Here is a 44,690-nt window from a genome sequence, read left to right on the forward strand (position 1 = left end):
CCGGATGGACGGCGCTCTGTGGGCGTATGCGCTGCTCGCGCTCACGACCCTGCCACCCCTGGTACCCAACTCCGCGCTCATCGCCGCCGCCGGAGTGCTCGCCGCCTCCGGCAGGCTCTCGCTCCCGCTGGTCCTGCTGACGGTCGCCGGCAGCGCGCTGGTGGGGGACGCCGCCGTGCACTGGCTGGGGTGCCGCGCCGGCGGAAGGGTACGCGCCTGGCTCTCCGCGAGTCCCCGCCGCAAGGCCGCGCTGGACTGGACGGCCGCACGGGTGTGGCGCCACGGGGTGCCCTTCGTCTTCGTCGTCCGCTTCCTGCCCAGTGGCAGGCTCGCCGGAGGGCTGGCCGCCGGAACCGTCGGCTATCCGCTGCGCCGCTTCCTGGTGGGCGCCGGCCTCGCCGAGCTGTTCTGGGCCGCGTACTCCGTCGGCGTCGGCTACTGGGGAGGGCATGTGCTCGCCGGCACCCTGACCGGCACGCTCGTGGGCGTCGGCGCCTCCGCCGTTCTCGCGGGCAGCGCCTCGGCCGTGCACTGGGGGATGCGCAGGGGTGCGAGGGCCGCGGTCGTCGTTCCGCGCCAGGGCGGCACGGGGCCCCGGCTGCCGCACGGGGAGGAGAGGGGCGGCCGGGGCCCGGTGATCGGGGACGGAAGGGGGGTCTCCGGTGTGGAGGTCTCAGCGGCCTCCCCGGTGCCCGGGCCTGCGGGTGACCCAGTCGCGGATGGTGTCGGCGAACCAGTAGGGCTTGCCCGCCTCCACTAGATCGGGCGACGGCAGGAGGCCGTGCTTCCTGTAGGAGCGCACCGTGTCCGGCTGGACGCTGATGTGCGCGGCGATTTCCTTGTACGACCAGAGCCTTCGGTCGGCCATTTCTCGCACCTCCCTGGGGGGTGGCTGTTGATCGTCAGCCAGTGCCAGGTGAACGAGACCGCGCGGCCGTACGGGAGCGGCTGTGCGCGGACTGTGACGCCCGGCCGGTCCGATGGTGACGACGGTGACGCTTCGGGAACACGGGCTTCCGGAGACGTCAGTATGTAAGGACAAACTATTGACAGTGGTCTCCGGCAGGACTGACGATGAGCTGTGGACCGCGGACCGCGGACCGCACGCCGGGAACCGGACGACCTGAGGAGAGGTACCGCCCGTGATCGAGTCGAACGAGCCGGCCGAGCCGCACGACGTGGTGACCATGGGCCGTATCGGCGTGGACATCTACCCGTTGCAGACGGGGGTCCCGCTGCCCGAGGTGGAGACCTTCGGGAAGTTCCTCGGTGGCTCGGCGACCAATGTCGCGGTCGCCGCCTCGCGGCTCGGCCGCTCCAGCGCGGTCATCAGCCGTACGGGCGCCGACCCGTTCGGCACGTACTGCCACCAGGCGCTGCGCGAATTCGGCGTGGACGACCGCTGGGTGACACCCGTCGCCGCCTACCCGACGCCCGTGACCTTCTGTGAGATCTTCCCGCCCGACGACTTCCCGCTGTACTTCTACCGGCGGCCCAAGGCGCCGGATCTGGAGATCCACGCGGAAGAGCTGGACCTCGCGGCGCTCACCGCGGCGCGGATCTTCTGGATGACCGGCACAGGACTGTCGGAGGAGCCCAGCAGAGGCGCCACGCTCACCGCGCTCGCGGCACGCGAGGCGGTACGCGGCTCTGCCGTCGCCACCGTCTTCGACCTCGACTGGCGCCCCATGTTCTGGGGCGCAGGCGCGGGCGGCCCTCTCGCGGGGGCCACCGAGGAGGAGGTCAAGGAGGCGGCGCGGCCCGCCTACCGCGAGGCCCTCGCGCACGCCACCGTCGCCGTCGGCAACCTCGACGAGTGCGAGGTCGCCACCGGCACCCGCGAGCCCCGGGCCTGCGCCGAGGAGCTGCTCGCCTTCGGCGCCGAACTCGCCGTCGTCAAGCAGGGGCCCAAGGGCGTACTCGCCGTCCACCGCGACGGCACCGTGGCCGAGGTGCCCCCGCACCCGGTCGAGGTCGTCAACGGCCTCGGTGCGGGTGACGCGTTCGGCGGATCGCTGTGCCACGGGCTGCTCGCGGGCTGGGACCTGGAGTACGTGATGCGGTACGCCAACGCGGCGGGAGCGCTGGTGGCCTCGCGGCTCGCCTGCTCCTCCGCGATGCCGGCCCCGCGGGAGGTCGAGGATCTCCTCGGCGGATGAGTCCGGGCGCCGCGTCCGGGCGCCCGGCCCCTGGGGCCACGCGCCCGGGTGTCCCGCCCCGGGGTGCGGCACCCGCTCGTGAGCCCGTACCCGCCTCCTCGACCCCACGTCCTCGCCCCCACCAGCGCCCTGTGGTCCGTGACTTCGCCGGACCCTCCGTGCCGGCCCCGCCTCGCGGCGGGAGCGCCGGCCGACCCGAAAGAGAGCCCTCCTTGACCAGCGTCACCCTCTCCCAGCTCACCACCGTGCGGGCCCGGCATCCCGAGGCCGTCGCCGAGGCCGCGGCCAGGCGCGCGCGGCGTCCGCTCGTCGGCGACAGCGGGCGGTTGATGATCGTCGCGGCCGACCATCCGGCACGCGGCGCACTGGGTGTCGGCGACGACAAGCTCGCCATGGCCAACCGCGTCGGACTGCTGGAGCGCCTGACGCTCGCGCTCTCCCGGCCCGGCGTCGACGGCGTGCTCGCCACCGCCGACATCCTGGAGGACCTGCTGCTGCTCGGCGCCCTGGAGAACAAGGTCGTGCTCGGCTCCATGAACAGGGGCGGGCTCGCAGGCGCCTCCTTCGAGCTGGACGACCGCTTCACGGGGCACCGCGCCGAGGACCTGGAACGGCTCCGTTTCGACGCGGGCAAGCTGCTGCTGCGGATCGACTACGACGATCCAGGTTCGCTCAGCACGATGCACGCCTCGGCGCGTGCCGTCGACGCCATGGCGGAACGGCGACTTCCGGTCTTTGTCGAGCCGTTCCTCTCGCGCAGGGTGGAGGGACGGGTGAAGAACGACCTGAGCGGACCCGCCGTCGCGCGCTCCGTCGCCATCGCCTCGGGCCTCGGCGGCACCTCCGCGTACACGTGGCTCAAGCTGCCTGTCACCGAGGAGCCCGACGACATGGCATGGGTGTGCGAGACCTCCACCCTCCCCGTCGTGCTGCTCGGCGGCGAGGTGAACGGGGACCAGGAGGGTGCCTACGAGAAGTGGCGCAAGGCGCTCAGCCTGCCGACCGTGCGCGGTCTGGTCGTGGGACGTTCGCTGCTCTACCCCGCCGACGGCGATGTGGGCGCGGCCGTCGACACCGCCGTCGGACTGCTCTGACACCTCTGACACCCCGGGAGAGAGAGCTGATATGGCAGACCTCGCAGACAACGCTGATATGGCAGACCACGCAGACAACAAGGACACCGGCTTCCACCTGCCCTCGGGCAGCGCGGCCTCGGGCCCGTACGCCCTGGACATCGACCCAGCCCTGGCCGGCTGGGGCTACTCCTCGCTGCGGGTCCTGGAACTGGAGCCGGGCGGTACACATGAGTTCGCGACCGGCGAGAGCGAATGGATCGTGCTCCCGCTCGGTGGCGGCTGCACGGTGTCCGTCGTACCCGACGTACCCGACGTATCCGTCGAGTCCCAGGACGCGCGGGGAGAGGGTGGCGAGGTGGCCTTCGAACTGCGGGGCAGGGAGAGCGTGTTCGCCGGGGTCACCGACTTCGCGTACGCGCCGCGTGAGGCGCGGGTGCGGATCGGCAGCCGCGAAGGCGGCAGGTTCGCGCTCACCGGAGCCCGCTGCACGCGGCGCCTGCCCGCGCGTTACGGTCCGGCCGGTGACGTACCGGTCGAGCTGCGGGGGAGCGGGCAGTGCTCGCGGCAGGTCAACAACTTCGCCGCCGCAGGGCAGTTCGAGGCCGACAGGCTCATCGCCGTCGAGGTGCTGACCCCGGGCGGCAACTGGTCCTCCTACCCGCCGCACAAGCACGACGAGTGCAGGGAGGGCGAGGAGAGCGAGCTGGAGGAGATCTACTACTTCGAGATCGCCCCGCACGGCCCGACCGAGGGCCTCGGCTACCAGCGGGTGAGCCCGAGCGGCCGGGGGAGGGGAACGGACGTGCTGGCGGAGGTGCGTTCCGGCGATGCCGTGCTGATCCCCGACGGCTGGCACGGGCCCTCCATCGCGGCGCCCGGGCACCACATGTACTACCTCAACGTGATGGCCGGTCCGGGGGTGGATCGGGAGTGGCTCATCTGCGACCATCCTGATCACGCGTGGATCCGTGGCACATGGGCGGATACACCGGTGGATCCAAGGTTGCCTTTGTACAAGGCAAGGGATTCCGCAGATTCCGGCGAAGGAAAGGGCGTGTCGTGACCGCTTCGAACACCACCGTCCGGCTCACCGTCGCCCAGGCGCTCATCCGCTTCCTCGCCGCGCAGCACTCCGAACGCGACGGCGTACGGCACCGGTTGATCGACGGATGCTGGGGCATCTTCGGCCACGGCAACGTCGCCGGTATCGGTCAGGCGCTCGTCGAGAGCGGCCAGGGCCCCGGCGCGCCCCTCCCCTTCCACCAGGGCCGCAACGAACAGGCCATGGTGCACGCGGCCGTCGGCTTCGCGCGCCAGAACAACCGCCTCTCTGCGCAGGCCGTCACCACCTCCATCGGCCCGGGTGCCACCAACCTCGTCACCGGGGCCGCGCTCGCGACGGTCAACAGGCTGCCCGTACTGCTGCTGCCCGGCGACACGTTCGCAGGTCGTACGGCCGACCCCGTGCTCCAGCAGCTCGAAGTCCCGTACGCGGGCGATGTCTCCGTCAACGACTGCCTGCGCCCTGTGTCCCGCTACTTCGACCGCGTCACGCGGCCCGAGGCGCTGATCCCGGCCGCGCTCCAGGCGATGCGCGTACTGGCCGACCCGGCGGAGACCGGCGCCGTCACCCTCGCGCTGCCGCAGGACGTGCAGGCCGAGGCGTACGACTGGCCCGAGGAGTTCTTCGCGGAACGCGTGTGGCGGGTGGCGCGTCCGGTGCCGGAGCCCGGGGTGCTGGCCGAGGTGGCCGAGGCGCTGCGCGGTGCGCGGCGCCCGCTGCTCGTCGCCGGCGGCGGCGTCCACCACAGCGAGGCCGAGGACGCGCTGTGCGCCTTCGCCGACGCGACCGGCGTCCCCGTCGCCTCCACCCAGGCGGGCAAGGGCTCGCTCCGCCACGATCACCCCTGCGACGTGGGCGGCATCGGCCACACCGGTACGGCCGTCGCCGACGAACTCGCCCGCGCGGCCGACCTCGTGATCGGCGTCGGCACCCGCTGGACCGACTTCACCACCGCATCCGGCACCCTCTTCGAGGCGCCCGCCGTGCGCTTCGTCAACCTCAACCTCACCTCCTACGACGGCCACAAGCTCGGCGCCCTGGCGGCGATGGCCGATGCCAGGGAGGCGCTGACGGCGCTGACCGGCGCGCTGCGCGGCTACCGGGTCTCACCCGACTACGAGGCCGAGTACGGGCGCGGGAAGGAGAGTTGGGAGCGCGTGGTCGCCGAGGCGCTCGCCGCGCACCCGCTCGACGAGAAGGCCAGGCCCTCGCAGACGCAGGTGCTCGGCGCGCTGGACTCCGTCGTCGACGAGACGGACATCGTCATCAACGCTGCCGGGTCGCTCCCCGGCGACCTGCACAAACTGTGGCGTGCCCGCTCGCCCCGGCAGTACCACCTCGAATACGGCTACTCCTGCATGGGCTACGAGATCCCGGCCGCCATCGGCGTTCGGATGGCGGCCCCTGACCGGCCGGTCTGGGCGCTCGTCGGTGACGGCACGTATCTGATGCTGCCCACCGAGCTGGTCACGGCCGTCCAGGAGGGCATCAACATCAACGTCGTGCTCGTCCAGAACCACGGTTACGCGTCCATCGGCGGGCTGTCCGAACAGACCGGCGCCGAACGCTTCGGCACCGACTACCGGTTCAGGGCACCGGACGGCACCTACACCGGCGACCCGCTGCCCGTCGACCTCGCGGCGAACGCCGCCTCGCTCGGCATGGAGGTACTGCGCGCCGCCACCTACGGCGAACTGCGCACCGCACTGGCAGCCGCGCGCGCCTCCGACCGGCCCACATGCGTGTACGTCGAGACCGACACCGACCCCGACGTGCCGGCCCCCGGCGCCGAGGCGTGGTGGGACGTGGTCGTCGCGGAAACCTCCCGACGCGGTGCGGCGCAACGGGCCCGCGAGGAATACGACCGCCGCCGCGCCGACCAGCGCCGCCACCTGTGAGCGGCAGCCCGGCCGCGAGCGGCGCCGCTGCGGTGTGCGGCACCTCTGCGGTGTGCGCCGCCGCCTTCGCTGTGAGCGGCACTTCTGCGGTGACCGTCGCCGCCTCTGCCGTGAGCGGCTGCTCCGCTGTCAACCCCGCCCCGGTTCTCCCGGCCCAGAGGAACCACCGACTCCACAGGACCCATCAACTCCACAGGGCCCACCACCTCCATGAGCCCCATCGGAGCCGCCGACCCCGCTGAAGCCGCGTGTTCCACGGCTCCGAAGGAGCCGCCCGCTCCACCGCTACGTCCCAAGAAAGGTCGCGCATCCATGAAGACCCTCGGCCACTGGATCGGCGGCAAGTCCGCCGAGTCCGTCTCCGGCTCCTTCGGGCCCGTCTACAACCCGGCGACCGGCGCCCAGCCCACGCGGGTCTCCCTCGCCTCCGTCGAGGAGGTGGACGCCGCTGTTGCCGCGGCCAAGGAGGCGTACCCGGAATGGTCGCGGTCCTCGCTCGCCAGGCGCACCGCGTTCCTGTTCAAGTACCGCGAGCTGCTGGACGCGCGCCGTGACGACGTCGCCGCGCTCATCACCGCCGAGCACGGCAAGGTGCACTCCGACGCGCTCGGCGAGGTCGCGCGCGGCATGGAGATCGTCGAACTCGCCTGCGGCATTCCCGAGAAGCTCAAGGGCGAGCTGTCCACGCAGGTCTCCACCCGCGTCGATGTGTCCTCCATCCGGCAGGCCGTGGGCGTCGTCGCGGGCATCACCCCGTTCAACTTCCCCGCCATGGTGCCGATGTGGATGTTCCCGCTCGCGATCGCCTGCGGCAACACCTTCGTCCTCAAGCCCAGCGAGAAGGACCCGTCGGCCGCCTACCTCCTCGCGGAGATCGCCTCCGAGGCCGGGCTGCCCGACGGCGTCCTCAACGTCGTCAACGGTGACAAGGTGGCCGTCGACCGGCTGCTGACCCACCCGGACGTAGCGGCCGTCTCCTTCGTCGGCTCCACGCCCATCGCGCGGCACATCCAGGCCGAGGCCACCGCCAACGGCAAGCGCGTACAGGCACTCGGCGGTGCCAAGAACCACATGATGGTCCTCCCCGACGCCGACCTCGACCACGCCGCGGACAACGCCATCAACGCCGCCTACGGTTCGGCCGGTGAGCGCTGCATGGCCGTTTCCGTCGTCGTCGCCGTCGGCGACACGGGAGACGCCCTCGTCGGCAAGATCGCCGAACGTGCGGCACGCCTGCGCATCGGCCCCGGCGACGACCCCGCCAGCGAGATGGGCCCGCTCATCACCCGCGAACACCGCGACAAGGTCGCCTCCTACGTCAGCGGCGCCGCGGCCCAGGGCGCCGAGGTCGTCGTGGACGGCACAGGGTTCACGGTGGAGGGTTCCTCCGAGTACAAGGACGGCTTCTTCACCGGGGTCTCGCTCCTCGACAAGGTCGAGCCCGGCATGGACGCGTACGACGACGAGATCTTCGGCCCCGTCCTGTGCGTCGTACGCGCCGAGACGTACGACGAGGCGATCACGCTCATCAACGGCAGCAAGTGGGGCAACGGCGCCGCCGTCTTCACCCGCGACGGCGGCGCGGCCCGCCGCTTCCAGCTGGAGGTCGAGGCCGGCATGGTCGGCGTGAACGTGCCGATCCCCGTCCCCGTCGGCTACCACTCCTTCGGCGGCTGGAAGCAGAGCCTCTTCGGGGACCTGCACATCTACGGCAACGACGGCGTGCAGTTCTACACGCGCGGCAAGGTCATCACCACCCGTTGGCCCGACCCCGCTGACACCGCAGGCATCAACCTCGGCTTCCCCAGCAACAACTGACCCGACGCGGACCGACTCGTTCCGTCCCGGTCCGACCCTTCCGCTCCGGCAAAGAGGAGAGGGCTCCGCCCCAACGGGCAGGGCCCTCTCCTGGCTTGTGCGCGCTGCGGGTGCCCGGAGACCGGACGTGCCTGGCGACCGGACGTGCCTGGCGACCGGACGTGCCTGGCGACCGGACGGGCCTGGCGACCGGCCGTGCCCGGCCGTGCCCGGCTCGGGCGAACCCGGGAACCGAGGATGATCGCGCATCAGCGGGGTGCTTAGCATGTACACGGACGGACTGGCCGTCAGCGGGACATGCGGACGGGATGACGAGTGAGGGGGCCGAACGGTGGCTCAGGCGGAGGACGGGGCAGCGGACGCCGGATCGATGCGGCTGAACGGGGACGGCACGACGCCGGTCTTCGGACAGCAGGGCGGCACCTTCGCGCCTCCGCGGTACGGACCACTCGCGCCGGCTTCCCCCGGTGGCCAACAGAGCGACCTCGCCCACTCTGAGGCCATGAAGCGGAAGGCCGCCGGCTACATCGAGCGGACGCTCGGCCCCGACACGCACAAGGCTTCGGTGATCGCCGACGAGGACAGCGAAGCGATCACGGGTAGCAAGGACGTTCCGTCCAGCGTGCGCCCCGGCGGAGGCGGCACGCTGAAGGGCTGGCGAGTGCGCGCGGCCCTGCAGACCCGTGCGTCGCGCTTCGGGCGGCGGGCCAAGAACCTGGAGAACCGGCTGAAGGCGGAGCGGGAGACCCTGCTGGACGTCAACAAGCTGTTCGGGCACAACGAGACGCTCACCAGCAACGGCTTCAACAAGCTGCGCCCGTCGTCCGGCGCCGGGTTCGACGCACCGCCGGGACTGTCCGCACCCAAGAGCAAGTTGGACGATCTGTAAGGCGCCGGGCATGACCATCGACTATGACGACATCGTCCACGCGGACCTCAGCCCTCTTCAGGACGCGTCCAAGGCGTGGAAGAAGATGGGCGACCGCTACGGCACGCTGCACACCCACTACAGCGACCATGTCAAGGCGGCCGTGAACGCCGACACCTGGCGTGGCTACTCGGTCCTGAAATTCAAGGACCAGGCCCGGACCACGCTGGAGGAGTACGCGGGCGCCCGGGACGAGGCACGCGCCGTGAGCGGACAGTTGGATGAGGCGTACACCCTCCTCAAAGCGTGCAAGGACTTCGTGATCGAGGAGCGGGACGCCGCGGAGAAGTTCGGTATGGATGTGGACGCCCGCGGCAAGTGCACCATCAACCTCGGCAAGATGGACGACGACAAAGCGGAGACCTACCGCCGTAACCAACTCGCTCGCGAGGAGACCGAACAGGCGTGGAACAAGCGGATAGCCGACGCGGTGAAGGCCACTCGCGAAGCTGACGAAAACATCCACCGGGCCATGGTCGCGGAGCCCGACGACGGGGACAAGGGGGTGCCGAACGGCTTCAACGGTGCCCTCAAGAGCGATGTGGGCGCCGCGAACGCGGACCGTGCCGACGAGCTGTACGAGAAGGTCAAGGACGGCGACAAGCTCAATGCCAAGGAGCGCGACGAACTGACCAGCATCGTCGCGGCGAACAAGAAGGACCCCGAGTTCAGCCGCACCCTCCTCAACAGCCTGGGCGGCCCCGAGGGAGTCATCAAGACCCACAACAAGCTCGACGATCTCGCCTACTTCGACGCCAAGGGCGAGAAGAAGGACTACCTCTCCCTGGACCGCGGCCTTGCCACCGCGCTCGCGTCCGCTACCGGCAAGGACAGCGACGGCCGCACGGCCCGTCCCGGTGCGGCCCGTGCTTTCGCCAGTCAATGGCGCGAGGAGATGAAGGACGTCGGCCTCAAGAAGTTCGACCTGGAACTCGCCGCCGACGAGGCGGGCGGCCAGAAGGTGCGCGGATACCAGTCGATGGTCAGCCTCATGCAGCGCAGCGGGACCAAGTTCGACGGGGACTTCCTCCATGGCTTCGCCGACGACATCCGCGCCGCCGAGGACCCCAAAAAGGGCGGTGACAAGGACGTCTGGGACCTGGAAGGCGACTTCTACGGGGAGAAGGGAAAGGACAGCGGTGTCTACGACCACAGCGGCAAGGGGCGCTTCGCCAACGACCCGCTGGACGGTGTCCTCGACGTCATGAGCAAGAACCCTTCCGCCGCCACCGAATACCTCGACCCCGGCACAGGCGACGGCAAGGACCGGCTGGACTACCTCAAGAACGAGCGCGACTGGGAGCTTGTGGACAAGAAGATCACGCAGGTGTCCCCGAACGGCATGAGCCAGATCGTGCAGGTCGGGGACGAAGCGGCACCTGACGTGCGCAGCGGTTACGGCGCAGCGCTGGAGGCCGCAGCCACCGGCAACGCGCCGGGCACCGACGCCCCCGAGGATTTCGGGACGCACAGCAAGGCGGAGATCCGGGTGTTCGAGCACATGGTCGAGTCCTACGGCGCGGACGCCAAGCACGACCCCGAATCCATTCCCGGAAACCTCCGCCAGAACATGGCCAATGCCGTTGCCGCGTATCCGCACGATGTGCACGACATTCTCGGCGTAGACATGGATCACTCCAACTCCAGTAATGCCACCGATCCCAATGGTGTCTCTGTTTCGGATAAGCAAATGCACCAGTTCCTGCGCGGAATTTCCGAAGACGGTGGGGCTTTCCGTACTGTTCATGATTCTCAGGCCCGCATCATCGCCGAGGATGTGGCGGGATTGGATCAGCAGGATTTTGCTGGCAAGTCCAGAGAAGCGATGAATGTGACTGTGGAATCCGGTCGCACAATGGGAAGTCTTGATGAGATCCGTGCTTCCGTGCTAGCGAGCGATCGGGATGGGGAGATCGATCGGAACAACTGGAACAAGACATACCAATACCATGCGTTTGGAGCTCCGGTAACTGGAATCCCGTACGTCGGTGACTCGGTTCAGCGGCTGATCGACGTTGGTACAGGGCAGCACGCGGCAGCGCTCAATCAGGATGTGACGAACAAGACGCGTGAGCAGCTCATCGAATACTATTCTGACCATGGCTACCCTCGGCTCCGCGACATGTTGGAGGAGCGTGCGCGGGAGACTGGGGTTCCGCAAGCTGATCTCCAGGATGCAGGTAGTAACTATGGTCAGCTTCGGAGCGGTGCGGAAAACGCTTACAACGCCGGCATCGGTAGCACTCAGCGTAACGCTGAAGGGTTTAAGTAATGAGTCGGCGCATCACCGTCCTGTCTGTTTCCGTGGTTGCCGTGTTGTTGGTTCTCGGCGGGGCCGCGTTTGTGTTGTGGCCGGACGGGAGTGTGGCTGAGGCGAAGGAGCGGGAGCGGGCTTTTTGCTGGAAGGTCAGCGCGCGGGTGTCCTCGGGAGATGAGGGGGGCTCGGTGGCTGCGTGTGCGGCTCGGTTGGAGAGGGCGGGAAAGAGGGATCGGGCCGCATTGCGGGCGGAGGTTGCCGCTTATGCGCGGCACACGGCCAAGGAGTACGACCGGATGCCTGTGCCGGTGCAGCAGGCGTTGGCGCGGGCGTTGGCTGAGCGGCCTGAGCTTGTGTACGAGAGTCTCGCCTCGGACGGGTCGCGTACCTCTCTGGACCGTGCAGAACTGGCGTTCACAGTCCGCGCGATTGCCGGGAACGACGCGGCGCTGCGCACGGTGCGGTCGTCGCAGGAGGCGTACGTGCGGTCGCGGATCGAGTCGCTGACGCGGGCGGACTTCGACAAGGGCGAGGACAGTCGGCATGCGCTGCGCGTCACCAGGTCGGTGGGGCGTGTCATGGGGACTCTCACGTCCTGGTCCCAGAGCGGGCTGCCGGAGGACACCAGGGCCGAGCGCAGCGACTACTACGAGCGGCACGGCTATCCCCGTGTTCGCAACCAGTTGGAGGACCGTGCTCGTGCGCTTGAGGTGCCGCAAGACGACATCGAGGAAGCCGGTAGCCCGATGGGAGCACTGAAAATCGCACTCGAAGGGGCCTACAACGACGCCGCCAACGCCGCCGAGGCCGCCGCGCGCCACGCGGACGAGGACTGAGCCCGGGCTGATCCGGTGTCAGGGGCCCGGCGGCAGGGGTTACCTGCTCTGACCTCGTCCGTCCCCGTATTCTCGGGGGCATGCAGCGAGATGTGCGAGGCCGATCTTTGTGAAGACGACGCCGCTGACGTGGCTACGGGCGCTCAAGGAGACGGCTGTCTCCGGGTTGACCGTGGAGCGGGCCTCGCTGACGCCGTTGATCGCGGTGCGGGGGGCTTGCGGGGTGGCGATCGTGATCGGGGTCGCGTTGGCGGTCGGGTCGCCGCAGCTGGCGGTGTCCAGCGCCTTCGGGGCCTTTGCCTCGGGTATCGCGACGTTCCAGCGCAGTTGGCGGCCCCGGCCGGTGCTGGCGCTGGCGGCGGCTGCGGGGCTCGCGGTCTCCACGTTTCTCGGGTATCTGCTGGTCGGGTGGCCGCTCGCCTTTGTGCTGCTGCTGGCGCTGTGGGCGTTTCTCGCGGGCATGGCCTGGGGGATAGGGCCCACCTCGGGGGTGGTCGCCGCCTTCAACATCGCCGTCATGCTGATCACCGTCACGCTGCCGACCAGCGTCCTGGGCGCGCTCGGCCACGCCGGGCTCATCGCGGCCGGTGGGGTGGTGCAGGCGGGGCTGATCGTGGTGTTTCCCGTACGGCCGTGGGGCGAGCGGCGTGACACGCTGGCCGACGCGCTCGCGGGGGTCGCCGACTACGCGCGCAGGCTGCGGCACGACCCGATGGCGCCGTTCGACCCCGAGCCGCTGATCGAGGCGCGCAGCGCGGCTGCCGTCACTCCGCGTCAGGCGCGGCGCAGGCCACGGCAGTTGCAGGGGTACCGCGCGATGGCCGAACGGTTCCGCCCTGTGCTGGCCTCGCTCGCCGATCCCGTGGTCGGCGGTGCCCCGATGGTGGGGCCCGAGCGGGACCGGGTGCGGGAGCTGCTGTCGGCCGCTGCGACGGTTCTGGACGCCACGGCCAGGGCCGTACGCCGCGGTGAGCGGGTACGCCTGCCCGACCAGGCGCTCGATGTGCTGCGGGTACCCAAGAGCGGGCCGGTGCTGAGCGGCCCTGCGCGGCGGGCCGCGCTGCGGCTGATCGCGCTGACGGACGACGCGGTGGAGGCGGCGCAGGAGCCCGTCGAGGTGACCCGGCACGGGCTGTTGGCCAAGGTCACCTGGCACACGGCGGATGCCGGGGGGCGCAGACAGGGCTTTCCCGAGCGCTCACGCGAGGTGGACGCGACCCTCGACGGGCCCTACGGTCCCGATCCCGAGGAGGAGGAAGCCGAGCGCAGGGCGCAGGAGGAGGCCGCCAGGGAGCCCCGCAGGAACGGCAAGGAGTCCCGTAAGGCAGGCAAGGAGTTCCGTAGGAGGGGGTCGGAGCGTGGCGCCGGCGAGGTCGGCGAGCAGGGCGGCGGCTCAGGACACGCCCTCGCGCGGCAGCGCCATCTGCACATGCCGACCCTGGCCGGCCTCGTTCCCGTCGCCATCCGCGCGTTCCGCCGCGAACTGCACTGGACCTCGCCCATCATGCGGCACGCGCTGCGGGTCAGCGCCGTCGCCTCGGCGGGCTATCTGCTGGGCAAGGCCCTGCCGCCCGTGCACGGCTACTGGATTCCGCTCACCGCTGTCATGGTGCTGCGGCCCGACTTCTCCCGTACCTACCAGCGGGGTGTGGGCCGGCTCGTGGGCACGCTGATCGGCGTCGCCCTCGGCGGGACGGTGATGGCGCTGGTGAGCCCCGGCATCTATCTGAGTGCGGCGCTCGCGGTGGCCAGCGTGGCGTCGCTGTATCTGCTGATGCGGACCGGCTATGCCATCGCTTCCGTCTGTACGGGTGCCTATGTCGTCTTCCTGCTCGGCATCCTGGGCGCCGAGTGGTCGCAGACCGCCTACGAGCGGGTGGGGCTGACGGCGCTGGGCGGGGTGCTGGCGATGCTCAGTTACGCGCTCTTCCCCGCGTGGGAGACGCCGCTGCTGCGTGAGCGGCTGGCCGACTGGCTGGCGGCCAACGGGCGTTATGCCATCTCTGTGCTGGACGCGTTCGCACAGCCGGCCGAGCGCACGCCGAGGCAGGTGCGTGAGGCGCTGCTGGACAGCCGCGCGGCCCGTCAGGAATGGGAACAGACCGTCAGCAGAGCCGAGTCGGAACCGGTACGGCACCGGGGCAGGCTCTCGCACCGTTCGGCGACGGACGCGCAGTCGGCGCTGGTCACCATGGGCAGGGCCACGATGCTGCTGGAGGCGCTGATCCCCCGTTCGGACGCGCCTCCCGACGCAGGGGCTGGGGACTTCTCCTCGGCCCTCGCGCCCGCTGTCGCCGCGGCGGTCGCCGCTGTACGGGAGAGCGAGCCGCTGGAGTGGAGCGCCGTGCACGAGGCGCTGGCGCGCTGGTGGGAGCAGGTGGAGGCGCCGCCGCCCGTCGCGCTGCGGACGGCGGAGCTGCTCACGGACGCGCTGGACGACCTGGCCGAGGCGGTGGACCGCCCACACTCGGTCCGCGCGCGGGGCGGTGCCCACACCGGGTGAGCGCGGGGCGGTGCCCGCGCGGGCACCGCGCTACCGCACGTCGAACTCGTTGCCCTCGGGGTCGGCCATCGTCACATGGTGGCTGCCCGGTTCGACCACCACGCGCAGCACCCGTGCACCCAGCCGCTCCAGCCGTTTGACCTCGGTGTCGCGGGCGTCGGGGCCCGCGTGGACGTCGATGTGGAGGCGGTTCTTGCCCTCTTTCTGCTCGGGCACGGTCATGAAGAGGAGCCTTCTGCCCAGACCCGTTCCGGTGTCGGGGTCGACGGCGTCGTGCGGATGACGTATCGCGGCGGCGTGCCGCCATGCCTTGCGGCCCCCGTGCAGCTCGTCGGTGACGATGAGCCCCTCGGTGATGGCGCCCATGCTGTGCAGGCGTTCGATGTGGGCGCTGTGGTCCTCAGCGGTGTAGCCGAGGGCCCGCTCCCAGAAGTGGGCCAGCTGATGGGGGTCTTCGCAGTCGATGACGAGCTTCCAGTCGAGAGGCATGTCGCGTCCGTTCTGTGGTGCGGGCGGGGATCCGCTCGGTCGCGGGCTCCCCGGATGCCTGTTTCTTAACCGGGGCGCGGCAGGTCCGCAACTGCCAAGTGCGCACCTTTACGGGGAGAGTTGGTGCTGCCTCGCCACAAGGGGGCGCATGTCAGAGCCTGTTCAGGCCGAGTTCGCCGCGCCGGCGGTGGCCGTGGAGCGCGCAGAGGGTGGCGGTGGTGACCAGTACGGCGCTCGCGGTGCCCCACGCCGCGTAGAAGCCGGTCAGGCCCAGCGGCTCGGAACGCCGGGGGTCGGTCTCGCCAGCGGGGTCGTGGAAGACCCGCATCCGGTCGCCCTCGGCAGCGCCGTCGCACGGGCTGAGGCTGAGCCCGCCGCCGTCCGTTCCCGGGGTCCCCCCGGGTGTGCGCAGCTCGCAGCGGGGGCCGCCCTTGGCCTGGTGGCGCACCTCGGTCACCTCCACCGTCACCCACCGGCCCCGGTCCAGGAGCGCGGAGGTGGAGAACCCGCTCCAGGCGATGCCCACCAGGGCGATCCCGGTGAAGACGACGAGAACGAGGTAGCGGCGGCGCGGGCCGTAGTGCGCCAGCTCCAGCAGAAGGGCCAGGAGATACAGCGCGGTGAGCGCCGTCAGCGTCCAGAAGAGGCCCTCGCCCGTGCCGAAGGCCCGGCCGGAGAAGGCCGTCACACCCGTGAGGCCACAGCCGAGCAGTGCCCCGGCCACCGCGAGGACGACGGCGCGTGCGCGCGAGACGGTACGCAGCCGGGCGCTCAGCCGGGTGCTGAGCCGGTGCGGCGCCGCGGGCTCGGAGCCGAGGCCGCCGAAGAGCGCGGCCCGGGGATCGGCGGGCGCCACCCGCCGCGGGTGCGCCGCGCCGCCGCCCTTGCCCAGGTGGGCGGCACCGGGGCGGTCCCCACCGGGGTGGATGGCGCCGGGGCCGACGGCACCGGCGCGGAGGGCCCAACCGGTGCCCGTGCCCGGCCTGTTGCGGCGGGCCTTCCGCATCCCCGTACAGCCGGCGGCGGTCAGTACGGCGGCCCACAGCAGGAAGGTGCCGTAGAGGGTGGGGTCGGGTTCCTCGTAGGGGTCGGTCTTGGACGCCTCGACGAGTCCGGCGGCGAGGAAGAGGAACGCGAGGGCGAGTGCCAGCGTGGAGAGGGAGATCCAGGCGGCGCGCAGCCCGCGCAGAGCGCGCTGGTCGGCGTTGCCGGGACCGCCGTACGCCGCCAGCCGCCGCTGTCTGTCCCGGCTTCTGAGCCCCAGCAGCACCAGCAGGGCGCACGCGGCGGCGACGGTGGCGGCGCCGATCACCAGGGAGAGCTTCGCGCTCGTACCGTCGGGACGGCCGGCGTGCACATGGTCGTAGATCCCCGAGGCGACGAATCCGGCGCCCGCGCACACACCCACGAGCAGCGCGGTGCGCGCGGCCAGTTCCCTGCCCGCCAGCTCGGCGCGGAGCAACTCCCGTACTCCGTACGCGAGTTCACGCTCGCCCGGCTGGCCGCTCCGGACCGTGCCCACCATGTGCTCGTCCCCCGTTACGCACGTCGGCGCCGTTTCACCACGTCTCAGGGTTCCAGAGGGAGGCGCGGCGCAGGGACTGGGGGCAGTGGCGGTAGACCTCGTCGATCTCGACGAGCAGCGCGAGCTGGGGGCGCTGCCCCTTGACCTTCATCTCCTCGAAGAACGGCGCGTCACGCAGGACGCGTGCCCTGCCGTTGACGCGGAGGACGTCGGTGCTGCCGGGGACGAGATGGAGGAGGCCGACGTGCGGGTTGTCGAGGACGTTGCGGAAGCTGTCGCCCCGCCTGTTGCCCGGGCGGTCGGGCAGCGCGAGGGTCCCGGAGTCGAGTACGTGCGTGAAGCCGGGGGAGCCTCCGCGCGGCGAGGCGTCGCAGTTGCCGTGCGCGTCGGAGGTGGAGACGAGGCAGAAGGGGGAGTGGGCCAGCATCTCCACGTCCTCGGCCACCAGCCGCTGCCTGACCTTGTCGATCACCAACTGGTGCGGCCGGCCGAGGATCTCCCGCAGCGCCTCGTGGGAGTCGACCTCGACGAAACCGGAACGGTCGGCGGCGTCGGGTATGGCGGCGGGCGCGGCGTTCGACAAGTGGTGGCTCCCAACTCGGCGCCCGCTCGCGCACAGCCTCCGGGCGGCGACGAGGCGGGCTGATGTCCCTGTTAGGGTCACCTTACTTGAAGGTCCAACAAGCTCCTCGCGCCCCCGCGAGCGGCCCTGTGCGGAGCACGCGCGGACACCGGAACATGCGAGGAGGGGCAGATGCGAGACGCCGTGGCCTTCCCCCAGCCTTCGGCCGGGAGGTGCCCCCAACCCGGCCCGCAGGACCCCGACCGCAGGGCCCCGTCCCGGTCGGACACCGGGCACACCGGAACCGGACGGACCGGAATGATGCGGCCCGGCGGCTCCCCCGTGCGCCGTGGAGCGCTGCTGCTCGGCCTGCCATTGGCGCTGTGCGCGCTCGTGCTGAGCGTATGGGCCAGCCTCGTGGTCGGTACCGGGGACGTGTCGGCCGCCGATGTGCTGCACGGGCTCTTCTCGCCCGACCTGTCCGACAAGGGCCAGCTCATCGTCCAGGAGGTCCGGATACCGCGCACCGTCACGGGGCTGCTGGCCGGGGTCGCGCTCGGGCTCGCGGGGGCCGTGATGCAGGGCGTTGCGCGCAACCCGCTCGCCGACCCCGGCATCCTCGGCGTCAACGCCGGTGCCTCCGTGGCCGTCGTCCTCGCCATCAGCGTGCTGGGGCTGTCGGCCCCCGCGCAGTTCGTATGGTTCGGCTTCCTCGGCGCCCTCGTCGCCGCCGTCGTCGTCTACGGGGTCGGTGCGCTCGGCCGCGAGGGCGCAACCCCCGTGAAGCTCGCCCTCGCCGGGGCCGCCATGAGCGCACTGCTCGGCTCGTTCACGTCGGCCATCCTGCTCACCGACAACAAGACCTTCGACCAGTTCCGCTTCTGGCAGGTGGGCGCCCTCACCGCGCGCGGTACGGACGTGCTGTGGCAGGTCGGTCCCTTCATCGTGGTCGGCGCCCTCTTCGCGCTGCTCCTCGGGCCGCACCTGAACGCGCTCTCGCTGGGCGACGACCTCGCACGCGGCCTCGGCCAGCGCGTCGGCCTCGCCCGTATCGCTGCGGCCGTCGCCGTGGTGCTGCTGTGCGGGGGAGCGACGGCTGTCGCCGGGCCCATCGGCTTCGTCGGCCTGGTCGTACCGCACGCCGCGCGCCTGCTCACGGGCCCCGACTACCGCTGGATCCTGCCCTACAGCGCCGTACTCGCGCCCGTACTGCTGCTCCTCGCCGACATCGTGGGCCGCGTCATCGCGCCTCCTGGCGAGGTCCAGGTCGGCGTCGTCACGGCCGCCATCGGGGCCGTGCCCTTCATCATCCTCGTCCGCCGCCGACGGCTGGCCGAGCTGTGACGGCCGGACGCGGGGCGACGGCCGCGCCCGTCAGCGCCGAGGACGCCGTACGCGAGGTCGTGCGCGTCCGCCGTTCCCTGCGCGTGCGCGGTACGGCCGTCACCCTGGGGCTGGCGGCGGCGGTACTCGCCGCGCTGTGCGGTGCGCTGTCCTACGGGGACGTCGTCGTTCCGCTGCCCGACCTCTTCGCCACCCTCGCCGGAGGCGGCAACGGTGGGACGCGGTTCGTCCTGTTCGACCTGCGCATCCCGCGCGCGCTGACCGGGCTGCTGGTGGGCGCCGCGTTCGGGATGTCGGGCGCCGTCTTCCAGACGATGCTGCGCAACCCGCTGGCCAGCCCCGATGTGATCGGCATCAGTTCGGGCGCCAGTGCGGCAGCCGTCGTAGGCACCATGATCTTCGGGCTCTCCGGTTACGCGCTCTCGGCGAGCGCGCTGGGCGGGGCGCTGCTGGGGGCCGCGCTCATCTACGCGCTCGCGTGGCGCAGGGGCGTCACCGGATACCGGCTGGTGCTCGTCGGCATCGGCGTCGGCGCCGTACTCACCAGCTTCATCTCGTATCTGATGACGCGCGCCAAGGTCGCCGAGGCGCAGCAGGCGCTGGTCTGGCTCGTCGGCAGCCTCAACGAACGGACGTGGTCCGAGGTCTTGCCGCTGGTCGTCGCGGTGGCCGTGCTCATGCCCACCACGCTGCTGGTCGCGCGGACGCTGCGCCCGCTGGAGCTGGGCGACGAGACGGCCACCGGGCTCGGCGCGCATGTGCAGTGGGCGCGGCTCGGGCTGATGGGGTGCGCGGTGGCGCTCGCCGGGGTGGCGACGGCCGCCGCTGGGCCCGTCGCCTTTGTCGCCTTCGTCGCCGCGCCCATCGCCCGCCGGCTGATGCCGGCGCGGGGCCCCGCGCTGCTGCCCGCGGCGCTGACGGGCTCGTTGATCGTGCTCGTCGCCGACTTCGTTGCCCAGCACCTGCTGGGGCAGACGCAGTACCCGGTGGGCGTGGTGACGAGCGTGATCGGCGCCCCGTATCTGCTGTGGCTGCTCGCGCGTACGAACCGGGTGGGCCGGGGTGGCTGAGGCGCGGTGGACAGCGGTGCGTGCGCGAGACCGGCGGGCAGCGAAGTGCGGGAAGGACAGGCGGCAATGAGCGAACGGCACACCCTGGAGGCCAGGGACGTACGGCTGGGATACGGCGGGCGTGACATCGTCTCCGGGCTGAGCCTGGAGGTGCCGCAGGGCGCGGTGACCGTCGTCGTGGGGCCCAACGCGTGCGGCAAGTCGACGCTTCTGCGCGCGATGGCCCGGCTGCTGGCCCCGTCCTCGGGCGCCGTGCACCTGGACGGGCGCAGCGTCGCCGAGACGCCGACCAAGGAGGTCGCCGCCGTGCTGGGCATCCTCCCGCAGAGCCCGGTCGCCCCGGAGGGCATCACGGTGAGCGACCTGGTGGGCCGGGGGCGCTATCCGCACCAGGGCTGGTTCCGCCGGTGGACCGCCGAGGACGACGAGGCCGTCGCCGGCGCCCTGCTGGCCACGGACGTGCTGGAGCTGGCGGCGCGGCCCGTCGACGAGCTGTCCGGTGGCCAGCGGCAGCGCGTCTGGATCGCGATGGCACTCGCGCAGGGCACGGACATCCTGCTGCTGGACGAGCCGACGACGTTCCTCGACGTGAGTCACCAACTCGATGTGCTGGACCTGTTGACCGATCTGAACCACGCCGACGGCACCACGATCGTAATGGTGCTGCACGACCTGAACCTCGCCTGCCGTTACGCCGACCATCTCGTGGTGATGCGGGACGGGCGGATCGTCGCTGAGGGCAAGCCGTCGGAGGTGGTGACGGAGGAGCTGATGTCCGAGGTGTTCGGGATGCGCTGCTCGATAGTCGAGGACCCCGCTTCGGGGACGCCGATGGTCGTTCCGATAGGGCGCCACCACGTGCGGACGGAACCGCCTGTTCCGCGTAACTGAGGTGAGGCTAACCTAAGGACCATGAGAGCCTCTGCGTTCCCCGCCGACCCCGCGTCTTCCGCCGACCCTGCCTCCTCTGCTGACCCCGCCTCCTCCGCCGGTCCTGTGGACCCGGGCCGCCACCGCACCCGCGCCCGCACCTGGCCACGCCTGGCCGTCTCGGGCGCCGTTCTCGCGGCCCTGGTCGCCGGGCTCACGGCATGCGGCGGCTCGGAATCCGGGGGGGCGGACTCCGGCGGCGAGGCGGGCGCCGGGTTCCCCGCCAAGGTCGCCACGAAGTTCGGGAACGTCACCATCCCCGAGAAGCCCAAGCGCGTCGTCGCACTCGGCTGGGGCGACGCGGAGACCGCGCTCGCTCTCGGCGTCCAGCCCGTCGGACAGAGCGACTGGCTCGCCTTCGGCGGTGACGGCGTCGGCCCCTGGGCCAAGGGCATGTACAAGAAGAGCCCGCAGAAGATCGGCACCCTGGAACCCGAGTACGAGAAGATCGCCTCGCTCCAGCCCGACCTGATCCTGGACACCAAGTCCAGCGGCGCCAAGACCCGTTACGAGACGCTCAAGAAGATCGCTCCCACCGTGGGCGTGCCCAAGGGCGGGGACCAGTACAAGGTCTCCTGGGAGAAGCAGACCCGGATGGTCGCCCAGGCACTCGGCCGCGAGCAGCAGGGCAAGAAGCTGATCGCCAAGACCGAGGCGGAGTTCGCCGCTGCGGCCAAGAAGCACCCCGAGTTCAAGAACAAGACCATCACCCTCGGCTCCCGCACCGCGGGCGACTACGGCGCCTATGTGCACGGCACCGGCCGTACGGACTTCGTCGAGCGCCTCGGGTTCAAGAACAACCCCAAGGTCGAGGCCAAGGCGGGCAAGGCGTTCTCCGTCCCCGTCTCGCGCGAGAACCTCGGCATCTTCGACGCCGACCTCACCGTCGTCGCGCCCATCGGCGTCAGCGCGAAGAAGGTCGAGAGCGACCCCCTCTTCCAGGCCGTCCCCTCGGTCAAGGACGGCCGCTCCGTCGTCTTCGGCCCCGACGGCGTCAGTTCGGCCTTCGCCACGGACTCCGTGCTGTCGGTCTCCTACGCGCTCAAGAAGGTCGTCCCGGTGTTCGCCGACGCGCTCAAGAAGTAGCGGACGCGCTCAGGAAGCCGCTCAGATAGCCGCTAAGGAAGCCGCTCAAGGAGCACGTCCGCCGGGGACCGGAACACGGGGGCCGGGAGCCGATGAGCCCCTGAGCCGGGCCGGGGAACGGGCAGGCGCCCGGCGCCCGTTCAGCGCGTTCAGCGGAAGGGGATCGTGAGCCAGGGACTGTCGGGCTCCGTCGTGAGCACGCGGTGCGCGGTCAGCATGTCCTGGTACCAGCTGCCGAACTCCTCGTCGTCGAAGTGCAGACAGCGCCCGAGGACGTAGCCGACCGAGAACTCCTCCCAGGAGCGGTAGTCCTCGGCGGCTGCGCGCCCCGCGCGTACCACCGCGTTCTCCGCCTCCTCCAGGGTGCAGTAGCGGGCGCCCAGCCCCCAGCGGGCCATCTTCGAAGCGCGCCCGTAGTCCCAGGAGGCGACGGAGGTCACGAACCCGCCCTCGGGCAGCAGCCCGTCGGCACGGAAGCGTGACTCGTAACGGGTGATGCGCCCGACCAGCCGCTTGAGCCCCTCCACGTGCGCGTCCGTCTCCTCCTCCGTCGGCCCCTCGGTCCTGGTGACGCCCTCCGGGGTGAGGGTGATGGTGGCGGTGCGCTCGCGCATCACGTGTTCCACGGCGCGACGCCACTGGCCCACGTCCACATGCCCGCCGAAGTCGCGGGCGAGCGCGCGGCGCACGCGGAGTGCGAACTCCCATACGGGGCTGCTCATCTCGGCGCGCAGCAGGTCCTCCTGGTACTCCAGCCAGGTCTCGCGCGAGGTGAGCCCCCATGCCTGCCGCAGCCGCTGCCGCTCGTCCGGATAGCCCTGGCCGTGCCAGCCCATCGCGTTCCAGAACGAGCCGTTGTGCACGCACAGCAGCGCGCCGCACGCGAGCCCGTGTGCCACACGCCCCGTGCGCGGACCGCCGATCCACAGGGTGCGCAGGGTATGCGGGCTGCTGCCGCCCGGGCCGCGGTCGTGGTGCTGCTCCCAGTGCCCGCGGTAGCCGGGCCCCGCGTAGAAGTACGCCTCGCACGGTGTGCCCGGGTTGACCGCCAGCCACGGCGGGTCGGCCGGCGCCCACGCGCGGGCGAACCAGCCCAGGCTGTGCCGGAAGAACACCGGGTCGGGCGCAGGTGCGGGCAGCAGACCCGCGGTGAAGACGGCGACGCAGTACGCCTGGATCTCCGGCCGCCAGGTGGGAGTGAACGTCACCGTGCCCGGGTTGGCGTCCAGATAGCCGCGCGGCGCCGCGTGGTACAGCTCGGTCGCCGCCAGTACATCGAGGTAGGCGCTCCAGTCCAGGCGCGACTTGGCCTCCAGCAGCGCCTGTTCGACCGCGCTCGGTGGCGTCCACGCCGCAGCCCCCGGTCCGCCCGGCCGACCCGGTCCGCCCGCCCCGGCTGTCCCCGCGCCGTCGGCCCCGTTCCGCATTCCTCGTACCCCTTCGCGCCAGCTCGGCGTCTCCGTCAGCGCGCCGATCCCCTGCCGTCCGCGCGCTCTTGCTCTCTGCCCGACCGCACCGGGCGGCCCCCGGCTCAGCTCAGCGCGGAGATCAGGGGGGCGACCACATACGCGAGCGCCAGAACGGTGATGACGGCCGCCGTGATCAGCCGCCCCGTCGTCAGCCGCCGCCGCGCAGGAGCGGAGGGCGGGGGAGCCCAACCGGCGCCCGGATGCGCTCCGTAAGGGTTCGGTGGAGGTACGGGCAGCCGTCTGCCGCCCCTGCGTCCCCCGCGCTGCCACGTCCCCACGATGTGTCGTTCCCCTCCGCTGCACCGGCCCCGGGCCAGGAAATCGTATGTTCCCGCGCACCCCGCACGGCAGGGGGGTGCACGGCGGGGAACAGGCCCCGGAGTGCGCGAAGTTGCGCGTTTCAGAGGGTTTTCGCGCAGGAGTGAACTCTTGACAGGGGGTGCGGCGGTGGGTTTACTCCGATGCACGTCGCAGTCGTATACGCGGCGTCAGAGGTACGCCCAGCCGGTGTGCGGCGCTGCGCCGCGAGCCCGGACTGAGTCGCCAGGGTCCTCGCCGGGCCCGAGGCGGGGACGTGCCCTCCAGCTCATGGAGTCGGCGATGGCATCCGACAGTCGGTACCAGTACGGACATCCCTACGAGAACCCCGGCGCCGCGCATGCGGTGGACCGGCCGGGCCTCCCCGCGGCGTAGCACGTGCGGAACCGCCCGCCGTGAGACCGGCGGGCCGGGCGAACACCCCCGCCAGGCCCCCGCGTCGGCGGGCAGGGCCCACGCCGGGCACCCTCCCCGGCACGCACCCCGGTCCGCACCCCCGGCCCGACCCCGGACCCCACCCCGCCCGTGGTCCGCGTCCCGGCGTCCAGCCCGCGCCCCGCATCCCGCCGGCTTCCGCCCGCCGGCTTCCTTCACTGCCCGTTCCCCCGCGCTCCCGCCCCGGTCAGCTCCCGCCCTCCCCCGCGGGCGCTGACCGTGCGGCGGGCCCTCTTCCCTACATCCCCACGGAGGTACAGATGGCCGTACCCCAACGTGCCCATGTTCCGCGGCGCTCGCGCCGCCGGGTGCTGCGCGCCGGTGGCGCGCTGGCGCTGGCGACGGCCGCCGGGGCCGCCGTACCCGGCTGCGGCGTGGCGAAGGACGACGGCGTCGGAGCCGACGGGCGGGTCACCATCGAGATGTGGCACGGCCAGGCCGACATCGCGCGGGCCGCGTTGCAGCGGCTCGTGGCCGACTTCCAGCGCACCCACCCGCGCATCCGCGTCGACCTGGCGGGCGGGGTGCTCGCCGACGCGATGCTCCAGAAGCTGACGGCGGCGCTCGCTTCCGGTACGTACCCGGACATCGCCTACGTCTTCGGCTCGGACCTGGCCAACGTCGCGCGCAGCCCGCAGGTCGTCGATCTGGGCGGCGTGGTCGGTTCGGCGCGTACGCCGTGGAAGAACTACTGGGCACCCGCCCGCGAGGCCGTCACCGTCAACGGCCGTATCCGCGCGGCGCCCGCGCTGCTGGACTCGCTGGCCGTGGTCTGCAACAAGAAGGTCTTCGCCGACGCCGGCGTGCCCCTGCCGCGTGCCGGATGGCGGTGGCACGACTTCATCGACACGGCGAAGAAGCTGACGGACAAGCGCGCCGGGCGGTTCGGAACGTGCTGGCCGGGGACCGGGGACGAGGACGCCGTGTGGCGCCTGTGGCCGATGATCTGGGACCTGGGCGGCGAGGTCGTCGGTGCGGACGGGCGCGGCATCGGCTTCACGCGGCAGGGCGTACGGGCCCTGGAGGTCGTGGAGGCGCTGGCCAAGGACAAGAGCGTCTACATCGACCCGAAGCCGGGCAGCGAGCAGATGTACCAGGTGTTCCTGTCGGGGCGCATGGGCATGGCGGTCACCGGGCCGTGGCAGCTCCCCGACATCAGGCAGGCCAAGGTCGATTACCACGTGGCGCCCATGCCGACCTTCAGCGGGCGGCCCATGACGATCTCGGGGCCCGACACCTGGACCGTCTTCGACAACGGCGCCGCGCGCGTCGAGGCGGCCCGTACGTTCGTCGACTGGCTCGCGCGCCCGTCGCAGGACGTGCGCTGGGACGTGGAGGCGGGCAGCCTGCCGCTGAGCAGACAGGCGCAGGCGCTGCCCCGCTGGCAGCGGCGGGCACAGGAGGCCGAGGGCCTCGACGTCTTCACCAAGGCGCTGGAGAGCGCCAAGGTGCGCCCGGTGCATCCCGCCTATCCGCAGGTCTCGCAGGCACTGGGCCGGGCCCTCACCTCCGTACTGCTCGGCAGGAGCAGCCCGCAGGCCGCGTTGCGCGCCTGTGCCTACGAGGCCAATGCCGCCCTGCTGATCCCCCGTTGATCCCCGCTGAGGAGCACTGATGCCACAACTCCCCGCTCCGTTCACGGTGGCGGAGCCGCCCGGCGGCCGTCGCGGCAAGGACCCCGATCAGCGTGGGGCCACAGAGGCCGCGGCGGACGCGGCGGACACGATGGCCCGTCGGGACGCCGGGCGGCGTGCGCTGCGCGCCGGCCGCCGCCGCGAGTCGGTCACGGCGTGGGCCTTCATCTCACCCGCCGTGCTGATCATCCTCGGGCTGAGCGTGCTGCCCGTGATCTGGTCGCTGCTGCTGTCGTTCCAGGCCAACGACCTGGTCACGCCCAGCCGTTGGGTCGGTCTCGACAACTACCGCGCGCTGGAGGCCGACCCGCACTTCGGCCAGGCCGTACGCAACACGCTGCTCTACACGGTGCTGTACGTACCGCTCAGCCTCGTCGGCGGCCTGGTGCTGGCCCTCGCGCTGAACCGGCGCATCCGGCTCGTCGGCCTCTACCGCACGCTGATCTTCGTCCCGTTCGTGGTGTCGGCGACGGCGCAGGGCGTGCTGTTCTCCTTCATCCTCGACCCCGAGTTCGGCGCGGCCAACTCGCTGCTGAGCAGGCTGGGCCTGTCCACCCAGGGCTTCCTCACCGATCCGGGGCAGGCACTGCTGGTGCTGGTCGGCATCACGCTGTGGAGCGGCACCGGGTTCTGCGTCGTCGTCTACCTCGCCGCGCTCCAGGACGTACCGCAGTCGCTGATCGAGGCGGCCCGGCTGGACGGTGCCGGGCGCAGACATCTGCTGCGGCACGTCACCCTGCCGACGCTGGCACCGATCAGCGTGTTCCTGGTGCTGTGGCAGACGATCCAGTCGCTCCAGGTCTTCGACCTCGTCTACGTCACGACCAAGGGCGGGCCGCTGGGCTCCACCACCGTGATCGTCTACTTCATCTGGGAGCAGGCGTTCAAGAGCTTCACCGCCGGCTACGGAGCAGCCGCCGCCTATGTGCTGGCCGTCGCGCTGTGCCTGGTCGGCGTCGTGATGCGGGTGGTGAGGGGCCGCGCCGAACGGCGCGAAGGGGCACGCGCCGAGCAGCCGGGCACGCCGTCCGGCGCCGCGCCGCGTACGGAAGGAGCCGCACGATGACCCTCACCTCCAGCACCCCACGGGCCGGGGCGCCGCGCGAAACCACCTCGGTGGCCGCGTCCTTGGCCCCCCGCCGGCGCCGCACGCTGCCGTTCAGCGGCTGGCATCTGCTGCTCGCGCCACTGGCACTGCTGTTCGCGCTGCCGCTGGTGTGGCTGCTGCTGAGTTCGGTGATGAGCAACGCGGAGATCAACCGCTTCCCTCCGGCGCTGTGGCCCTCGGGCATCGACCTGGGCGGGTACAAGTACGTGCTGGGCAACGCGATGTTCCCGCGCTGGTTCCTCAACTCGCTGATCGTCTCGGCCGTCGCCGTCACCTCCAACCTGCTCTTCGGCGCGCTGGGCGGATACGCGTTCGCGCGGATGCGGTTCGGCGGCTCGCGGGCGCTGCTCGTGCTGATGCTGGCGACGATGGCGATCCCGTTCCAGCTCACGATGATCCCCACGTTCCTGATGATGAAGCGGCTGGGGCTCATCGACACCCTCGGTGCGCTGATCGTGCCCTCTCTGGTCACGCCGTTCGCGGTGTTCCTGCTGCGGCAGTTCTTCCTCTCGCTGCCCAGGGAGCTGGAGGAGGCGGCCTGGCTCGACGGCTGCTCGCGGCTGCGGGTGCTCTTCACGATCGTGCTGCCGCTGTCCAGGCCCGCGCTGAGCACCGTCGCCGTGCTCACGTTCCTGACCACGTGGAACGACCTCACCTGGCCGCTGATCGCCCTCAACCACGACACCCAGTACACGCTTCAGCTCGGCCTCACCACCTTCCAGGGCCAGCACCACACCCGCTGGTCGGCCGTCATGGCCGGAAACGTGATCACGGTGCTGCCGGTGCTGCTGGCCTTCCTCGGCGCGCAGAAGTCGTTCATCCGCTCCCTCACCTCCACCGGCCTGAAGGGCTGATCCGAAGCCCACGTGCCCGTACGCCTCCTCGCACCTCCTGACTCCGGTACGCCCCGACTCTGTACGCCCCGACACCCGCCCCCTCTCAGGGAAGGACCCATGTCCCACAGCCTCGACCTGCTCGTCATCGGCGATGCCAACCCCGATGTCGTCGTCGGCCCGCTGGACGCGCCGCTCGCCTTCGGGCAGCGCGAACAGCTCGTCGGCTCCGGCGCGCTGACTCTCGGCGGCTCCGCCGCGATCATGGCCTGCGGCGCCGCCCGGCTCGGCCTGCGGGTCGCGCTCGCCGGGCGCGTCGGTGACGACGACGCCGGGCGCTACGTGCGCGAGGCCCTGGCCGAACGGGGCGTCGACACCTCAGCCGTGCACGTCGACCCCGGCCTGCCGACGCCGCTCACCGTCGTCGTGACCGGCGGACCCGGGACCGGCGGCGACCGCGCGATCCTCACCAGCCCCGGCACCCTGGCCGCCACCACGGCCGACGACGTGCCGCCCCGGCTGCTGGCAGCGGCCCGGCACGTGCACGCCGCCTCGTACTTCCTCATGCCACGGCTCGCCGGCGCGCTGCCCGCGCTGCTGCGCACCGCGCGGGGGCACGGCGCCACCACGTCGCTGGACACCAACGACGACCCGGAAGGCCGCTGGGACCCCGAGGGCCTGGCGGCCGTACTCGCCGTCACCGACCACCTGTTGCCCAACGCCGCCGAGGCCGTCGCGCTCGCGGGCCCCGGCAGCGGATCGCCGGCCGAGGCGGCGGCGCTGCTGGCGGCGCGCGGCCCCGTCACCGTCGTCAAGAACGGGGCCGAAGGAGCCCTCGCACACGACGGGCACACCCTGCTGACGACCAGGCCCCGTGCCGCCGGGGGCGTCACGCCGCGCGACACGGTCGGCGCGGGCGACAGCTTCGACGCCGGGTTCGTCGCGGCGACCCTGGCCGGGCTCGGCCTGCCCGAGGCCCTCGAACTGGCCGCGGCGTGCGGCACGTTGTCCACCCGCGCGCACGGCGGCACACCGGCCCAGCCCACCTGGGAGGAAGCCCGACAGCACATGGCCTCCCCTGTCACCACCGACCGAAAGAACGCCTCATGACCACGAGTACCGTCAGCCACACCCCCAAGGTCGCCTTCGTCGGCGCGGGCAGCGTCGTCTTCACCCAGGGCCTGCTCGCCGACCTCTTCGCCTTCCCCGAACTGCGCCAGGCCCACATATCCCTGCACGACATCGACCCGGAACGCCTGAAGACGGCCGAGGGCGCGGCCCGGCACATCGCCGGCGTCCGGGACGCGAGCCCCCGCATCACCGCGCACGCCGACCGCCGTACGGCGCTGGAGGGCGCCGACTTCGTCATCAACATCGTCCAGGTCGGCATGCGCGAGGCGACCCGCACCGACTTCGAGGTGCCCGCGTCCTTCGGGCTGCGGCAGACCATCGGTGACACCCTCGGCATCGGCGGCATCTTCCGCGCACTGCGCACCTTCCCGCTGCTCAAGGAGCTGGGCGAGGACATCGCCGAGGTCTGCCCGAAGGCGTGGCTGCTCAACTACACCAACCCCATGGCCATGAACGTCCAGTACCTCGCCCAGGCGACGGGACTGACCCGGGTGGTCGGCCTGTGCCACTCGGTCCACTGGACGATGGACGGCCTGGCAGAACTGGTCGGGGTGCCGTACGAGGAGGTCACATACCGCGCTGCCGGCGTCAACCACCAGGCGTGGGTACTGGAGTTCACGCACGGCGGCACCGACCTCTACCCCCGGCTGGACGCGCTCATCGAGAAGGACGAACAGCTGCGCCGCAGGACCCGCGTGGACATGTACCGGAGGCTCGGCTTCTACCCGACGGAGACGAGCGAGCACTCCTCGGAGTACGTGCCGTGGTACCTGCACCACGACAGCGAGATCGAGCGGCTCCGCCTGCCCGTCGGCGCCTACCTCGACATCGTGGACGAGAACGTCGCCGAGTACGAGAGCACCCGTGACGCGCTCGCGGACGGGCGTCCCCTCCAGGTCGAGGGCACCATGGAGTACGCGCCGCAGATCATCCACAGCGTCGTCACCGGCACCCCGCGCACCGTCTACGGCAACGTCCCCAACCACGGCCTCATCGACAACCTGCCCGCCGACGGCACCGTCGAAGTCCCCTGCCTCGTGGACGCCTCCGGCGTACGGCCCACCCGCGCCGGCGCCCTGCCGCCGCAGCTCGCCGCACTCAACCGCACATACCTGAGCACCACCGACCTCGTGGTCCGGGCAGCACTGGAGGACGCCCCGATCCGCATCCGCCAGGCCGCCATGACCGACCCCGCCACCGCGGCTGCGCTCCCCGTGGAACGCATCTGGGAGCTGTGCGACGCCATGGTCACGGCACACGGAGACCGCCTCCAGCCGGAACTGCGCACCCTGCTGGGCAGCTGACAGCTGACACGGGGCCCGCGCGCCTGCGCCGGGCCTCCCGTACGGCGGGCTCTCCGTATGGGAGGGCTCCGCGTACGGGCGGCGCGGGCCGGTCCATGTAGGCGACGTGGACCGGTCTGCGTGCGGCGGCGCGGGCCCGGGGGTCGCGGGGTGCGGTGCATGGGGGCGGCGGTGGCGGTGACGCGGAGCTGGGCCAGAGTTCAGGCGCGGTTCAGGTCCGTGCCCTTCGGGGCTCTGTAGCAGCGGGAGTCGACGTCCACGCTGATCAGCTCCGTTCGACCTGGCTTGCCGGAGTTGAGCCACTGGAGGGTGAGGGTGTGGTGTGAGTCGGGCTGGACGGCGATGATCTCCGGGGAGCCCGCCTTCGTGTCCATGGGGCCGTCCTTGGTGATCTTCCAGCCCTTCTCGGGGAGGAGTTTACGGAGGTTGTCCATCCCCTTGGAGAAGGTGCCCTTCTTCAACTCGTAGACGCTCCATGGATGGTTGACCACGTAGTACGTCTCAAAGTCAGGGTCAACCTTTTGGCACGCATGAGCAGCCGCACTGGGCTCGGTCACCTTGCCGTGCACGCCCATCCAGTCCAGTACACGGCTGGAGATGCCGTTGACCTCCCCTTCCGTCTTGGGCACCGCTCGCACTTCAGGCTCGTAGCCGAGCATGTCCTTTGCGCTGTCCTGCTGTTGGCTCATGCTCGCTGAGCCTGGGTGCGATCCCGTCTCACTCATCGTTATCCACACTGTGGCCAGGACGGCGATGCTCGCGATGGGCACGGCCCACAGTGCCGCTCGCCGTGCGGGGCTTTTCGATGTCCGTGTCACTGGTTCTCCATGATGCGCGGCAGCACATCGACATTGTCATAGTGGCCGACCACCACATTCGCCATGCTGTTCAGGCCCTTGGACGGTTCGCCGCCTGATTCGTCCCAGTAGCTGCCGTGGCCCGAAAGGGCCGACGCGTGGTCGCCGGGGTCCAGGCGGTTAGCACCGAAGGGCGGGTCATTGGGGATCTTGCCGTCTTCACCGAGCCCCATCATCCGTCCGCCTTCGCGAACGGCGACATCGTCCACGGAGGGTGCGGCGACAGACCACACATGGTCGGCCCCGATCCCCAGGTCTCTTGCGTGCTTGACCTGCATTCCCGGACTGCCTTCGACGATGATGTCATCGGTCGGCAGGCCACCATGCTCCTTGGTTGCCTGGCCGACGACGGTGCTGCCGTAGGAGTGGCCCGAAACGGTGGTGTGACTGGCGTCAGCTCCGCCCTGGGACACTTCGGTACCTTCCATGAACTTCTGCAAGGTGGGCGCCCCATCCTCGGCCCACTGGCCGGTGTTGCCGGTGTTGGGAACGTACTGGGGAATGTCGTCGGGTGCGTCGTAGTCGAACCACGTGATGGTGGACACCGACGCGTTGGGCTCCGCTTTGTGGCTGGCTGCCCAGAGTCCGTCCATGCTGTCGAGGGTTCCGCCGATGCCTTTCAGGTTCGTGCTGGTGCCGGGGACGTGTACGACCGTGTGTTTGGCCTCGTCGGGATTTCCGTTGGCAAGGATGACTTTGCCGTCTCCCTCACCCTTCGAGTCGAAGCCCAGCAAGTACGCCTGAGGGAGCCCCTTCTTGCCGGTCTTGTCGAAACGCGCCTGGACCGCGTCCATCCCCTTGCGTCTGCCTTCAAGAGCCTTCACGCGGTCGCCGTACTTCTCGTTCCACTCCCGCCACTCGCCGCTCGTGGTCCAGATGGCGCCGACGCGGGTGAACTTCTCAGGCTCTTTGGCTTTGATGCCGGCCAGTTCGGTCTGGGTGGTGCCGTGGGCCTCGGCCAGCTTCATGCGGTTCGCTTCGTCGCGTACCTCGGCCGGCAGGCCGTCCATGGCACCGACGGCGCTGGGGTGCAGGGCGATGTAGCTGTCCTTGTCGTCCCGGCTGAGGCCGTCCCACCAGGCTTTGCTGTCTTTGGGGTTTCCGTCTTCCGGCATGGCCGGCAGGTCGGCGCCGACCTTGTCCGCTGCCTTCCGGGACGCCGTGGTGTCCCTCTTGGTGTCGGCCCAGTCGGCATCTGAGACGTTCAGGTCGTCGTCTGCCTTGAGCCCGCGCAGGACGGGCGCGTAGGTCTCGTCCGCCGTGGTGGCGGTCTTGACGGCGGCGGCGATGTCGTCGGCTATCGCCTGAGCCTTCGTCGCGTTCGGGTTGCCCGAGAACGCCTGGGCCTGGCGCTTCAGAGCGTCCGCGTTGTTGCTCGCGTCCCGGCCGGGGTCGATGGCCTTGCCGGAGGATCTGGCCACGGTGCCGGTGACGGTGCCGCCTTCGGGGACCTTGCCGCCGTCGCCCTTCTCACCCGCAGGCGGATAACTGACCGACCCGTCCGGGTTGACCTCGAAGCCCTCGGTATCGGCGCTCTGGAGAGCCTTCTTGAGCATCCTCTTCGCCTCTTCCAAGGCTTCTTTGAGGAGCTGGACATTGGCGCGTACCAGTCCGCACCGCACCTGGGTGTAGTGGAAATTCTCCGAGAGCTTGCCCACCTGGCCCGTGGCGGCTTTGACGGCGTCACCGTCGAGGCTTTCGCGCATCTTGGGGGCGACCCCGTCGTTGAGCTTGTCCTTCGCGTGACTCCCCATGCTGGACGCGGCACGGTAGCCGTCGATGACCTTGTCCAGGTCGGCGGGCTTGAGGGCTGCGAGGGTTTCGTACCTCACCGCGCGCCCTCCCCGGTACCTTTCGGGCCAAGGCCCTTGGTGTCCTGGTACTTGTCGTTGAGCCGGTCGAAATCGGCCTTGCGTTCCTCGTCGTTCTTGTGGTGCTCGCTGCCTGCCTTGCTCAACCGGTCGGCGAGTGTGGCGCAGCGTCCGTTGACTTTGCTGAGGTAGTCGTCCCACGAGGTGTGCAGGTCGCCGAAGACGCGGCCACACTCGAAATCGTCCGCGCCCAGGGCCTTGCCTGGTTCGTGCATCTCGGAGCGCGACTTGCCGATGGCGCCTTTGAGGGACCTCACGCTGTGCGAAGCGCTGTTCCAGCTCTTCTGGTCGGACTTGACGCCACCGCCGCCCCATGGGGCGTCTTCGCCTTCTCCCGCCGAGGCCAGATGGAGACCGGTCCGGTCCTGTGGGGGACCGGGCGCCCCGATGACGTCGTAGATGCCGGAGCGATTGTGTTCCATGGCGGTCCCCCTGCTATTTGCCGCGCTCCCGCGTCCCTGGGCGCCCGCGTACTCATGAGTGGACCCCGGCATGTTCAAGCCGAGGTCGCCGGGCGAACTGTAGTCGCTCTTCCCCTCCTCGCGGGGGCGCGAAAGGGACATGGATGCAAGAGGCATGGATACGGGATCAGCGAGGGGACGGGGCCAGGTGCGTGCCTCTGTCGCCGCAGGCCGCTCGGCTTCCCCCCGCTGAACGTTGCTTACGGGGACGCTGAACCGGCCCCACGGCGTGCGCGCGTACGTCGCCGAGCGCGCCTCGGCACATGAAGCCGGGGGACGACCACCTGGTCCGACCGCCAACGAGCCCGCCCGACGGGGCCGCCTCACCAACCCGCCCGACGAGCCCGCCGTCCCCCGAGTGGACGGCGGTACGCGTGGTGTCAAGAGAGGCAAGAGAGCTGTGCGGGGCGGGAATTGCTGTCGTGGTGGTCTGGGTCAGGGGGCTCGCGGCGCCTAGCCTGTGTGCTGATGAAGCAGCCTCCCAGGCCGTCCAGGAGTACGCGGCGTACCGCGGGGTTCGGGCTGCTGGCAGCGCTGGTGCTGCTGGCGGTGCTGTTGTCGGCCCCGGGCAACGGCAAGGCGAGCGGGTGCGGTGGCGTACGGGTCACCGGGTGGAAGCCGGACGATGCGATGACCTCGGAGCTGGCCCGCTACGGCAACGACAACGCGCGCCTGGACGACTGGACGGGCGGCGACGGCACCCGCTCGGTGCGGCTGCCGGACGGGCGGACGCTGTGGATGTCGGCCGACACGTTCCTGGACGAGGTCTACGGCGGCAAGAGCCGTAAGCCCAACCCCGTATGGGTGCGCAACTCGGGCCTGGTGATGTCCGGGGACGGGAAGTTCTCGCGCACGCTGCTCGGCGGCAGCGAGACCCGGCCCGCGGCGCTCTTCCCCGGTACGGCGGCGGGTGACGGGCGCGAGGTGTGGCGCTGGCCCGTGCAGGCGGTGGTCGAGCCCCGTACGCCGGGCGCGGCCGAGAAGGTCGTACGGGTGCTGCTGTGGCAGCGCGAGGCGGGCACGGCGCCGTGGATCTTCGGGGTACCGCGCGCGAGCGAGGTCGCCACGCTCTCGCTGCCCGACCTGGAGCTGGAGGACATCAAGACCGTCTACGAGCCGCGGCACACGGACGTCGAACGGCGTCCGCTGTACGGCACGTCCGCGATCAGCGAGGACGGCTGGACCTATGTGTTCGGGGCCGACGAGGGCAGCGTGAGCGGCAAGGCGTCGCGGGCCCACGTCGCGCGGGCGCCCGAGGGAAAGCTGAACGATCCGGATGCCTGGGAGTACTGGGGCGGCCCCGCGAACAAGAGCGGCAGGGCCAGTGCGGGCGCCAAGGGCACGGACTGGCAGGGCGACCCGGCGCAGTCCGTACCGATACTCGTCGGCGAAACCGAACAGCGCGGCGCCACCGGCACCTACACCGTCGTACGCAGAGGCGACACCTGGCTGCTGCTGACGATGGACGCGGGCGCCTCGGACGGTGGCGGCATAACGGACGTGGTGTCGTACTGGTCGTGCGAGCCGACGGGCCCCTGGCACGGCCCCACCGATGCCGCCAAGCCGCCGTTGCCGCCGGGCGGCGAACAGGCGGGCGCCGTGCCGTACAACCCGCAGGCCCACGCGGAGTTCGGCGGCGGCGGAGGCGGAGGCGAGCTGCTGCTGAGTTACGACGTGAACGTCATGAACTCACCCGCGGTGATCCACCAGGACGTCGCGTACTACCGGCCCCGCTTCCTGCGGCTCGTCACGGGGCCCGTGACGGGCTCCGGCTGAGTCGCCGTGCCGCCGTGCCTCTCGCGGGTTGGGGCGTCCGCCGTGTGCCGGCCGCGGTGTGGTCGGCGTCCGCCGTCGCCCATGCCGCCGGACTCCGTCCGGTGCGGTTGCGCGGCGTTGCGGCATTGCCGCGTTGCCGCGTCGCGGCGGGAAGTCGCGCGGCGGCCGTTGGTGCGGCCGGTCGGTGGAGCCGGTCGGTGGGGCCGGTCAGGGACGCTCCGGGGGAGCGTCCCCTCCACCGGACCTCTCGGCAGCTGACCTGCGTGCCGCCTCCGTCGGGCGGGTGACCGGGTCCGGGTCCTGGTCGATGTCGGCCACGCCGTCGGCGTCCTCGTCGCGGGTCTCCTCCTCACACAGCGCGCGGTATTTCGCGTCGCGGGCCTTCAGCAGTACGCACGCGAGGACGGCGGCGACCAGGGAGCCGATCAGCACGGCGGCCTTGGTGTGCTCGGTGACGGTGGCGTCGGTGAAGGCCAGTTCCGTGACGAGCAGGGAGACGGTGAAGCCGATGCCCGCCAGCATCGCGACCCCGGCGATGTCGGGCCAGGACAGGTCGGAGCTGAGCCGGGCGCGGGTGAAGCGTGCCGCCAGGTACGTACCGCCGAAGACGCCCACGAACTTGCCGACGAACAGCCCCAGCATGACGCCCAGGGCCTCCGGTTGCCTGAATGTCTCGGCCAGCGCCGAGCCCGAGACCGCCACCCCCGCCGCGAACAGCGCGAAGACCGGTACGGCGAAGCCGGCCGAGAGGGGCCGTACGCGGTGCTCGACGCGCTCGGCCGGCGAGGAACTGTCCGGGTCGTCGGGGTTGTCCGGCGCGACGCGCAGGATCAGGCCCATGGCGACGCCCGCGACGGTGGCGTGCACCCCGCTGTTGTAGGTGAGGCCCCAGATCACCAGCGCGAGCGGCACGTACACGTACCAGGCGCGCACGCGCAGGTTGACGTGCAGGATCCGGAAGAGGACGAGTCCGGCGACGGCGCCGCCGAAGGCCACCCAGTTGAGGGTGGAGGTGTAGAAGACGGCGATGACGAGGATCGCGCCGAGGTCGTCGACGATGGCGAGGGTGAGGAGGAAGGCGCGGATGCCGGACGGCAGGTTGGTGCCGATCACGGCGAGCACACCGAGCGCGAAGGCGATGTCGGTGGCCATCGGCACGGCCCAGCCGTCCATCTGGCCGCCGCCCGCGCTGTTGACCGCGACATAGAACAGCGCGGGCACGGCCATGCCGCACACGGCGGCGACCATGGGCAGTGCGGCTGCGGCCGGTTTGCGCAGCTCCCCGACCGTCAGTTCGCGCTTCAGCTCGATACCGGCGACGAAGAAGAAGATCGTCAGGATGCCGTCGGAGGCCCAGTGCTCGACGGACAGGTCCAGGCCGAGCTGCGGGATACCGAAGTGGAAGGAGCGCACCGCCTCGTAGACGCCGCTGAGCGGGGTGTTCGCCCACAGGAGCGCCACGACGGCGGCGACCAGCAGCACCATGCCGCCGACGGTCTCGGTTCTGAGCGCGTCGGTCAGCAGCCGCCGCTCCCGGGGGGAAGGGCGGGAAAAGAGGGGGCTGCCTTGCGGCGTCATGGGAAGTCTCCGCTGTTGGGTACGGTCGTGAATGCGGGGGTTCCCGCACCGCCGACCAGACTTCCCGGCACACCTGTGACGCCCATGTCGTGATCTTGACGCCTCTCTGACACCGTACTCGCAGAAACCCTCGCGCGCGCAAGAGGGGGACGGCTCACCTACGCTGACCCCCCTGCTGCCCGGCCATGGAGCCGGCGGGGGGACAACGGGGATCAGGGAGAGACCGCTACGTGAAACGCGAGCCCATACCCAGTGCCTTTCTGGGTGACTACCCGGTACTGCTCTCGGAGGTCTCGGACACCGGCAGGCTGCCGCGCCGCGCTGAGCTGGACGCGTTCCGCGAACTGGGTGAGCGCGCCGCCGAGCGCGGACACGGTCTCCAGGACCTCGTCGGCCTCTACCTCGCCGAGACCCGGCGGCTGTGGGGCGCCCTGCCCGGTGTGCTGAACGCCGCACGCGCCGGCGGACCCACCGGGCACGTCCGCACAGGTGACGCGGTGCTCGGCGCCGTCGAGGCGGCCGTCGCCGCGCTGGGCGAGGGGCACGAGCGCGCGCAGCGGCTGGCCGTACGGCAGGAGGAGGGGGAGCGCCGCGAGTTCATCGACGACCTCCTCTACGGGCGCAGCGACGTGGGCCGCCTCGCCGAACGTGCCCAGCGGTTCGGCCTGCACCTGGCCGACCGGCACGCGGTGGCGGTCGCGGCGACGGTGGAGGCGTACGACGACGTGCACCCTGCCGTACGGCGTATCGAGCGCGAGCTGCTGGGCAGGTTCGGCAAGCACGACGTGCTGCTCTCCACCAAGGAGGGGCGGCTGGTGTGCATCGCGGCGAGCGGCGACAGCGCGGTGCTGGAGGCGTTCGCGCGGCTGGCCGAGGACCCAGGGCCCGGCTGCCCAGCGGCGCACCGGATCGCCTTCGGGCGGGAGCACGCGGGTGCGGGCGGGGTGGTGCGCAGTTACGAGGAGGCCGTCGAGGCGCTCACGTTCGCCGACCGGATCGGCCTGCGCGAGGTGCGGCTGAGCGCCGAGAAGATGCTGGTCTTCCCCGTACTGCTGCGGGACGGTGAGGCGATCTCCGAACTGGTGCGCACCGTGCTGGGCCCGCTGGCGCGGGCCAGGGGCGGGGCAGTGCCGCTGCTGAAGACGATCGAGGAGTGCGCCGCCGCCGGCTATGTCAACGCTGAGGCGGCACGCAGACTCGGCGTGAGCGTACGCACCCTCTCCTACCGACTGGAACGGATCAAGGCACTGACCGGCTACGACCCGGGCAACGCGCTCCAGCGCTTCTCGCTGGAGACCGCGGAACTCGGGGCCCGGCTGCTGGGGTGGCCGGAGAACGGGCTGTAGCGCGGGGAGCGTTCGCCGGCAGGCGACGAGCGTTGTGCCGGTACGGCGACGAGGCGTGTGTCGGTACGGCGATGACGCGTGCCCGGCGACGAGGCGTGTGTCGGTATGGCGATGACGCGTGCCCGGCGAGGAGGCGTGTGTCGGTGCGGCGGAACGTGCGTCGTCGCACACGGATGTTGCACGCGCGTGGCACAGATGTGGCAGGGAGCGGGAACCGGCCGCGGTTGCACCCCGAGCAGGACGTAAACGCGGCGTAAGGATTGCCGGGTTCTGGCAGTGTGTCCCGCCCTCTCCGGATGTCAAGGTGAGTGCACACCGCACGGGCGTGACGGTGTCCGGCGACGGAGGAGTGCCCGGCCTACGGGCCCGTTCCACCGCCGGCCGCGTGAACGCGTGTCGTCTTCGCAGGTGACACAGGTCGTACGCGGCGGGAGCCGATGCCTTCAACGGGGGTGAAGGCATCGGCTTCGCCTCACAACACGGCCGGCCGGCACCGGGCACGGCGCGGTACACGTTGCCGGGATCGGACGGTACGCGCCCTGGTGCCGGTTGCCGGAATCCGATGGTGCACACGGGCCGCTATGAGACACGCGGCCGTTCCCGTACGCACACCTCCCGTACCGGTCGGCCTCTCTTCTCCTCAAGTGGCCTGCGGCGAAAGCGAGTTGCTGGGTCACCGGCGAACCGCACGCAGTGCGGCGGGGGTTGGCGGCCCGCCGGGAAAGTGGGTCCCGGCTGCGCCCGGCGGTCATCTTCGTGCCGCACCGCATTCCCCGGGACGCGCGGCGCGAGGCGTTCGCTGGGATCCACCGCGTACCGTGCCCAGGAGGGCGGCTGCTGCTGGCCGACGCGTGCCCGACAGGCGCGCTCGCGAAGGGCGTCGAGGCCGGTCCGGCCGGGGCTTCACCGGGTTGTCCGGCAAGGACCTGCCGCCCCGGACCCGTTGCGCGCGGTCAAGGCGGCCTGAAACAGCGCCCGTTGCCTCATCGTCACGCTTTCGCAACCCCCTGACGGGGTCCGCGAGGAGACCCCGCGCGTCACAGTCCCGAACGTACGGGGGCGACAGGGTCGCCGGCCGTGCAACGGGCGACAGCCGTAAGGGGAGAGCGATGAGGCGGGGATGGAGCCGGTGGGCCGTGGGCGCCGTCGCGGTGGGACTGCTGGCCGGATGCTCGGGCGGCGCGGAGAAGAACACCAGCCTGGCGGACGACGGCGGAGGGCCGGCAGCCAGGGCGCCCGGCGCGGGGGGCGGTGCTCCCGGCTATGTGAAGGGCGGGGAGGAGGGCGGCGGAGCCGACCGCGAACCGTCGGCGCCCGCCGACTTCCGCTCCACCTTCGCGCTGGACGTGGACACGGCGTCCTACAGCTACGCCAAACGCACCGTGCGCGGCGGCGCCCTGCCCGAACCCGGCACGGTGCGCACGGAGGAGTTCGTCAACAGCTTCCCGCAGGGCTACAAGCGGCCCACGGGCGACGGCTTCTCCGTCACGGCCGACGGCGCGCGCACCGGCGACGGCTGGTCGCTGATGCGCGTCGGGCTGGCCACGGGGCAGGAGAACATGGACGCGCCCCGCAAGCCCGCCGCGCTCACCTTCGTGCTGGACGTGTCCGGTTCGATGGCGGAGCCCGGGCGGCTGGACCTGGTCAAGGACGCGCTCAGGATGGCGGCGAGGGAACTGGGCCCCAAGGACTCGGTCTCGCTGGTCACCTTCAGCGGCGAGGCCGAGACGGTGCTGCCCATGACGCGGCTGGACGACGGCGGCAGGCAGCGGTTGCGCGGCGCCGTCGCGGAACTTGAGCCGCAGGACAGCACCAACCTCGGCGCCGGTGTGCGGGAGGGCTACGCGCAGGCGGCGGGACACCGGCGCGCGGGAGCGACCAACCGTGTCGTGCTGCTGTCCGACGCGCTCGCCAACACGGGGGACACCGACGCGAACGAGATCCTGCGCGGCGTCGAGTCGCACCGCAAGGAGCACGGCATCACGCTCTTCGGGGTCGGCGTCGGCAGCGACTACGGCGACGCGCTCATGGAGCGGCTCGCCAACAGGGGCGACGGGCACACCGCGTACATCTCCGGCAAGAAGGAGGCACGCGAGGTCTTCGTCGAACGCCTGCCGCGCAACATCGGACTGCGCGCACGCGACGCCAAGGCCCAGGTCGCCTTCGACCCGGAAACGGTGGAGCGGTTCCGGCTGCTCGGTTACGAGAACAGGGCCGTGGCCAACGAGGACTTCCGTGACGACCGCGTGGACGGCGGGGAGATCGGCCCCGGTCACACGGTCACCGCGCTGTACGCCGTACGGCTCAAGGAGGCCGCGCGGGACACGGACGGCCGCGCTGCCACAGCGACCGTGCGCTGGCTGGACCCCGGCAACAGGAAGCCCCGCGAGAAGGCCCGCACCGTGGACGCCGCCGAACTCACAGGCGGAGAAATATGGTCAAAGCCGGGCGGGAGCAGCGAAGGCGGCGGAAAGGGCGAAGAGATCTCGCCCCGGCTGCGACTGGCGGCCGTCGCCGCGTACTTCGCCGACTACCTGCGCGCCCGCGAACCCGGCGGCCCCGCCGAGCACACGGAAACCCAGGAGTCCCCGCACGCGCCGGAACCCCCCGAGGGGGACGTGGCGGGCGCCTCGCCCCTCCCCGGTGCGCCTCCGCCGGGCGCACTGCGCGCGCACGCCGCACGCGTGGCGGACGAGACGGGCGACCGCTCGGCAGCCGAACTGTCCCGCGTCATCGGCAAGGCGATGAGGCTGAAGTGAAGTGGACACGCAGCCGTGAGCCTTGGCGGGCCCGGACTCGCGCCACGTGAAAAGCCATGGCCCGCGCTCTCGGGGGAAGAAGCGCGGGCCATGGCGGTCCCTACGGGACGGAAGTCAGGCGGTCTCAGCCGACCTGGAGCTTCTGGCCCGGGAAGATGAGGTTGGCGTCGCCGCCGACCGTGGACTTGTTGTCCTGGTACACCTGCCGCCAGCTGGTGCCGTGCGCCTCCGCGATCTTCGAGAGGGTGTCGCCCGACTTGACGGTGTAGTTGCCGTGGCCGGTCTGCGGGGCCTGCTGCGGCTGCGCGGGCTTGGGGGCCTGCTGCTGCGGCTGCGCCTGCTTGGGCTGCGGCTGCTGCTTGGGCTGCGCCTGCTGCTGCGGCTGGCTCCGCTGCTCGGGCTGCGCCTGCTGCTGGGTGTTCTCGCCACCCGGGTTCACGTTGGCAGCGGGGCCGCCGGAGGTCAGGTTGCCGGCGCCGGCGCAGGACCAGGCCCCCGGGCCCTGGATGGCGAGCAGCTTCTCGGCAGCGGCGATCTGCTGCTCCTTGGTGGCCTGGTCGGCGCGCGGTGCGTACTTCGTACCACCGGCTGCGGCCCAGCTGGAGTTGTTGAACTGGAGGCCGCCGTAGTAGCCGTTGCCGGTGTTCGCCGACCAGTTGCCCGTCGACTCACACTGGGCGACCTTCTCCCAGGTGTCGACAGAGGCGGCCTGGGCGCCACCGGCGGACATGAGCGGAATGGCGACCGCTGCACCCGCGACACCGGTCACGGTGGCGATGCGAACGGCCTTGGAGGGACGGCGGTGACGGCCCTTGCCGGAGAACAGCATGGTCTTTCATTCCTTACGGTCGCGGCTGTCCGCCACAGGAGTTCGAGGCGAACGGGTCGAGCGGAGCGACAGTAAGCACATCTGTCTGGATGCTCCAAGAACATCCGGCAAAGATCATTAAAGCCGCTTGACACCTGAGAGCGGCATCTGTGCTGGTGATGTGCTTGTGGGGAAAGTGTGCGAGAGGGGCTGCGAGGGAGCCGTCAGAGACAAGCGTCACAGGTCAGAGGGGTTTGTCTGTGATGTGTGCCCCTGATCCACTCCTCTTCGACCCCGATGGATGCACCAATTCGGCCTATAGCCGTTCAAATGGCTTCTAGTGGGAGGGGTGTTCAGGCTCGCCCCGCCACTGTCCTGGCTCCTCGACCTGGATCGTGGCGTGCGTGATGCCGTACTCCTCGTCCAGCAGCGCGAGTACGGATTCCAGTACGTCCGTCGGGCGTGCCCCCTCGCCGGTGACGACATGGCCCGTGGCCGCCTCCATGCCGGAGGTGACCGTCCAGATGTGCACGTCGTGCACCCCTGCGACCCCCGGCAACCCGGCCATCCGCGCCTCAACGCTCGCCACGTCCAGGCCCGGTGGCGCCGCCTCCATCAGGATGCGCACCGCCTGTCCCATCACGCGCCCCGCACGCGGAAGGATGAACAGCCCGATCGCCACGCCCAGCACGGGGTCCACATAGCGCCAGCCGGTCAGCAGAATGATCCCGGCGCCGGCGAGGACCGCCAGGGAGCCGAGCAGATCACCCATCACCTCCAGGGAGGCTGCCTTGAGGTTGAGGCTGTCCTGGGCGCCGGAGGAGAGCAGCCGGAAGCTCACGAGATTGACGACCAGTCCGCCTCCGGCCACCAGCAGCAGCGGCAGCCCCGGCACCTCGGGCGGCGCGCCCCAGCGCCGTACGGCCTCCACGAGCACATAGACCGCGACCCCGAACAGCAGCAGCCCGTTGCCGAGGGCCGCCAGTACCTCCAGGCGGTAGGTGCCGTACGTGCGGCGGCGCGGTCCCGGCCTGTTGGCGAGGGTGATCGCGGCGAGCGCCATGCCGAGACCCAGTACGTCCGTTCCCATGTGGGCCGCGTCCGAGAGCAGCGCGAGGGAGTCGAACGCGATGCCCCCGACGATCTCGGCGGCCATGTAGAGCAACGTCAACGTGAAGGCGAGGGCCAGGGGGCGGCGGTACCTGGCCCCGGCCGAAGGCTCCCCGCCGGAACGGGAGCCGGGGCCGGAGGCGGGGCCGTGGCCGTGGTCGTGTCCCATGAAGCGAACCTAACAAAGCGGCCAAAAGGGGTGAATTACTCATTGTGTGCGGGACGGTGGCGCATCGCCGTGGAAGCCCTCTCCTCCTGCTTCCCCGTACGCACAGGCAGGCGCAGGGAGGACGTGACGTATGACGATCGCGGTGCTGGGCGCGACCGGAGGACAGGGCGGCGCCGTGGCCGGGGCCCTGCTGGACCAGGGCCTCCCCGTACGCGGCGTGGTGCGCGATCCCGGCGGCTCCCGTGCCCGCGCGCTCGCCGCGCGGGGAGCCGAGATCGTCATGGCCGACCTGGCCAATCCCGACACGCTGGCCTACGCCTTCCAAGGCACCACCGCTGCCTTCGCGCTGACCACGCCCTTCGAGGCGGGCCTGCGTGCCGAGGAGGAGCAGGGCATGGCGATCATCGAGGCCGCGCTCCGCGTGGAGCTGCCGCACCTGGTGATGGCCTCCGTCGCCAGCGCCGACCGGCGCACCGGCATCCCGCACTTCGAGACCAAGGCGCACACCGAAGAGGTGCTCGCCGCCTCGGGGCTGCCCGCGACCGTGGTGGCCCCCACGTACTTCTTCCACAACGTCTTCGGCGAGCTGCACGAGATCGCCTCCGGTGTGCTCGTACTGCCCCTCGACCCGGGCACCCCGCTGCAACAGGTGTCACGCCGCGACCTCGGCCGCGTCGTCGCCGCCGTCATCGCGGAACCTGAGCGCTGGATCGGCCGCAGGATCGAGGTCGCGGCGGACGCGCCCACCCCGGCGCAGATGGCCGAGGCGATCGGGCACGCCGCCGGCTGGGCCGTCGAGTACCGCCAGACGCCGCTCAGTTCGCTCCGCGTGGCCAGCCCCGACATGGGCGCGATGTTCGCGTTCCTGGCCGAGACCGGCTTCCGCGTTGACCTGGAGGCGCTGCGCGCGGAGTTCCCCCGCGTGCCGTGGACGCCGTTCGCCGAGTGGGCGTCGGCGCAGCGCTGGTCCAGGCCGCTGCAGTAGCCCGGCGGGCCGGCCCGTGTCCCGGCCTGCGATCCGCTTCCGCGAGCCGGGCCCGCGGCCCGGGCCTGTGATCCGGGCCCGGGCCCTTCCGGCTACGCCCCTTGGGCTACGACCAGATGTCGTCGACCCACTCGGGGTGGTCGATGAACGGGTTCCTGTTGTGCTGGAACTTGTCGAATATGACCTGGTTGCGGTTCTTCTCGAAGTCGCTCGGCGGGTCCTGCTCGTTCCACTTCTTCATCACGGACAGCCGGCCCATGGCGGGGGCCGAACCGTTGTCCACCTTGTTGTTCGGCTCCAGGTCCGGGAAGGAGTCGTCACCTTCGTAGCGCACCGCCATGTAGAGCACCATGCGCGCCACGTCGCCCTTCACCTCGTCGCGGGGCTCCCATGAGTCGTCGTCGGTGAAGTTGCCCGGCGCTTCGCCGACTTCCTCGCCACCCTCGTCGAAGTCCTTGCTGCCGCGCGTGCTGTTGACCGACACGTCGGTCGGACGCAGGTGGTGCACGTCGGTTCCGGGGCCCGTGCCCGTGCCGAAGTCCCCGTGGGACTTGGCCCATACGTGCTCGCGGTTCCACTGGTCGGCGTCGCCGCCGTTGTCGTCCTTGCTCTGTGAACGGCCGCTGTAGAGCAGGACCACGTTGGCGGAGTTGGCCGGGTCCTGGTCCGTGACCTTGAGCGCGTCCCACACCTGGTCGTAGGAGAGCTGGTCGCCCTCCTTGATGATCCCGTGGAGCGCCGTCTTGAGTTCGGGGCCCGTCTTCCCGATCGCGTCCTTGTAGTACTCGTCGTCGTTGGGGGCTGCCTGTGCCTGTGCCTGTGCCGGCGCCTGGGGGCTCGTGGGGGGAGCGGTCGGTGTCGCGTCGGCCGGAGCCTGGACGGTCAGCGCGGCAAGCAGTGCCGCGCTTCCCGCCAGCGCCAACGGTCGCCATGTGACGCGCGTAGCACGGCGGTTACGAGGAGCGTGGGGTGCACGCATGGGGGTCCTCTCCACTGTGCGGGCGCCCCTCCCGGGCCGAACTCGCCCGCGTGGCGCCCGCGATGGGCATGTGGGCGGGGAGCCTGCCCAGAAAATCGAACGCGCGCAAGAGGGCCCGTTGTTGCGGGCTCGGTCCGCGGGTGGGCGTTCCGGGCGGGGTGGGGCTCGGTCCGCGGGTGCGGGTCTGTCTGCGGGTGGGGGGCTCGGTCCGCGGG

At 71.1% G+C, this 44,690-nt stretch carries 36 protein-coding genes; 23 read left to right on the forward strand and 13 right to left on the reverse strand.

The window, feature by feature from the left end:
* Positions 1-4 precede the first annotated feature (4 nt).
* Positions 5-760, forward strand: coding sequence for a DedA family protein (locus tag NMN56_RS15610; RefSeq protein WP_274043856.1), 756 nt, complete (start codon positions 5-7; stop codon positions 758-760).
* On the opposite strand, the gene NMN56_RS15615 is transcribed toward NMN56_RS15610, so the two are convergent.
* Positions 674-868, reverse strand: a complete 195-nt coding sequence (locus NMN56_RS15615; RefSeq protein ID WP_274043857.1) for a helix-turn-helix transcriptional regulator — start codon at positions 866-868, stop codon at positions 674-676. The genes NMN56_RS15610 and NMN56_RS15615 overlap by 87 nt on opposite strands.
* A gap of 274 nt (positions 869-1,142) precedes the next feature.
* Here NMN56_RS15615 and iolC point away from each other — a divergent pair, with 274 nt between their 5' ends.
* From iolC to NMN56_RS15660, 9 genes are all read left to right on the forward strand, one after another.
* Entirely contained in the window at positions 1,143-2,159 is a 1,017-nt protein-coding gene (gene iolC, locus NMN56_RS15620) for a 5-dehydro-2-deoxygluconokinase (RefSeq protein ID WP_274043858.1), read from the forward strand.
* A 212-nt stretch (positions 2,160-2,371) separates the two neighbouring features.
* Entirely contained in the window at positions 2,372-3,253 is an 882-nt protein-coding gene (locus NMN56_RS15625; RefSeq protein ID WP_274043859.1) for a Cgl0159 family (beta/alpha)8-fold protein, read from the forward strand.
* A 58-nt stretch (positions 3,254-3,311) separates the two neighbouring features.
* Positions 3,312-4,298 carry a 5-deoxy-glucuronate isomerase gene (iolB, locus tag NMN56_RS15630; RefSeq protein ID WP_280842784.1) on the forward strand — a complete coding sequence of 329 codons (987 nt, stop codon included), beginning with the start codon at positions 3,312-3,314 and terminating at the stop codon, positions 4,296-4,298.
* Complete coding sequence (iolD, locus tag NMN56_RS15635) at positions 4,211-6,196, forward strand: 3D-(3,5/4)-trihydroxycyclohexane-1,2-dione acylhydrolase (decyclizing) (RefSeq protein ID WP_430542585.1); 1,986 nt, start codon at positions 4,211-4,213, stop codon at positions 6,194-6,196. The genes iolB and iolD overlap by 88 nt, the downstream gene beginning before the upstream one ends.
* A gap of 312 nt (positions 6,197-6,508) precedes the next feature.
* The gene (locus tag NMN56_RS15640; RefSeq protein ID WP_274043862.1) at positions 6,509-8,014 is read left to right on the forward strand and encodes a CoA-acylating methylmalonate-semialdehyde dehydrogenase; all 1,506 of its coding nucleotides are present in this window, start codon (positions 6,509-6,511) and stop codon (positions 8,012-8,014) included.
* A gap of 331 nt (positions 8,015-8,345) precedes the next feature.
* On the forward strand, positions 8,346-8,903 hold the full coding sequence (locus NMN56_RS15645; protein ID WP_274043863.1) for a hypothetical protein: 558 nt from the start codon (positions 8,346-8,348) through the stop codon (positions 8,901-8,903).
* A gap of 10 nt (positions 8,904-8,913) precedes the next feature.
* The gene (locus NMN56_RS15650; RefSeq protein ID WP_274043864.1) at positions 8,914-11,214 is read left to right on the forward strand and encodes a DUF6571 family protein; all 2,301 of its coding nucleotides are present in this window, start codon (positions 8,914-8,916) and stop codon (positions 11,212-11,214) included.
* A gap of 281 nt (positions 11,215-11,495) precedes the next feature.
* Positions 11,496-12,035 carry a hypothetical protein gene (locus NMN56_RS15655; protein ID WP_280842785.1) on the forward strand — a complete coding sequence of 180 codons (540 nt, stop codon included), beginning with the start codon at positions 11,496-11,498 and terminating at the stop codon, positions 12,033-12,035.
* Positions 12,036-12,159: 124 nt separating this feature from the next.
* Positions 12,160-14,538, forward strand: coding sequence for an FUSC family protein (locus NMN56_RS15660; RefSeq protein ID WP_274043989.1), 2,379 nt, complete (start codon positions 12,160-12,162; stop codon positions 14,536-14,538).
* A 30-nt stretch (positions 14,539-14,568) separates the two neighbouring features.
* Here the strand turns inward: NMN56_RS15660 and NMN56_RS15665 are convergent, their stop codons facing one another.
* The 3 genes from NMN56_RS15665 to NMN56_RS15675 form a co-directional block, all read right to left on the reverse strand.
* On the reverse strand, positions 14,569-15,027 hold the full coding sequence (locus NMN56_RS15665) for a VOC family protein (protein ID WP_274043866.1): 459 nt from the start codon (positions 15,025-15,027) through the stop codon (positions 14,569-14,571).
* Positions 15,028-15,178: 151 nt separating this feature from the next.
* Positions 15,179-16,552, reverse strand: a complete 1,374-nt coding sequence (locus NMN56_RS15670; protein ID WP_274043867.1) for a hypothetical protein — start codon at positions 16,550-16,552, stop codon at positions 15,179-15,181.
* A gap of 34 nt (positions 16,553-16,586) precedes the next feature.
* Positions 16,587-17,135, reverse strand: coding sequence for an MSMEG_1061 family FMN-dependent PPOX-type flavoprotein (locus tag NMN56_RS15675; RefSeq protein ID WP_274043868.1), 549 nt, complete (start codon positions 17,133-17,135; stop codon positions 16,587-16,589).
* A gap of 297 nt (positions 17,136-17,432) precedes the next feature.
* Here NMN56_RS15675 and NMN56_RS15680 point away from each other — a divergent pair, with 297 nt between their 5' ends.
* The 4 genes from NMN56_RS15680 (at position 17,433) to NMN56_RS15695 (ending at position 21,544) form a co-directional block, all read left to right on the forward strand.
* Positions 17,433-18,458, forward strand: coding sequence for a FecCD family ABC transporter permease (locus tag NMN56_RS15680; protein ID WP_274043991.1), 1,026 nt, complete (start codon positions 17,433-17,435; stop codon positions 18,456-18,458).
* Entirely contained in the window at positions 18,455-19,528 is a 1,074-nt protein-coding gene (locus NMN56_RS15685; protein WP_430542586.1) for a FecCD family ABC transporter permease, read from the forward strand. Before NMN56_RS15680 ends, NMN56_RS15685 begins: the two co-directional genes overlap by 4 nt.
* Before the next feature lie 66 nt (positions 19,529-19,594).
* Positions 19,595-20,419, forward strand: coding sequence for an ABC transporter ATP-binding protein (locus NMN56_RS15690; RefSeq protein ID WP_274043869.1), 825 nt, complete (start codon positions 19,595-19,597; stop codon positions 20,417-20,419).
* A gap of 21 nt (positions 20,420-20,440) precedes the next feature.
* Positions 20,441-21,544 (forward strand): iron-siderophore ABC transporter substrate-binding protein, encoded by a 1,104-nt coding sequence (locus tag NMN56_RS15695; RefSeq protein WP_274043870.1) that lies wholly within the window; start codon positions 20,441-20,443, stop codon positions 21,542-21,544.
* Between the two features lie 149 nt (positions 21,545-21,693).
* Here NMN56_RS15695 and NMN56_RS15700 read toward each other — a convergent pair whose 3' ends face one another.
* Both NMN56_RS15700 and NMN56_RS15705 read right to left on the reverse strand, forming a co-directional pair.
* On the reverse strand, positions 21,694-22,971 hold the full coding sequence (locus NMN56_RS15700) for a DUF1266 domain-containing protein (protein WP_274043871.1): 1,278 nt from the start codon (positions 22,969-22,971) through the stop codon (positions 21,694-21,696).
* Between the two features lie 104 nt (positions 22,972-23,075).
* Complete coding sequence (locus NMN56_RS15705; protein WP_274043872.1) at positions 23,076-23,291, reverse strand: hypothetical protein; 216 nt, start codon at positions 23,289-23,291, stop codon at positions 23,076-23,078.
* A gap of 735 nt (positions 23,292-24,026) precedes the next feature.
* Between NMN56_RS15705 and NMN56_RS15710 the strand changes: the two genes are divergently transcribed.
* From NMN56_RS15710 to melA, 5 genes are all read left to right on the forward strand, one after another.
* Positions 24,027-25,361 (forward strand): ABC transporter substrate-binding protein, encoded by a 1,335-nt coding sequence (locus NMN56_RS15710; RefSeq protein ID WP_274043873.1) that lies wholly within the window; start codon positions 24,027-24,029, stop codon positions 25,359-25,361.
* Between the two features lie 19 nt (positions 25,362-25,380).
* Positions 25,381-26,466 (forward strand): carbohydrate ABC transporter permease, encoded by a 1,086-nt coding sequence (locus tag NMN56_RS15715; RefSeq protein WP_274043874.1) that lies wholly within the window; start codon positions 25,381-25,383, stop codon positions 26,464-26,466.
* Positions 26,463-27,362, forward strand: coding sequence for a carbohydrate ABC transporter permease (locus NMN56_RS15720; RefSeq protein ID WP_274043875.1), 900 nt, complete (start codon positions 26,463-26,465; stop codon positions 27,360-27,362). Before NMN56_RS15715 ends, NMN56_RS15720 begins: the two co-directional genes overlap by 4 nt.
* 99 nt (positions 27,363-27,461) lie before the next feature.
* Positions 27,462-28,451, forward strand: a complete 990-nt coding sequence (locus NMN56_RS15725) for a carbohydrate kinase family protein (RefSeq protein WP_274043876.1) — start codon at positions 27,462-27,464, stop codon at positions 28,449-28,451.
* Entirely contained in the window at positions 28,448-29,776 is a 1,329-nt protein-coding gene (gene melA / locus NMN56_RS15730; RefSeq protein ID WP_274043877.1) for an alpha-glucosidase/alpha-galactosidase, read from the forward strand. The genes NMN56_RS15725 and melA overlap by 4 nt, the downstream gene beginning before the upstream one ends.
* Positions 29,777-29,976: 200 nt before the next feature.
* Here melA and NMN56_RS15735 read toward each other — a convergent pair whose 3' ends face one another.
* The 3 genes from NMN56_RS15735 to NMN56_RS15745 all read right to left on the reverse strand — a co-directional run bounded on the left by NMN56_RS15735 (position 29,977) and on the right by NMN56_RS15745 (position 32,926).
* On the reverse strand, positions 29,977-30,465 hold the full coding sequence (locus NMN56_RS15735) for a hypothetical protein (protein WP_274043878.1): 489 nt from the start codon (positions 30,463-30,465) through the stop codon (positions 29,977-29,979).
* A gap of 125 nt (positions 30,466-30,590) precedes the next feature.
* Entirely contained in the window at positions 30,591-32,387 is a 1,797-nt protein-coding gene (locus tag NMN56_RS15740) for an alpha/beta hydrolase (protein ID WP_283742487.1), read from the reverse strand.
* A gap of 74 nt (positions 32,388-32,461) precedes the next feature.
* Positions 32,462-32,926, reverse strand: coding sequence for a hypothetical protein (locus NMN56_RS15745; protein WP_280842786.1), 465 nt, complete (start codon positions 32,924-32,926; stop codon positions 32,462-32,464).
* A 507-nt stretch (positions 32,927-33,433) separates the two neighbouring features.
* Between NMN56_RS15745 and NMN56_RS15750 the strand changes: the two genes are divergently transcribed.
* Positions 33,434-34,741: a DUF5005 domain-containing protein gene (locus tag NMN56_RS15750; protein ID WP_274043881.1), complete on the forward strand. Its 1,308-nt coding sequence runs from the start codon at positions 33,434-33,436 to the stop codon at positions 34,739-34,741.
* Positions 34,742-34,948: 207 nt separating this feature from the next.
* On the opposite strand, the gene nhaA is transcribed toward NMN56_RS15750, so the two are convergent.
* Complete coding sequence (gene nhaA / locus NMN56_RS15755) at positions 34,949-36,319, reverse strand: Na+/H+ antiporter NhaA (RefSeq protein ID WP_274043882.1); 1,371 nt, start codon at positions 36,317-36,319, stop codon at positions 34,949-34,951.
* Positions 36,320-36,549: 230 nt separating this feature from the next.
* Here nhaA and NMN56_RS15760 point away from each other — a divergent pair, with 230 nt between their 5' ends.
* Both NMN56_RS15760 and NMN56_RS15765 read left to right on the forward strand, forming a co-directional pair.
* The gene (locus NMN56_RS15760) at positions 36,550-37,665 is read left to right on the forward strand and encodes a PucR family transcriptional regulator (RefSeq protein WP_274043883.1); all 1,116 of its coding nucleotides are present in this window, start codon (positions 36,550-36,552) and stop codon (positions 37,663-37,665) included.
* A 1,109-nt stretch (positions 37,666-38,774) separates the two neighbouring features.
* The gene (locus NMN56_RS15765) at positions 38,775-40,424 is read left to right on the forward strand and encodes a vWA domain-containing protein (protein WP_274043884.1); all 1,650 of its coding nucleotides are present in this window, start codon (positions 38,775-38,777) and stop codon (positions 40,422-40,424) included.
* Between the two features lie 124 nt (positions 40,425-40,548).
* Here NMN56_RS15765 and NMN56_RS15770 read toward each other — a convergent pair whose 3' ends face one another.
* Together NMN56_RS15770 and NMN56_RS15775 are read right to left on the reverse strand one after the other, a co-directional pair.
* On the reverse strand, positions 40,549-41,253 hold the full coding sequence (locus tag NMN56_RS15770; protein ID WP_274043885.1) for a LysM peptidoglycan-binding domain-containing protein: 705 nt from the start codon (positions 41,251-41,253) through the stop codon (positions 40,549-40,551).
* A 316-nt stretch (positions 41,254-41,569) separates the two neighbouring features.
* Entirely contained in the window at positions 41,570-42,511 is a 942-nt protein-coding gene (locus NMN56_RS15775) for a cation diffusion facilitator family transporter (protein WP_274043886.1), read from the reverse strand.
* Positions 42,512-42,641: 130 nt separating this feature from the next.
* Between NMN56_RS15775 and NMN56_RS15780 the strand changes: the two genes are divergently transcribed.
* Positions 42,642-43,496 carry an NmrA family NAD(P)-binding protein gene (locus NMN56_RS15780; RefSeq protein ID WP_274043887.1) on the forward strand — a complete coding sequence of 285 codons (855 nt, stop codon included), beginning with the start codon at positions 42,642-42,644 and terminating at the stop codon, positions 43,494-43,496.
* Positions 43,497-43,602: 106 nt separating this feature from the next.
* On the opposite strand, the gene NMN56_RS15785 is transcribed toward NMN56_RS15780, so the two are convergent.
* Positions 43,603-44,475 (reverse strand): endonuclease I family protein, encoded by an 873-nt coding sequence (locus NMN56_RS15785; protein ID WP_274043888.1) that lies wholly within the window; start codon positions 44,473-44,475, stop codon positions 43,603-43,605.
* Positions 44,476-44,690: the final 215 nt, after the last annotated feature.

Source organism: Streptomyces iconiensis (assembly GCF_028657195.3).
GTDB lineage: Bacteria > Actinomycetota > Actinomycetes > Streptomycetales > Streptomycetaceae > Streptomyces > Streptomyces iconiensis.

Bases quoted from the DNA above. Each gene is read 5' to 3' on its own strand.
- NMN56_RS15610 (WP_274043856.1), top strand. From the start codon at position 5: ATGGACGGCGCTCTGTGGGCGTATGCGCTGCTCGCGCTCACGACCCTG.
- NMN56_RS15615 (WP_274043857.1), bottom strand. From the start codon at position 868: ATGGCCGACCGAAGGCTCTGGTCGTACAAGGAAATCGCCGCGCACATC.
- iolB (WP_280842784.1), top strand. From the start codon at position 3,312: ATGGCAGACCACGCAGACAACAAGGACACCGGCTTCCACCTGCCCTCG.
- iolD (WP_430542585.1), top strand. From the start codon at position 4,211: ATGGGCGGATACACCGGTGGATCCAAGGTTGCCTTTGTACAAGGCAAG.
- NMN56_RS15640 (WP_274043862.1), top strand. From the start codon at position 6,509: ATGAAGACCCTCGGCCACTGGATCGGCGGCAAGTCCGCCGAGTCCGTC.
- NMN56_RS15650 (WP_274043864.1), top strand. From the start codon at position 8,914: ATGACCATCGACTATGACGACATCGTCCACGCGGACCTCAGCCCTCTT.
- NMN56_RS15655 (WP_280842785.1), top strand. From the start codon at position 11,496: ATGCCTGTGCCGGTGCAGCAGGCGTTGGCGCGGGCGTTGGCTGAGCGG.
- NMN56_RS15665 (WP_274043866.1), bottom strand. From the start codon at position 15,027: ATGCCTCTCGACTGGAAGCTCGTCATCGACTGCGAAGACCCCCATCAG.
- NMN56_RS15670 (WP_274043867.1), bottom strand. From the start codon at position 16,552: ATGGTGGGCACGGTCCGGAGCGGCCAGCCGGGCGAGCGTGAACTCGCG.
- NMN56_RS15680 (WP_274043991.1), top strand. From the start codon at position 17,433: ATGATGCGGCCCGGCGGCTCCCCCGTGCGCCGTGGAGCGCTGCTGCTC.
- NMN56_RS15690 (WP_274043869.1), top strand. From the start codon at position 19,595: ATGAGCGAACGGCACACCCTGGAGGCCAGGGACGTACGGCTGGGATAC.
- NMN56_RS15695 (WP_274043870.1), top strand. From the start codon at position 20,441: ATGAGAGCCTCTGCGTTCCCCGCCGACCCCGCGTCTTCCGCCGACCCT.
- NMN56_RS15700 (WP_274043871.1), bottom strand. From the start codon at position 22,971: ATGCGGAACGGGGCCGACGGCGCGGGGACAGCCGGGGCGGGCGGACCG.
- NMN56_RS15710 (WP_274043873.1), top strand. From the start codon at position 24,027: ATGGCCGTACCCCAACGTGCCCATGTTCCGCGGCGCTCGCGCCGCCGG.
- NMN56_RS15715 (WP_274043874.1), top strand. From the start codon at position 25,381: ATGCCACAACTCCCCGCTCCGTTCACGGTGGCGGAGCCGCCCGGCGGC.
- NMN56_RS15720 (WP_274043875.1), top strand. From the start codon at position 26,463: ATGACCCTCACCTCCAGCACCCCACGGGCCGGGGCGCCGCGCGAAACC.
- NMN56_RS15725 (WP_274043876.1), top strand. From the start codon at position 27,462: ATGTCCCACAGCCTCGACCTGCTCGTCATCGGCGATGCCAACCCCGAT.
- melA (WP_274043877.1), top strand. From the start codon at position 28,448: ATGACCACGAGTACCGTCAGCCACACCCCCAAGGTCGCCTTCGTCGGC.
- NMN56_RS15735 (WP_274043878.1), bottom strand. From the start codon at position 30,465: ATGAGCCAACAGCAGGACAGCGCAAAGGACATGCTCGGCTACGAGCCT.
- NMN56_RS15740 (WP_283742487.1), bottom strand. From the start codon at position 32,387: ATGGGGAGTCACGCGAAGGACAAGCTCAACGACGGGGTCGCCCCCAAG.
- NMN56_RS15745 (WP_280842786.1), bottom strand. From the start codon at position 32,926: ATGGAACACAATCGCTCCGGCATCTACGACGTCATCGGGGCGCCCGGT.
- NMN56_RS15750 (WP_274043881.1), top strand. From the start codon at position 33,434: ATGAAGCAGCCTCCCAGGCCGTCCAGGAGTACGCGGCGTACCGCGGGG.
- nhaA (WP_274043882.1), bottom strand. From the start codon at position 36,319: ATGACGCCGCAAGGCAGCCCCCTCTTTTCCCGCCCTTCCCCCCGGGAG.
- NMN56_RS15765 (WP_274043884.1), top strand. From the start codon at position 38,775: ATGAGGCGGGGATGGAGCCGGTGGGCCGTGGGCGCCGTCGCGGTGGGA.
- NMN56_RS15770 (WP_274043885.1), bottom strand. From the start codon at position 41,253: ATGCTGTTCTCCGGCAAGGGCCGTCACCGCCGTCCCTCCAAGGCCGTT.
- NMN56_RS15775 (WP_274043886.1), bottom strand. From the start codon at position 42,511: ATGGGACACGACCACGGCCACGGCCCCGCCTCCGGCCCCGGCTCCCGT.
- NMN56_RS15780 (WP_274043887.1), top strand. From the start codon at position 42,642: ATGACGATCGCGGTGCTGGGCGCGACCGGAGGACAGGGCGGCGCCGTG.
- NMN56_RS15785 (WP_274043888.1), bottom strand. From the start codon at position 44,475: ATGCGTGCACCCCACGCTCCTCGTAACCGCCGTGCTACGCGCGTCACA.